This window comes from Curtobacterium sp. MCPF17_003 (assembly GCF_003224385.1).
Lineage (GTDB): Bacteria > Actinomycetota > Actinomycetes > Actinomycetales > Microbacteriaceae > Curtobacterium > Curtobacterium flaccumfaciens.
Genome location: NZ_QKLC01000013.1, coordinates 1 through 55,457, shown reverse-complemented (window position 1 = coordinate 55,457; position 55,457 = coordinate 1). Strand labels below are relative to the sequence as shown.

The following is a 55,457-nucleotide window of genomic DNA, read 5'->3' as shown; positions in this document are numbered from 1 at the left end:
CACCACCGGCGGTCGCGCGGACGGGGCGAGCTCGCGGATCCGCTTGGCAGGGACGCCGGCGTAGACGCCGTGCGCCGCCAGGCGGCCGACGACCACGGCGCCGGCGGCGACCACGACGTCGTGCTCGATGTGGGCGCCGGGAAGGATCGTGGCGCGGCCGCCGATCCAGACGTGCTCCTCGACGACCACCGGACGGCCGGTCGCGACGTCGCTCCACCGGCCCTCGGCGTCGATCTCGTGGTGGCTCGTCATGATGAGCACCTGCATCCCGATCGCGGTGTTCGCACCGATCGTCACGGGGGCGACGGCCTCGACGGTCACGTTCCGGTTGCAGAAGACGCCCCGGCCGATCGTGAGGTGCTTCGGGTCGCCCGTCAGCGAGAACCCGGTGCCCACACCGGACTCGGCGCGTGCACCGGCGGCACGGAGCAGCAGCCGACGGACGATCCGGGGCAGCAGCGCCGATCCGAGCAGTGCGTGAAGACGAGGTGCTCACGGGCGTAGGAGGCGTCCTCGATGAGCCGGCGGCCGAACGTCGAGGCATGGGACGCGGTCGGGACGGGCTCCGACGGGACGGGCGCCGGGGTCGGGACGGGCGGTGCTGCTGAGCCGGCCATGGGGTCTCCAGTCGTCGTGGCTGCGTGTCCGTGCAGCGCAAACGTAGGGCGACGATCGTCGGCGATCGGCCGGACGGCGGGCGGTTGCGGGATTCTTGCGGGGCCGCGCGGCTGCTCGTCTACGGGCGGGCGCCGTCGCGCGCGGTGGACGCCGTGTGCCGGGGCAGCTCGCCGAACTCCTCGCGGTAGCTCCCCGCGAACCGGCCGAGGTGGGCGAACCCGGTGGCCCGGGCGATCTCGGCGATGCTCCGCCCGTCGCCCGACTCGAGCTGTTCGCGGGCGAGCAGCAGCCGGATGCGGCGCAGGTACATGGTCGGGGTGATGCCGTGGTGCCGCTGGAACGCCGCCTGCACGCCGCGCACGCTCAGGCCGGCGGCCTCGGCGACGTCGTCGACGGTGATCGGCTCGGTGGCGTGCTCGAGCAGGAAGGTCTCGGCACGGGCGAAGCGGGCGGTGGCGGCCATCGCCGGCTCGTACTGCCCGACGGGCCAGTGCGGGATCGCGGTGAGCAGACCACCGGCGGCGAAGCGCGCGAGTTCCCGCTCGCGTTCGATCGGGACGGCGTCCGGTCCGGCCAGCACCTCTTGTGCGACGGACCGCACCATGAGCCACCAGGCAGCGAGCGGCGCGCCCTCGGGGACGTGCCGCGGACGGAACTCGATGGGACCGGGGGCCCAGTCGCCGCGCTCGGCCGCGACCTGCTCGACGATCGAGCGGTCGATGCGCAGGACGTCCTTGTTGCAGGCGATCCAGCGGAAGCGCTGGGGGCCCTGGCGGAAGAGCGTCGGGCGGCCGATCTTCACGGGGTTCTCGTCGAGCTGGGCGACCCCGGACTTCATCCAGAAGATCATCACCGCGCTGCCCGGCTCGATCGCGCCGCTCAGGACCCCGGTGCAGCGGGTCGACTCGAGCGACAGCAGTGCGGTCCCGCGCACGCGCTCCTCGAACACGAACTCGGCGTCCGTCGGTTCGACCGACAGTCCGTGGGTGATGTGCGTCCGAGCCATCGCCTCGGCCGCGACCGACGGCTCGGCGGTCTGGATCTCCCGCTGCATGCGGTGCATCGTCTCGGGCACGTGATGATCCTCCCGACAACGCGGCGTCTGCGCAACGCGCGACGCGCCGCGTTCCTGTACGGCGACCAGCCGGCGCGCTGTTGGCTGTGCTGCAGGAGGTCGAACATGAAGTACATCCAGTACGACCGCTCGACGATCCTGACGAGCGACGACGTGGCCGACGCCGTGATCGAGTACGCCGCTGCCCTGGCCGGGGGGAGCCGGGCGGACACCGTGGCGATCCCTGCCGTGGCCGCCGACGGCACCATGACGACCACCAAGGTGCTGATCGGTCCGTCGAGCCAGCTCGTCGTCGAGGACGCCGAGGAGGACGAACTCGAGGGTGAGGACACCGTGTTCGTGGCGCGGCTGCGCGCCGCCGCGCTGACATTCGACCACGACGAGGTGATCCACGCGGACACCCGATCGGACCTGACCGAGGGGCCGGTGGCGTAGGGAGCAACCCTGCGGAGCGCCTGCGCAGCGCCGGCTCAGCGCCCGAAGTCCGGCGGCGACGCGTTGGTGTCGACGGCGAGCACGGCCTCGGTACGCCGACCGAGTTCGAGCAGGAAGGCCTCGCCCTCGGGTTCGAGGACGTCGTCCGGCGCGGGCTCCACGGCGACCGGGATCGCCGGGGCCAGCAGCACCTCGACGGTGCTCGCCACCCCGAAGTCGTCCGCGGTCGGGATCGACACGACGTCGCTCAGCCGGCTCTGGTGCAGTGCGGCCGCGTACCGGATCACCGCTTCCGCGATCGTGTCGCTCGTCAGGACACGGACGGTGCCCGCGTAGTTCACGTACTTCACACTTGCTCCCTGGTGAAGAGGAGCATCCGTCGCGGTGACGGTTCCCTGATCCGGTGCCACGGTAGGCCGCCGTCGCGCGCGGCACACATCTTCGCTTTCCGGATGGGGTACGCCCGGAGCCTGAGCCGGTGCCCAGTGGGGGTCGCAGACGATCGGGGACGTCCAGGGAAACCGACCACAGGGAGAGACATGACCGAGCAGCAGCAGCCCCCGGGGAGCGAGCAGGAACTCACGCCGAAGGCCGACCACGGCGAGGAGTCGTACCGCGGCTCCGGCAAGCTCACCGGCAAGCGTGCCGTCATCACCGGCGGGGACAGCGGGATCGGGAAGGCCGTCGCGATCGCGTTCGCCCGCGAGGGTGCGGACGTCCTGATCAGCTACCTGCCGCAAGAAGAGGACGACGCGCAGGACACGAAGCGCTGGATCGAGGAAGCCGGTCGGAAGGCCGTGCTGTTCCCGGGCGACGTGAGCGATCCCGCGTACTGCCGATCGGTCATCGACCAGGCGGTCTCGGAGCTCGGCGGGCTCGACGTCCTCGTGAACAACGCCGCCTACCAGATGACCCACGAGACGATCGAGGAGATCAGCGACGAGGAGTGGGACCACACCCTCGCGACGAACCTCAGCGCCTACTTCCACCTCGTCAAGGCTGCACTGCCGCACCTGGGCCCGGGGTCGTCGATCATCGGGTCCAGCTCGGTGAACTCCGACAACCCGAAGCCGAACCTCGCCCCCTACGACGTCACGAAGGCCGGCGTCGCGAACCTGTCGGCAGCGCTCGCGCAGCTGCTCGGGGACCGCGGGATCCGCGTGAACAGCGTCGCCCCCGGGCCGATCTGGACGCCGCTGATCCCGTCGACCATGCCGCCGGAGGAGGTCGAGCAGTTCGGCAAGCAGTCGCCGCTCGGCCGTCCCGGCCAACCGGCCGAGCTCGCACCCGTCTACGTGCTGCTCGCCAGTGACGACGGCAGCTACGTCTCCGGCGCGCGGGTCGCCGTCACCGGCGGCACCCCGATCCTGTGACGGGACGCCGGTCCGGCAACGGGACCAGGTGACGGGCGGGAGGCCCGGGGCACGACGTGCGCCGGGCCTCCCCTCCGTCGTCGGGGGACGCTCCTGGCTGAATCGCCGCCCACCGCGGGCGGCCTACGTTCAGGGCCATGTCCACGCGAGCGAAGACCGTCACGGCGCTGTTCGGCGCCGCCACCGTAGCCCTGCTGCTCACCGCCTGCGACCCCGGCGGAGCGCAGAACATCAACCCCGTCGGCAAGGTCCCCGGCTCCGAGGAGAAGTCCCAGTCGGCCCAGTGCGACGTGGCCGCCAGTGCCGCCGTCGACATGATCGACAAGGCGGTCGGGTCGCACGACACCACCGAGTTCGCGAACATCCAGAAGGGTGACGGCGGCTGGTACCTCGGTGCGGCGATCGTCCCCGCGGACAGCAACGACTCGAACGACGACGAGGTCACCATCTGGGCGACCACCGCCGACCCCACGGCCGACGACTTCGACGGCCCGCTGTACGCCGTGAACGACATCGCCAAGCAGGCCGTCGCCGACGAGACGACCACCACCTCGGACGCGCCGACGCCGTTCGCCGACGACTCGAAGGCCGCCGAGCAGGTCGAGAGCTGCGTCGTCGAGGCGTCCGACCGCTAGTCGTCGGACGACGTAACGTGGCCGATCAGCCCTCGGGCTGGTCGGCCACTTCCACGTCCACGTGGTGGTCGTCGCCGCCGTCGGTGCCTGCGGCTCCCGGTGTCGGGCACCGCTGACCGGAGCGGACGACGCGGTCGAAGGTGCGAGGACGTCTGCCACGAGTTCGGGTCAGGAGCAGACGTCCTCGCGCTACGACGCCGTCGGGTTCGACGCGGTGGTCATGACGAGGCCAGCCCGGTAACGGGGGGTCGGGCACCCGCCGGTAGGGTCCGGCGGGGTAGCTTCCGGAGACTGTACGACGACCACGACTCAGACGTGCACAGGATCCGCCGGAACCGGACAGGACCGACCCGGTCCCGATCCGTCGCCGCGCTCATCGACCAGGGTCCGGCGCACCGACCCGCCGTCCACGCCGACGCACGACCGCGAGCGTCCCGCCGACGGTGAGCATCGCGACGGCGAGCACCGCGACGCGCAGCGGATCGGCTCCCGTGGCGGCCAGGGCGCCCGTCCCGCCACCGGGCTCGACACCGGCGTTCGGCGCCGTGTCGACGCCACCGTCCGTGCCGGGTCCTCCGTCGTCGCCCTGGTCGCCCGTGCCGATCCCTCCCGGTCCGGGGGTCGGGCCGCCGGAGCCGCCACCGCCACCGCCACCGGGCTCGCCGTCACCGGGGTCGCCGGTGCCAGGACCACCGCCGTCGCCTCCGCCCCCGTCGTCCGGCACCGCCGTGTTCACGATGGCGCAGACCACGTCATCGCCGTCCGCGACCGTGACGACCCCGTCGGTCACCGGCGCGCCGGTGCAGGTCCAGTCCCCCGCCTCGTAGCCGTCGGGGCCGCCCGACTCCGTCAGCGTGTAGTCCCCCGGCGGCACCGGTCGACCCGTCACCGCATCGCTGCCCGACGTGCCGGAGACCGTGGTCGGTCCGGTCGCGGTCAGGGTCCAGTCGCCCGGGTCCGCGTCGCCGCCGACGACCTGCTTGACCAGGGTGAGGTCTCCCTCGACGGCGTCGGTCGACAGGCAGGACACCGTCGTCGAGAACGGGAACCCGTGGATCTCGCGAGGCACCGGACCGGCGGCGGTCGGGACCCCGTGCGTGAACGACGCCGCGACGACGTTGCCCTCGACGTTCTGCGTCACGTCCCACCGCAGGTCGGCCCGGGGAGCGTAGATCGTGCCCTCGAGGACGTCGGCACCGGTGACGTGCACGGTGATCGCGTCCGGGAAGTTCCAGAGCACGAACGGCGCGTGCGCGTTCGTCAGGTTCGCGAGGTTCGGGACGGAACCGTCGAAGGTCGTCCCGGTGACGTTCACGACGAGCGGCGATCCGGGGCCGGGCAGACCGTCGAAGGTCAGCAGGTCGAGGGCGTCGAGGTCCTCGGCCGCCACCGTCAGCACGTTCGTGACGCCGGGCTGGACGTCGGCGTACGCGGCCGTCCCCGGCGCGATCGGCGTCGCCAGGGGCGCGCCTGCGGCGTCGTGGAGCACGGTCGTCACCGGGCACGTCCCGAGGTCGGCGGACAGGGAGCGGTAGCGGGCGAAGGACGACGCGAAGTCCAGCACCGACGGGTCGGCCATCGTCGGGACGGAGCTCGCGGGCTGCCGGGTGGTCCCCTCGATGCGGGGGAACGTCTCGGCGGTGGTGCCCTCCGGAGCGAGCCGGTAGTCGATCGTCGCGCCGTTCTGGTCGGTGTCGAAGGCGTCGTAGGTCGCCGTGTCGCCGACGTGGGCGTACCCGCCGTTCAGCACGCGGAGGACGGCCGACTGCTCCGACGGGAACCGGATGCCACCGTCGACGTACAGGAACGTGGGACGGCTCTCCCCCGGCAGGGTCAGGGCGTTCGCGGGCGGGTTGCCCGCACCGATGTTGTAGCTGGTCTCGAAGGCCAGGTCACCGCCGGCGGCGAGCGTGCCCTCGGCCTCGTCCGCTGCGAGTTCGACGTCGCCCTCGACGAAGACCAGGAACCCCTGGTTCGCCGGGTGCCCGTCCACCGGCACGGTGACGGGGTTGACGGGCGGGACGTCGGCCGCCGCGGCCGACTCGGACACGAGCAGGGCCGCCGGCATCACCAGGGCTGCCGGAACGAGCAGTGCGGCGACACCGAGCACCGTGGCCCGGTGGCGCTCTCGCGCCGTCACGGTGTCCCTGATCCAGGCCATGCGGCCGCCTTCGCCCTCGGGGCCCCTGCCTGCCCCGTTGGCCGACAAGGTAAACCGGCCTCGCCTCCGGCGCTCCCAGGAACGCGCGCGCCGCCGTGCACACACCACGGACCGGACGGGAGGCTCGGTGCAGGCCCGCCCCGTGCCTCCCGTCCGCAGTCGGCGGAGCAAGGAGAACGCCCCGATGAGGAGGGGGGATCTCATCGGGGCGTTCCGTTCGTGGGCCGCGTCAGGCGGCGAGGCGCGCAGCGAGCGCGGTGGCGCGGGACTTCAGGTCCGCGTAGGTGGCCTCGTACGCGTCCGCCGTGCCGACGCGCGAGGGGTTCGGCAGCGACCAGTGCAGGCTGTCGCCGTCGTCGATCGACTCGTGCGCGCGGTCACAGACCGTGACGACCAGGTCGCCGTCGGCGACGAGGTCGCGGAAGGCACGCGGGACGTGGCGGCCGAGGTCCAGGCCGTGGCGTTCCCCGACGGCGACCGCCCCGGGTGCGATGGCGGCCGCGGGACGCGTCCCGCCCGACAGCGAGCCGATCTCGCTGACCTGCGCCCAGACGCCCGCGGCCAGCGGGGAGCGCGCGGAGTTGCCGGTGCAGACGAACAGCACGCGGGACACCGGGCCCGGCACCGCTGCCGAACCGTGCGGGACACCGCTCGGCTCGAGGTGCAGGTAGCTGCGTCGCCCGTCGCCGTCGGAGCGGCGTCGCGTGACCAGACCGGCCTGCTCGAGGACGCGCAGGTGGTGCGCCAGGAGCGGCCCGGAGAGCCCGAGGGCGGCCCGCACCTCGCTCGGGCTGGCGTCGGACGTGGCGAGCAGGTCGACGATCGCCAGGCGGGCGACGTCGCCGAGGGCGGCATGCTGCGCCGCACGCCGCTCGAGGTCCTGCCGCCGGGTGTTCATCGGTTCAATGTTGACTGAACCATCTGCCGTCGTCAAGATGAGCGGGTGACGACGAGCCCCGAGCCCCTGCGGTCGTCCGCAGCATCGGTGTTCCTGGTGTTCCTGCGGCTCGGGCTGACCTCGTTCGGCGGGCCGGTCGCGCACCTCGGGTACTTCCGCGAGGCCTTCGTGGTGCGTCGCCGCTGGCTGCGGGACGACGCCTACGCCGACCTCGTCGCGCTGTGCCAGTTCCTGCCCGGACCCGCGTCGAGCCAGGTCGGGATGGCACTCGGGCTGCAGCGCGCCGGGCTGCTCGGACTCCTCGCCGCGTGGTGCGGGTTCACCCTGCCGTCCGCGGTGCTGCTCGTCGCGTTCGCCCTGCTCGTGTCCGGCGCGCCCGACCTGGCCGGTGCCGGGTGGCTGCTCGGGCTGCAGGCCGCCGCCGCCGCGGTGGTGGCGCAGGCGGTGCTCGGCATGGCGCGCTCGCTCACCCCGGACCGCCGTCGGGCGACCATCGCGGCCGCCGCCGCGATCGTGGTGCTGCTCGTTCCCGGCCCGGCGGCGCAGGTCGCGGTCATGGCGGCGTGCGCCGTGGTCGGCGTGCTGTGGCTGGGCCGGGTGGTGGGCCCGGCCGAGGACGTCGCCGTCAGCGAGGTCGCCGTGCGGCTCCCCCGCTGGGTCGCGGTGTCGGCGCTCGTCGCGTTCGCCGCCCTGCTCGTCGCGGCACCCGTCGCCGCGAGCGGCACCGGGGCCGTGCGCCTGTTCGGGGTCTTCGCACAGGCGGGTTCGCTCGTCTTCGGCGGCGGCCACGTCGTCCTGCCGCTGCTCGAGTCGCAGACCGTGGCAACCCACCTGGTGGGCCATGCGGACTTCCTGGCCGGGTACGGCGCCGCACAGGCCGTGCCCGGGCCGCTGTTCACCTTCGCCGCGTACCTCGGCGCCGTCGCCGACGGCAGCCCGAGCGGGCTCGTCGGCGCCGCGGTGGCACTCGTCGCGATCTTCCTGCCGGCGGCGCTCCTGGTGGTCGGCGCACTGCCGTTCTGGCACGTGCTCCGCGCTCTGCCGTGGGCCCGGCGCGTGCTGGCCGGCGTGAACGCGGGGGTCGTCGGGCTCCTCGCCGCGGCGCTCTGGGACCCGGTCATCACCGAGGGGGTCCGCTCGGCACCCGCACTGGCGCTCGCCGTGGCCGCCTTCATCGCCCTCACCCGCTGGTCCGCTCCCCCGTGGGCGGTCGTCATCGGAGCCGGCCTGCTCGGCGCCGTCGTCCTCTGATCGGAGCACCTCGCATGCCCACCGTCCTGTTCGTCTGCGTCCACAACGCCGGCCGTTCCCAGATGGCCGCCAGCTTCCTGCAGCACCTGGCCGGTGGCCGCGTCGACGTCCGGAGCGCCGGCTCCGAACCGGCCGAGCAGCTCAACCCCGTGGTCGTCGCGGCGATGCTCGAGGAGGGCATCGACATCCGGAACGAGCAGCCGGCCCGGCTCAGCACCGATGCCGTCCGGGCCGCCGACGTCGTCATCACGATGGGGTGCGGGGACGCCTGTCCGGTGTTCCCGGGCAAGCGCTACGAGGACTGGGAGCTGACCGACCCCGCGGGGCTCGACCTCGACGCCGTCCGGCCGATCCGCGACGACGTGCGCGCGCGGGTGCAGCACCTGCTCGCGGGGCTGGCGATCTCCTGACCGGCGGCGACCCCGCGTCTCAGGACGCGCGGTTCCGACGCGCCCGCTCCTTGATCGCGGTGATGACGGCCGTCTTCGCGTCGGCGTAGGCGTTCATGTCGTCCCAACTCCGGCCGAGCAGCTCCCGCTTGGTGCGCTCGTACAGCGCCCGGTCACAGGCGTCGGCGCGCAGGTGGTCACGGAGGAGCAGGTACTCGTCGACCGCCGTCGCGCCTCGCTCGTAGACGTGCACGTGGACGTCACGGGCCGGCGTCCGGACCAGGCGGTGGCCCGGCTCGCGGACACGGAGCTCGTACCCGGCCGCCAGGAGCTGGTCGAGGTACGTGGCCTCGGCGGTGACGTCCGCGACGGCGACCACGATGTCGACGATCGGTTTCGCGGCCAGGCCGGGGACGGCCGTGGAGCCGATGTGCTCGACGACGGGGGCGTCCGCGCCGGAGCCGGGGAGGGCCTCCAGGATGCGTCGCCGGTGGTCATCGAAGACCGCAGCCCACCCGCTGTCGGCGGGGTGCAGGGTCACGGTGACCGGTTCCGGGCCGCCGATGACCTCGACGGTCGTGACGTCCGGGCGTGGGTGGTCCTGGTCGTGGTGCACCCGGACATGATCGCAGCCGGCGGTCGCAGTCGCGTTCATCGAGCGCGTCAGAGCTTCGCGGGGAACGCCGATCCGCGACCGATGACGGTGAGGATCGCCGCGACCGCCCCGAACACGATCATCACGACGGCGAGCACCAGCCCGTCGAAGGCCGTCAGCAGGGCGGCACCGAACAGGCCGGCCGCGAAGATCGCGATGTTGAACGCGACCGGCAGGAACGCGCTCGCGACGTCGGCGTCCTCGCCGCCGGCGGTCGTCAGGGCGGCCTGCAGCTGCGTCGACGAACCGCCGAAGCCGATGCCCCACAGGCCCGCGGCCAGCAGGACCGCGACCGGCGACGTGTGCCCCACGAGCAGCACCACGCCGGCCAGGACGAACAGGCCGACGCTGCCGTGCAGCAGGGGTCGGGGGTGCCGGTCGAGCAGGGCGCCGGTGACGACGACGCCGAGGATCGCGGCGATCCCGTAGACGAGCAGCACCAGCCCGGCGCTCAGGTCGGTGCCGGTCGCCCGCAGGTACGGCGAGATGTACGTGTAGATCGTGTTGTGCGCCACCATCCACGTCGCGATCACGGCGAGGATGACCGCGATGCCGCGGATCCGGAACACCTTCACGACGGACAGCTTCGCGGCGCTCGTCTGCCCCGGGGCATCCGGCACGAACAGCGCGATCAGCGCCAGGACCACCACGCCGACCAGGCTCAGCCCGACGAACGACGACCGCCAGCCCAGGGAGTTGCCGATGAAGGACCCGAGCGGGGTGCCCAGCGCGAACCCCACCGGCGCGCCCGTCGAGACGATCGCGAGCGACACCCCGGCGAAGCGGGCCGGGCTGATTCGCCGGGCGTAGGTGGCGAACATGCCCCAGATCGTCCCCGACATCGCGCCGGCGACGAACCGGGTGACCAGCGCGACCGCGACGTCCGGCGCGAACGCGGTCAGGGTGTTCGCGACGAGCAGCACGGCGATGGCGGCCACGATGAGCGGCTTGCGACGGAACCCGCGGGTCAGGGCGATCGCCGGGACCGTGGCGATGACCGTGCCCATCGCGTACGCGCTGACGAACAGGCCGACCGTGCCCTCGCTCGTGCCCATCCCGTCGGCGATCGCGGGCAACAGCCCGGCCGGCATCGTCTCCATGGCGACGAGGAGGAACCCGATCGCGGCGAGCAGGGACAGCGGTAGCCAGGGCAGTCGGCCGTCGGTCGCCCGGTCGGTCATGGGGAGGTCGGAGGTCGTCGTGGTCACGGACCGACGGTAGGGGCATCGTCCGGCGGACAGGGAGGTTCTGCAGGACCCCGTTTCGCCGGAGCCTCACTGCGTGGGTGGTGGTGGAGCTTCGATGGTGGTGTCCACGAACGAAGGGAGCCCCGATGCACATCCGCACCAGACGCCGGCCCCCCCCTGGGTCCGCTGGTCGCGCTGAGCCCGCTCGCGCTGGTGGTGGGGGCGCTCGCCGGGTGCAGCGGCGTCGAGCACGCGGAGACGCCTGCGTCTGCGTCTGCGCCTGCGTCGGCAACGACAGCTCCCACGATCACCGCCCCGACGGAGGCCGACCCCGTGCGCACCACCATCGAACTCGACGGCGAGACCCTCACCGGCCGGTTGACCGAGAGTGCGACGGCGCGCGCGCTGGCCGCCCAGCTGCCGGCGACGCTGACGTTCTCCGACCACGGCGGGCAGGAGCAGATCGCTCGGCTCCCCGCGCCGCTCGACACCACCGGCGCACCGAGCACGAGCGATGCGCCGGTGGGCACGATCGCCTACTACGTGCCGGACCAGTCGATCGTCCTGTACTACACGGACGTCGGCAGCTTCCCGGGGATCGTGCCGATCGGCGCCGTCGACGACGTCCAAGCGGTGCGCGACCTGCCGTCCGGCGCCGCGACCATCCGAGTCCGCGACTGATCCACGTCCGTCCGCCTGCCCTTCTGAACAGGAACACCGTGATCAGGACCGGCACGTTCCCGCCGACGAAGTGGTCTTGACTTTATGGCTACGAGCATTAGCCTTTGAGTTACTACCCGTAGCCGAAGGAGCCACGTCATGCTCGAACACCTGGACACCGAGGGCGGCACGATCGCCTACGACCTCTCCGGATCAGGGCCGCTCGTGGTCCTCGCCCACGGCATGGGCGACAGCCGCCACTCCTACCGCTTCGTCGTGCCGGAGCTCGTCGCGGCCGGTTACCGGGTGGCGAACGTCGACCTCCGCGGGTGCGGCGACTCGAGCACCGGGTGGGCCGGCTACGAGCGCGCCGACATCGCACGCGACCTCGTCGCGGTCGCCCGTCACCTCGGTGGCCCGGCCGTGGTCGTCGGGCAGTCCATCAGCGGAGGTGCGGCGACGATCGCCGCGGCGACCGCCCCGGACCTGGTGGCGGGCATCGTCGAACTGGCGCCGTTCACGCGCAAGCAGTCCGTCGACCTGGGCGGACTCCTGCGCAACCGCCGACACCGCGCCGGCACCGTCCAGCTCGCGCGGGTCATGACGAACGGCAGCCTGCCCGGCTGGCTCGCGTACCTCGACATCGCGGTCCCCACCAAGCCCGCCGACTGGGCGACGGAGCGCAGCCGCATCGAAACGACCCTGCGGAAGCCGGAAAGGATGGCGGTCCTCCGTGCCATGACCCGCACCTCACCCGCCGACGCCGGCGAGCAGCTGGGCGCCGTCCGGTGCCCCGTGCTGGTCGTCGAGGGCAGTGCCGATCCGGACTGGGCCGTGCCCCGCGCCGAGGGCGAGCGGATCGTCGCCGACCTGCCGGACGGCCTCGGGGAACTCGCCGTGATCGACGGTGCCGGCCACTACCCCCACACCGAGACCCCGACTGCGGTCCTCACCCTGCTGCTGCCGTTCCTCGCCCGCACGCTGCCCGTCGCAGGTCCCGTTGCCTAGGGCGGGGCTCGACCCGGCAACCGTCACCGAGGCCGCGGCGACGCTGGCCGACGAGATCGGCCTGGCCCAGCTGAGCATGAGCGTCGTCGCCGACCGCCTCGGGGTGAAGGCGCCGTCGCTGTACAAGCACGTCGACGGACTCGGCGACCTCACCCGCAGGATCGCGATCCTCGGCGCGAACGAGCTCGGCGACGCACTCCGCGACGCCATGCAGGGGCGCAGCGGTCGCAGGGCCCTCGAGGCGGCGGTGCAGACCGTGCGCCGGAGCGTCCAGGAGCACCCGGCGCGGTACCAGGCGGCCGTCAGCATCCGGCCGACCGGCGCCGAGGACCCCCTGGCGGTCGCACTCGGCCGCACCCTGGCGTCCTTCGCCGCGGCGCTCCGCGACTACCCGCTCGACCCGGCCGACGAGGTCCACGCGCTCCGGGTGCTCCGCAGCGTGCTGCACGGGTTCGCCACGATCGAGGCATCGGGCGGGTTCCAGATGGACACGGACGTCGACGCGAGTGCCACGTGGATGGTCGACTTCCTGGATCGCGGGTTCCGTGCCGCGACGACACCGTGACCGTGACCACGGCGGCGCGCCCGTCGAGGCCCGTCGGTCACGACCCGCTCCGTGGCGGCCTGCGGTTCCTGGCGGAGCTCGTCGCGTGGGTGGCCGTGCCGTGGACGCTCTGGCCCCACTCGCCGGTGCTCGCGATCGCCGCCGTCCTTTTCCTCGTCGTGCCGCCCGCGGTCTTCGGCACCCCGGGCGATCGCCCCGGCGGCGACCCGCCCGTCGCGGCACCCGGAGCGGTGACGATCGGGTCGGTCCTCGCGCACCTGGTGGGGGCCGTCGTCGCGGCCTGGGCCGTGTGGCCGACAGCGGTCGCGATCGCCGTCACGGTCCTCTGCATCGCCGTCGTCGTCTCGGAACAGCCGCGGTGGCGGGCTCTGGTCGGCCGCGGTCGCTGAGCCGTTCGTCGGCTGTCGTCATGGCAGCAGCAGGCCGAAGCGCCCTCCCGCTCCGTGTGGTCGGCGAGGAGACCCAGTGGACGCGGCTCACCCCGGAGGCGTTGCGCCGGTGGCGGGAACGGCTCGTCGCGCTCCCGCCCGAGGAACGCGGCGAGATCGTCGACTGACCGGCGTCAGACCGCGATGATGTTCGGGGCGAACCGGCACCAGTAGTCCGTGATCGGCCCGTCGGACTCACGGATGCCGACGCCGAAGGACTCGCCGCCGACGACCCACGACCCGAGCACCGGGTGGTTGTGCCCGTTCGACCCCGGGAAGTCCGGGAGCTCGTGGTACTGCTGCCACACCCGTTCGGCCCCGGTGCCGGCGCGCCGGTACTCGCGACCGTTCGTCGTGACCGAACCGTCGGCCCGGTGCACCGCGATGCCGTCGCCCTCGCGCCCGAACACGGGCTTCACGACGAAGTCGCGCATGCCGTTCGGACCGTCCGCGAAGGCCGGCAGCAGGTTCGGGTGGCCGGGGAACAAGCGCCAGAGCGCGACGAGCAGCAGCTTGTTCGACAGGAACATCTTCCACGCCGGCTCGTACCAGCGGCCGAGCCGCCCGCGGTCGCTGACCAGGAAGGCGCCGAACTCCTGGTCGCCCTGCGCCCGGTCGTCCCCGGAGACGAGGTCCTCCCACGGGTACAGCTTGAAGAGGTTGCGGATCACCGGGTACTGGGTCCCCGGCTCGTCCCCCGGCAGCGTGAACACGCTCCGAGACGAACCGGCCGGCTCCTGGTCGCCGACGAACTGACGGGCCGTCGCGTGCCAGCCGATGTCCTTCATCTCGATGCCGGTGTGCTCCCACCCGGCCTCCCCCGCCAGGTCGCGCATGTAGGCCACCGTGTCCCAGTCCTCGCCCGCCGTGTCGAGGTCGGAGTGCGCCACGAACAGTCGGCCGCCGTCCTCGGCGCGCAGGGACTCGTGCAGCAGTGTCCGCCAGCGCGCCACCATCGCCTCGTGGATGCCGTTCCACTGGTCGGTACCGGCGGACAGTTCGCCGGTCGCGAGCCGGTCCTGCATCCAGTGCCACTGCGTGACCGATGCCTCGATCAACCCGGTCGGGGTGTCCCCGTTGTACTCGAGCATCTTGGCGGGTGAACCGTCCCCGGCGTAGGCCAGGTCGAACCGCGCGTACAGGTCGGGCTCCTCGTGCTCGAGCGACCAGGCGGCGAGGTCGAACCCGGCTCGTGTCAGGCCCAGCGTGCCGAGGGCGCCGGTGGCGAGGTACCGCGCGGCTTCGAGGCACATCCGGTGCAGTTCCTCGGTCTGCCGCTCGAGCGCCTCGACCTCCGGCAGCGTGAAGACGTACGCGGCGGTCTCGTTCCAGTACTCGACGGGCGTGCCGTCGTCGCGGACGGACCGCGAGTAGATCAGCCCCGTCTGCTGGATCCGGCGCCGCCAGTCCGGACGCTCGGGGAACTCGATGCGCTCCATCAGCCGCCGAACCCACCGTGTCCGCCGGCTCCGCCGAAGCCACCCTTGGTGACGGAGCTCCCACGGGACGAGACGCCGGCCTTCGCGGTCTTCCCGGCGGGCAGGGCGCTCGTGCCGCCGGAGACCGCTTCCCCCACACCGGGGACCCTGGTGGCACGGTTGGCGAAGAGCGGCAGGAAGTACCAGCCGGCGTGTCCGCCGTGGTTGTTGCAGTCGTCGTCCGGCAACCGCTTCTCGGTCGCGTTGTCGCGGCAGATCTTCGCGTAGTCGCTGTCGACGCCGGCTCCCTCGCCGCACCCTGTCAACGACGCTGCCAGGGCTGCGACCACCCCGATGGAGACGACACGGGAAGCACGGCGACGAACACTCACGAAGGGGAACAGTACCGCTCCCGACGAACCGGTGTCCGCGTCGGCGCGATCTCCACGCGCCAGGGACACGCCGATCAGCACCGTCCAGCGCACGACGTGCAGCACCGGCCCCCGAAGCGGCGGTGCCGATGCGCGCCCGGTTGCTGCCGGGATGACCGACGTGACCACGACCACGCGCCGCGCCGATCCCGACGCCGCTGTCGACGGCTTCGAAGGCGGCTGGTTCCGCATCGACGACGAGGTCGAGTTCCTGGACGACGTGGTGTGGCGACCCGCCGCGGGGACCGAACCGGGATCCGCTGCGGCTCCCGCTGCGGTCATCGTCCGTGGCGACCCCCGCGAGCACATCGGATCGACGCTGCCGCTCGCCCGGCTCGACGAACTCGACAGGCCGGCCACCGTCCCGGGGTCGGCACGACACGGACTGGAGGCCCGGTGCCAGCTGGCACCGGGCCTCCGGTCCGTGTCGTCTTCCGTCTCCTGCTCCGTCAGGCGACGACCACCTGCGCGTTGACCAGGATGTCGTGCAGGTCGGGACGGAGCGCATCCTGTGAGGTCGTCCGGACCTTCACGATGAGTGCTGCGCCGGGCTTGGCGAACGCCCGCGCCACGGTCGCCGACCAGGACCCGTCCGTGTTGTGCCCGGCGATCGACAGGAACTGCGCGGTCCCGCCGGTGATCGTCGGCAGGAGCTGCTCCTCGAGCCGGTCGGCCGGCAGCCCCGCGGCCGTGAACAGCTGCTCGGTGGCTGCACGGTCCCCGATCGTCGGGTCGAGGTCGGTGAGCCGCTGCTGCGTGATCGTCGCCACGGAGCCCTCTGCGTTCGTGTACTCCCGCGACCCGGTGGTCGGGTCCTCGCCGGTCTGCTCCCAGCCGTCGAGCGCCGAGACCTGGAGCCCGAACGCGGGCAGCATGCTCGCCGAGAGCGCGTCGCCGTCCTCGAACGTGAGGTCCTTCGTGGCGGAGTCGGCGGTGGCTGGCGCGGTCGGCGTCTCCGTCGGTGCCTGTGTCGGCGCTTGTGTCGGCGCCGGCGACTGCGTTGCGGCCCGCTCCGTCCCCGGTGCCGTGGTGCCGGTTCCGGCGCAGCCGGAGAGTGCGAGCACGACGATCACGGTCGCCGTCCCCGCGGTGGTGATCCTGGATGTGATGGACATGTGGTTCCCGCTCGGATCCCACCGTGCGCCCCGTGCACCGGTCGGTCCGCCTGGAAGCCTACGGGTCAGGAGCGGTGGGTGCACAGGACTGCGGCCGCCACGTGACCACGGGTCATTCGTCGGCGTCGAACCGTGCCTGGTGCGCGGCGACGTCGTCACGGTGGGCCTCCGACCAGCGCTTGAGCTGGCGGACGGTCTCGTGCAGCGACAGTCCGAGTGCGGTGAGCTCGTAGGTCACGGACACGGGGACCGTCGCGATCGCGGTCCGTACGACGAGGCCGTCGCGCTCGAGGGACCGGAGCGTCTGCGTCAACATCTTCGGGCTCACCCCGGCGAGCACCCGCGCGAGCTCGGAGTACCGCATCGGGCGCGGGTCGCCGTCGCAGTCGGGACCGCTCCCGAGTGCGGACAGCACCAGGGTGACCCACTTTCCGGAGACCCTGCCGAGGAGCTGCTGACTGGGGCACGCCGCGAGGAACGCGTTGTACTCCGCCTTCGCCGTGGCCTTCTTCTCCGCTGCGGTCATCGTCGCCATGGCGTCCTCCGGGTACCTACGCACTTCTGGGTAACTCCTTCCCATCAGGAAGCAGCTTGCCCAGAGTGGATCACGTACCGCAGATCCACAAGACCGTGAAGGGCACCCCATGACCAACACCACCACCGCGGGACTCCCCGGCGGCACCTGGACACTCGGCGATCGCGTCGTCAGCCGGTTCGGGTACGGCGCGATGCAACTCGCCGGCCCCTGGGTCGTCGGCCCGCCGAAAGACCACGACGGCGCGATCGCGACCCTCCGCGAAGCAGTCGCAAGCGGCATCACCCACGTCGACACCTCCGAGACGTACGGCCCACGGGTCGTGAACGACCTGATCCGCGAGGCCTTGCACCCCTACCGGTCGGACCTGCTCATCGCGACCAAGGCGGGCGGGCGACGGGACGCGCAGGGCGGCTGGCCGGCCGCCCGGAAGCCGGACGAGATCCGGGCGCAGATCGACGACAACCTCGAGACCCTCGGAGTCGACGTGCTCGACCTCGTGCACCTGCGAGCAGGTGACGCGGAGGGACCCGTGGAGGAACGGATCGCCGAGGCCTTCGAGACGCTGGTCGACCTGCAGCAGCAGGGGGTGGTCCGGCACCTCGGGATGAGCAACGCGACTGCCGACCAGGTCGCGGAAGCACGGACGATCGCCCCGATCGTGTCGGTGCAGAACGGCTACAACCTGGCGAACCGCCAGGACGACGAACTCATCGACCGGCTCGCGTCCGACGGCATCGCCTACATCCCGTTCTTCCCCCTCGGCGGCTTCGCGCCGCTGCAGTCCGAGGCACTCGCACGGGTCGCCGCCCGGCTCGGAGCAACGTCGATGTCCGTCGCGCTCGCCTGGCTGCTGCAGCGCTCCCCGAACGTGCTGCTCATCCCGGGCACGTCCTCGGTGGCGCACCTGCGCGAGAACATCGCCGGTGCGGCGATCACGCTGTCAGAGGACGACGTGCGGGAACTCGACCAGATCTCGGGGTGATCCGCGGTGCCGGGCGTTCGCTCGCGCGGCGTCCGGCACCGGCCGGCCAGGTTGCGCCGGTGTTCTTCTCCCCCCCCCCCGAGGGCGCCGATGTGGTCCTGACGAAACGACAGTACGAGTTGGCGCTGGCCGCTCGGCAGGTGGGCCGGCTTGCCGCAGCCGCAGCGGTCGTCCTCGCTCTCGCCGCGATCACTCTGACCTACCGGACACGCAGAGCCTCTCGCGTTCGATGACGATCGCCGATCGAGACATGGCCCTCCCGGGGTGACGGCAACGCGTCGGGCCGCGCCCGGCGGCTCGCGGCGACACTGGGGAGCAACTCAACGCTGGGCCGCAGGCCGCACGACGATCGCGTTCACGTCGACGTCGGGTCGCTCGGCCACCGCGTAGGAGACGGCCCGGGCGATCGCGTCGGCGGAGATCGACTCGGCACGGTAGACGACCATCGCGGCGGCGGCGGAGGCGTCGGTGATCGTTGCGGCGAGCTCGGACTCGGTGACTCCGGGCGACACGGTGGTGACACGGATTCCACGCGGTGACTCCTGACGCAGCCCCTCGGTGATCGCCCGTGCTGCGAACTTCGTCCCGCAGTAGACGGCAGCCGTGGGCGAGACGTCGTAGGCGCCGACGGACGCTATCGTCACGACGTGGCCCGTGCCCTGCGCGAGCATGGTGGGCAGTGTCGCCGCGATGCTGTGGAGGAGGCCGCGGACGTTGACGTCGATCATCCTGTCCCACTCGTCGACGAGGCCTGCGGCAAGGGGCGACAACGGCATCACGCCGGCGTTCGCGACGAGCACGTCGATCCGCCCGAAGCGTGCCCGGGCAGCAGCCGCGAACTCCTGCACCGAGGCGAGGGCGGTGACGTCGAGCGGCACTGCCATCGCCGTACCGCCCGCCCCCTCGATCTCGGTGACGAGTTCGTCGAGCCGGTCGGTGCGCCGGGCCCCGAGCACGACGGGGTGGCCGGGCGCGGCGAGGCGGATCGCCGTCGCGCGCCCGATGCCGCTCGAGGCGCCCGTCACGAGGACGACCTTCCGTCGGTGCAGCACCATGCCCGCGTGGTGCAGGACGTCGTCCCTGAAGTCGCCGTCCGCGGTGAAGCCGGTGTCGTCTCGGTAGTCGATGTGGTCGCCGTCGACCTCGTAGGTGCCCACGTAAGCCGCCTCACGGTCACCTCGGGCCTCCACGTAGCGGCCGTCGGGCCGCAGCTCGTGGCGGATGCGGCCATCGGCGGTGACCCAGAGGCCGAGGTAGGGGTGAACGGGTTGGGGTGCGCTGCTGGTGTCCATGCTCCCACCCTCGACGCCGTGCAGCCCCCGACCATCGCCCTGTCCTGCCGGGGTGCGGCAGGACCAGGGAGGCGGAGCTCCTGCCACCTACCCTGGTCCCGTGCCCATGCCCGCCGACGACCTCACCCTCGCCGCCTACCTGCGCGCGGTCCGCGGCCGACTCGCCCCGGAGTCGCTCGGACTGCCAGGCGGAGGTGTCCGCCGCGTGCCCGGGCTCCGCCGCGAGGAACTCGCCGTGCTGGGCGGCCTCAGCGTCGACTACTACACGCGCCTCGAGCAAGGGCGGGAGGTGAGTCCCGGCGCCGCCGTGCTCGAGGGCATCGCCGACGGGCTCGAACTCGAGGGCGACGAGCGCGACCACCTGTTCTCGTTGGCAGGGCTGGTTGCTTCGCCGCGAGTCCCCCGCGTGGCGACGTCGGTGACGCCGGCTCTCGGGCAGCTGCTCGACTCGTGGTCGACACACCCCGCGTTCGTGATCGACCCCGCGCACGAGGTCGTCGCCGCGAACGCCCTGGCCCGTGCGGTGTACGCGACCTTCGAACGCTTCGACAACCTCGTGCGGATGACCTTCCTCGACCCGACGGCGCGGCACTTCCACGCCGACTGGGCCCGCGCCGCCGACGCAACCGTCGCGAGCCTGCGGGCGGCGAGCGCGGAGTTCGGGAGCGACCCGCGCCTCCTTCGTCTCGTCGCGGAAGTGAACGACGCCAGCCCGGATTTCGCCGAACGGTGGAGCACGCAACGGGTACAGCGCAAGACGACCACCGCGAAGCGGTTCGAGCACGGGGAGGTCGGGCGGCTGGAGTTCGACGCCCACACCTTCGCCGTCCAGGGGTCACCCGGCCTGCAGCTCGTCGTCTACGGCTGCGAGGCCGGCTCGGCAACGGCGCGCGCGCTGATCCTGCTGTCCACGGGCACGGCAAGCACATCGAGGATCAACGAGCCGGCGGCGACCTCGAAGCCGACCGGCCGTGCCCCCTCAGCGACTGACGGATCGTCGGCCGGTCCCGGTGGCGGACCGGCCACGCGCTGAACCCGGGTCTTCTCGGTGGGCCCTGCCGGGATCGAACCGACGACATCCACGGTGTAAACGTGGCGCTCTACCAGCTGAGCTAAAGGCCCTCACGACGATCCTAGAGCGTCACGGCAGCCGACGAAGTTTAGCCCCAGACTTACTTTCGACGATATGAAGCTCTACGCTTAACCCATGCAGTCCGAGCCCGTGATCGCCGTGATCGTCGACCTGGTCGACTCCCGCACGCTCGAGGACCGCTCCGCAGCCCAGCACGACGTGGAGCGCGCGTTCGACAGTACCGCTGACGTCCCCGCGCTCGATCCCCTGCGCGCCACCGTCGGCGACGAGTTCCAGGTCATCTACGGCACGCTCACCGACGCCCTCGTGGCGACGACGGCCGCGACGCTCGCACTCCCCCCGACCGTGCAGATCCGCCTCGGCATCGGCCGGGGGCAGGTCCGGACGATCGGCACCGGTGGTGCCGGGCCGCTGCAGGACGGTCCGGGCTGGTGGTCGGCGCGGGACGCCATCAACGAGACCCACCGGCGCGAGGACGGCCGGACCGCGTTCCTGCGGTCCTGGTACCACGACGCCGACGACCGCCACGGAACGACGGAGCGACTCGTGAACGCCTACTTCCTCAGCCGCGACCACGTCGTCTCGCGACTCGCACCCCGCGCGCGCCGGATCGCACTCGGTCTGGTCCAGGGCCGCACGCAGGCGCAGATCGCCGCGGACGAGGGGATCACCCCGTCGGCGGTGTCCCAGTCCGTGCAGAAGTCGGGCGTCGCCGCCCTGGTCGAGGGCCTGCGCGTCCTCGGGGACGGGGGCCGCTGATGCTCGCCGGAGTCCTCCTGACCCTCGTCGGGCTCGCCGACGTCGTCCGCGCACGGACCGGGACCGACGCGGCACCACGGCGCGTGCTGACCACCACGGTGATCGTCCTGCTCTGGGCCGCCGTGACGGCTGTGGCGGTGCTCGGCCTCGGCCTCGCGGTCTGGTCGGTGCTGGTCACGGTCGTCCTCGCAGCCCTGTGGGTCGCGACCACGATCCCGGTGCGGTCCGGGGGCGCACCCGGCAGTGGCGCTCGGACACTCCCCTGGCTCCGCCGCTCGGGGTCCTGGCCGGCCGTCCTGCTCGCGGTCGCCGTCGCCGTGCTGCTGCTCGGGGCGCCGGCTGCCGACGCGTCCGGCTTCGTGGTCGACTGGCACCGTGACGCCGGCCCGGCGTTCGTCGGAGCGGTTCCGCTCGCGGCGCTCGTCGCCGGCATCGGCTCCGCGCTGTTCCTGGTCGACTCGGCCAACGTGGTCGTCGCCCAGGCGCTGCCGCCGGGGCTGTCGCCCGACGCACGGCCCGGTGCGGTGGCGGCCGAGCCGACGCGCCGGAAGCGCTTCGGCTGGCGCCGCACCACCCGGGCACGCGGAGCCGACACGGACGCGGACACGGACACGGACGGCACGGTCACCCTCAAGGGCGGACGCATGATCGGCCCGATCGAGCGCCTGCTGTTGGCCGGGTTCTCGCTGGCCGGCGCCTTCCCCGTCGTCGCCGCGCTGATCGCCGCGAAGGGGATCGTCCGCTTCCCCGAGATCCGCCGCGAGACGACCGGGTACCAGGCCGAGTACTTCCTGATCGGCAGCCTGGTGAGCTGGGCGATGGCCTTCGCCGCCGCAGGCATGTGCTGGTTGCTGGCACTGGGCTGACGAACGCACCCGGCCCCCGATCACCGCAGGTACGCTCTCCCCGTGAACGGTGTCGGAGTCGGTGTCCTCGACGAAGCCGGGCGGCTCCGCCTGCTCGGTGCGGGTGTGACGGGCGCTGCCTTCGCCGTCGTCCTGGTCATGCTGGTCCTGTCCTCGTGGACCGAGGCGACCACCGCCGTCCTGGTCTCGGTCGGCATCCCGACCGCCGTCGCTGGTGCCACGATCGCCGTCGTCCTGCAGCGCCGCGCCTGGCGCGCCGAGGGCGGCTACGAACGCTCGATCGCGGTGCGCGAGTGGATCGCCGAGGGCGAGGTCCCCGCGGGCGTCCCGGCGGACCAGTGGATCCCGCTCGTCCAGGCCCAGGCCGACCGTGAGGGCGCCGGCTGGGGCAAGGTCGTCCTCGGCGTGCTGTGGATCGCGATGACCTGGTCGATGCGCGACCAGCACGGCACGCTCATCACGACGATGCTCATCCTGCTGTGGAGCGCGATGGCCCTGTGGGCAGCCGTGTGGGTCATCCCCCGCGCCCGGGCGGCGCGAGCGCTCCTGCGCCGCGGCGTCTCCACGATCGGCTGAACCCCGCTCGGCTGAACCCCGCCCGCGCGCGCCTGACTACGCTCGGACCCATGCAGAGTCGCACCCTCGGCCGCACCGGCCGCTCCGTCTCCCCCATCGGTCTCGGCACCTGGCAGTTCGGCGGTGACTGGGGCCCCGTCTCCGAAGCCGACGCGAACGCCGTGATGGACGCCTCCGTCGAGTCGGGCGTCACCCTGTTCGACACCGCCGACGTCTACGGCGACGGCCGGAGCGAGCAGCTCATCGGCGCGTGGCGTGCCGCGAACCCCGACGTGCCGCTGACCATCACCACGAAGATGGGCCGTCGCGCCGACCAGGTCCCCGAGAACTACGTCGCCGCGAACTTCCGCGAGTGGGTGGACCGCTCGCGCCGCAACCTCGGGCAGGACACCCTCGACCTCGTGCAGCTGCACTGCCCGCCGACCCCGGTCTACGAGGACGACGCCGTCTACGACGCCCTCGACGCGCTGGTCGCCGACGGCTCGGTCGCCGCCTACGGCGTCAGCGTCGAGACCGCCGACCAGGCGCTCACGGCGATCGCCCGGCCCGGCGTCGCGAGCGTCCAGATCATCCTCAACGCGTTCCGGCTCAAGCCGCTCGACCGCGTGCTGCCGGCGGCCCTGGAGGCCGGGGTCGGCATCCTCGCGCGCGTCCCGTTGGCCTCGGGGCTGCTCTCCGGCAAGTACACGACCGACACGTCGTTCGCCGAGGGCGACCACCGCAACTACAACCGCCACGGCGAGGCCTTCGACCAGGGCGAGACCTTCAGCGGCGTCGACTACGACGACGGGGTGCGCGCCGCGCAGACCTTCGCGGCGTCCCTGCCGGACGCCGTCTCGGTCCCGCAGGCGGCGCTCGCGTGGATCATCGCGCAGGACGGCGTCACCGCGGCGATCCCCGGCGCCCGCAATCCGGAGCAGGCCCGGTCGAACGCCGCAGCCGGCGACCTGCCGCCGATCGAGGGACTGGACGCCACCGTGCACGACCTGTACGGCACCTGGTTCCGCGCGAGCGTCCACGAACGCTGGTGAACCTGCGGAGCGTCGCGGTCACGGCGGCCGCACTCCTGCTGGTGTCCGGGTGTGCCGCACCCGGACAGGTCACCGCCCACGACGCTCCGCCCTGGCCACGCCCCACCGACCTGACGGGTCGCGCGGATTCCGCCGGGCTCCGGAACGTCTGGGGCGAACGACTCGCCGAGCACGTGCACACGCACCTGACGATCCTGGACGGCGACGAACCGGTGACCGTCCCCGCGAACGTCGGGCACTCGGACAGCCGGAAGTTCGCCGCGGAGATCCACACGCACGACACGTCGGGCATCGTGCACGTCGAGTCGCCGACGGAGCAGACGTTCACGCTCGGGCAGTTCTTCGACGAGTGGGGCGTCTCGCTCGGTCCGGAGCACGTCGGTGGCCTGCGCGGCGAACTGACGGTGTGGGTCGACGGGCACCGGCGGATCGGCAACCCGCGCTCGATCGAGCTGACGGACCTGCGCCAGATCGTCCTCGTCGTCACGACCGTCGGCGAGGTCCCGCACCTGCCGGCGCCCTTCGACTGGCCGCCCCAGTACGACTAGCGCCGGAACCGGCTCGGCTCAGGCCTCCTTCGCCGCGACCCACGACAGGTCGAGGTCCCACTGCGCGACCGACCCGGCCGGCAGCTGCCACACGTACTCGTTCTTGAGCTTCTTGCCGTCCTCGCGGAACGGCCCCGTCCGGTACGGGTAGAACGCCACCGTCGGCAGCGTGCCGGGCGGCGCCGTGCGGATCGCGTTCGAGAAGTCCTTGTTCAGCCGGCGCAGCTCCGCGATCACCTCACCCCGGGCGGCATCCGCGTCGAACCCGCCAGCACCCGAGGCGAGCTGGAACGCGATGTGCAGCTGCCGGTCACCGCGGTCGTCCTCGTAGCTGATCAGCCGGTGGTTCTCGACGGCCTCGAGCAGCTCCGGGTCGCCGTACACGACGTCCCGCACCACGTCGGGTGCGACGACGGCCCCGTTGTAGTCGACCGACAGGTCGGACCGGCCGTAGTGGAACAGCAACGGCAGGTCGAGCTCGGCCTCGGCGGCGAGCGCCGCGTGTCCGGTCGCCCGCAGCACGGACCGCAGCTCCTTCATCCGCACCACGTGTCCGCGGTCGTGGATGTTGTAGCGGATGCGTGGGCTGATGTTCTCGGAGCGGGCGATGGTGACGACGAGTTCGCCGAGGTCGTTCGTCTCGATCAGGTAGCCGAACGGGTTGAACTGGAAGACCATCGGCAGCACCCCGTACTCGCCCTGCTTGGTCAGGGCGGCGGAGAGTTCCGGTGACGCGGCGATCGCCCGGCGCAGCTGCACGCTGAACGGTGTCTCGATGCCGAGGTTGATCTCGAGGTCGCTCGCCCCGTAGGAGCCGAGCACGGCCTGCGCGTACTGCTCGATGTGGGCGCGCATGTTCTCGCTGATGCCCTCGCCCCCGAACGCGGCGACGATCGTGTACCGGCTCCAGTCGAGCCGGTCGTCCTCGAACAGGGCCTTCAGGAACGGTGGGTAGCTGCAGATGATGTAGGTGAAGTCGGTGCCGAACTCGCGCATCGTCTGCACGATCTTGTCGCGGTCCGGGCCGATCGACTTGATCATGGAGGACTCGGTGAGCGAGGCGGTCACGTTCATCCCGGTGGCCCATGCCCCGAGCGAGAAGGCGTTGAGCACGAAGGGCTGCTTCGACAGGTCCTTCGCGGTGCGGGAGAACCCGAGCTGCAGCAGCTGTCGGGTGGCCTGGCGTTCGTCGGGGCCGCGCACCCAGCTGGTCGGGGTGCCGCTCGACCCGCTGGACTCGTCGACGACGACTCCGCGTCGGGGCAGGCGTCCGTCGATGCAGCGCTCGGGGATGCTCCAGCGCTTGACGTAGGAGTCCTTGTCCATCTCGGGGAGTCCCGAGATCGCCGCGGCGATCCCGCCACGGGTGTCGAGCCGGGAGGCGCGTCCGGACTCCGCCAGGAACGCGCGGTACGCGGGGACCCGCTTCGCAGCCCGTTCCGCGGTTCGCCATGCGCGCCAGCGTCCGAGGGTCCAGCGGAGCGGCTCGATGCCCGGTGTGAGCAGGAGCTTGTGGGTGCCGACGCGGGGCATGAACAGCGCGACGAAGGTCTCGACGATCCTCACCACCGAGAACACCGCGGCGCGCTTCACCGGGTCCGCCCGACGGTCATCGCTGCTGCGGGTCGGCGGTGTGCCAGGGGTGGCGGGTCGCTGTGTCCGAAGCGGAACAGCATCCAGGCCATCCGCCCGTCGGACTCGTCGACGCCCGCGCGTTCCACGAACGCGGCGTGTGACCGCGGGTTGGTGATCACGGTCCCGAAGGGGTGCACGGCGATGCCGCGTGCGGAGAACTCGAGCCAGATGCGCATGAAGACCCGTCCGGCTTCGACGTACTCGGCCGGGGTGCTGAACGGTCCCTCGAGCCAGGCGAGCTGTCGGACGCCCCGCATGGTGGACAGGTACACCCTGCGGAAGACCCCGCCGATGCCCGGGGCCTGCCAGAGTCCGCGGTGCTCCATGGCGAACCGGAGCACCGGGCCGGGCATGAGCATCGTCTCGGCGGACAGCCCGTCGCCGGTGGCCGCTGCCTGTCGCTTCGAGAACCGCAGCCAGTGCAGGATCTCGTGGTGCACGGCGTCGTGCTGCAGGTCGTCGAACAGGGTCTCCTGGTTGACGCGCACGATCTCGTCGACGGTGGCCCGGTCGTCGGTGGTCCGGAAGCGCTGCCCGGCTGCCGACGCGATGTCGGACGCGGCCTCGATCGCGTCGGTGTCGACGAGCGTCGCGTCGTAGGGCCTGCGCGAGGTGCGCCGTGCGAGGAAGCCGGCCAGGGCCTCCCGGTCGTCCGCGGTGACCACGTGCGGACGCAACGTCACCGTGCCCAGCCGGTGCAGGTGGTCGTCCGCCGTCCCGTCGTGCCCCGGACCGTCGTCACCCGGACCCGCGCTGAGCCGACCGAAGTCCATCTCGGCGTGGTCGAGCCGTTCCTGCACGGTGAACCCGTGCGCCCGTGCCACCACGTCGAGCCCGGCCAGGAACACCCCGGCGCAGACGTGCCCGAACGGGATGCCGAACGACTCCGCCGGCAACCCCCGTCGCAGGTCGTAGAACACGGTCGCGGTGCGGTCGTCCTCGACGCGCACGACGATCGGTTGCGAGTTGTGCGGCGACGGGTAGTGCCGCGCGTCCTCGATGATGCCCGTCCACGGTGATGCCATCGTTCCCCCTCGGTGGTCCCTGGCGACGATCATACGAATCCCCTCGGCGCCCCATGCCCCTCGGGGAATGCGCTGTGGAGAACTCGTGCGTAGCCTGCTCCTCGTGATGACCATCCGCACCGGCACCGACCTCGCCGCGGTCGAGGACGTCGTCGACGCCGTGACGGCGCACGGCGAGCGGTACCTGGACCGGGTGTTCACCCTTCGGGAGCGCACCGACACCGGCGACGACCCGGAGCGGCTCGCTGCCCGGTTCGCGGGCAAGGAGGCCGTCGTGAAGCTGCTGCGGCCGGCTCCGGACCAGGCGATCCCGCTGCGTGACGTCGCCGTCGTGCTCGATGCCGGCGGGGCCCCGACCGTCGAGCTGTCCGGGGCGGCCGCGGCCCTGGCGGAGTCGATCGGGTGCGGCCCGATCGCGGTCTCGTTGGCACACGAACGGGGGCTCGCGGTGGCGACGGCGGTGGCCCTCTCGGAGCGCTGACCCGGTGCTCCGGACAGGGGTGCGGTTTCCCGCACCCGCACGGCGGTTTCCCGAGGGCCGTTCCTCTTTATGGTTGCCGTCATGGAACAGGACCCGAACCCCTCCAGCACCACCGCGACGATCGCCGACCCGGCCACCGACCGGGCCGTCCGTCGCGCCCTCGCCGAGCACGGCCGGCTGACGGTCGACGCGTGGGACGTCGCGTCGATCGCCGACCTCTACGCCCTCGGCCTGACCTCGCACGCCACCGTCAACGTGATGCTCGCGGTGGAGTCGGACCTCGACGTCGAGTTCCCCGACTCCGTGCTGAACCGGTCCACCTTCGCGAGCGTCGAGTCGATCACCGCCGCCGCGGAGCTCGCCTCGTGACCCTGGTCCTGCCCGCACCGTCGGTCATCGACCGCTTCGCCGAGCGTGCGAGCGCGGTGGCCGAGGTCGCCGCACAGTTCGCCGACGAGGTCGACCGCGACGCCCGGCCCCCGCGCGAGGCCATCGCCGCGATGCGGGAGTACGGCCTGCTCGCGGCAGCGGTGCCGACCGAGCACGGTGGCGAGGGTGCCTCCGTGTCCGAGCTCTCCACGATCGCGACCGAACTCGGCCGGGCCTGTGCCGCGACCGGCATGGTGTTCGCGATGCACCAGGGCCAGGTCATGGCGCTCTGGCGGCACGGCGGCGACGGTGCCGGCGTGCTCGAGACCATCGGGGCCGTCCGTGACGGGGCGCTCGTCGCATCGGCCACCACCGAGCGCGGCGTCGGCGGCGACGCCCGGCGTTCCACCTGTTCCATCGAGCCCACCGACGACGGCCGGATCCGCCTGCGCAAGGACGCGCCGGTGATCTCGTACGCCACCGAGGCCGACGCGGTGTTCGTCACCGCCCGCCGCGACCCGGACGCCCCGGCGTCGGACCAGCGACTGCTCATCTGCCGCACCGACACGATGGTCCTGTCGCAGACGTCCACCTGGGACACCATGGGGCTCCGCGGCACGTGCAGCAACGGGTGGATCCTCGACACCGAGACGACGACCGACCGGGTGTTCCGCGACGACTACGCCACGATCTCCGCCCAGACCGTCCTGCCGGTGTCGCACGTGCTCTGGGCCTCGGTCTGGCTCGGCATCGCGGTATCGTCCGCCGAACGTGCCCGCAGCGCCGTCCGCAAGCAGGCCCGCGCCGCCGTCGGGACGACCCCGCCCGGTGCCCTCCGGCTGGCCGAGCTCCTGGTCGACCTGCAGGCCCTGGCCGACTCGGTGCGCCACGCCGCCGAACGGTTCGACGCCGCCGCCGACGACCCGGACGTGCTGGCCTCGAGCGCGTACACCCTCGCCGCGAACGCCCTGAAGATCGGTGCGTCCGAGCGCGTCACCGACATCGTCACGAAGGCGCTGCGCATCGTCGGGATCGCGGGCTACGCCGCCTCGGGTCCGATGAGCATCGCCCGACACCTCCGAGACGCCCACGGTGCCGCCGTCATGGTGAGCAACGACCGTCTCCTCAAGAACGACGCCGACCTGGCCATCATGACGGGAGTGATCCTGTGACCATCACGGACACCACCACCGCGGACACCGCCGCCGCACTCGACGCCGCACGCGCCGCCCTCCGCGCCCGCCTGCTCACCGACGGCGTCCTCCTCGACCTCGGCACGCCCGGCCTCTACGGGCGCACCGGGGTCTTCGAGCGCGTTTACGCCGCGGTCGACGCCGCAGCGGTGCGGAGCCAGCAGCACCTCGGCGCCGAGGTGCTGCGCTTCCCGCCGGTCGAGCCGCTCGCGTCGTTCGAGCGCACCGACTACATCGCGTCGTTCCCGGACCTCGCCGCGTCGATCTCCGGGTTCACCGGCGACGACCGCACCCACCGCGCACTGCTCGCCGCCCGTGAGCGCGGTGAGCGCTGGGAGGGGTTCCTCGAGCCGGCCGACCTCATGCTCACCCCCGCCGTCTGCCACCCGGTCTACGGCCTGATCGGCGACACCGTGCCCCAGCAGGGCCGGGCCTTCGACGTCCTCGGCGACTCCTTCCGCCGTGAGCCCTCGCTCGACCCGATGCGCCTGCAGGCCTTCCACATGCACGAGTTCGTGCACGTCGGCACCTCCGCGTCCGCGGCGGCCCACCGGGACGGCAGCATCCCGGTGATGCGCGCGCTGCTCGAGTCGTTCGGGCTCGAGATCGACGTCGTCCCCGCGAACGACCCCTTCTTCGGCCGCGTCGGGCAGATGCTCGCCCGCAACCAGGTCGAGCAGGCGCTCAAGTTCGAGTTCGTGACGAAGGTCTACGGACCCGACCACGACGCCACCGCGATCAGCTCCGCGAACCTGCACGAGGACCACTTCGGCACCTCGTTCGGCCTCCGCACCGAGGACGGACAGGTCGCGCACAGCGCCTGCATCGCGTTCGGCCTGGAGCGCATCACCATCGCCCTGTTCGCCGCCCACGGCACGGACCTCGACGCCTGGCCGGCGTCCGCCCGCGCCGCCCTCGCCCTGTGACCACGCTGCACGGCTGGTCCGGATCGCCGGCGATCCGCGCCGCGGTCCAGCTCCCCGACGCCGCCGCGCGCGCCGGCGTCGTCATCTGCCCGCCGCTCGGGCAGGAGGGCGTCATCGCGTACCGCACGCTCCGTCTGCTGGCCGACCGCCTGGAGGCCCGTGGCATCGCCTCGGTGCGCTACGACCCGTCGGGACGTGGTGACGGCGCCCCCGACACCACACCGGACGCGCAGGTCCGGTCCGCGCGCCACGCCGCCGCCGTGCTCCGCTCGACGGGGGTGCAGCACGTCGCCTTCGTCGGGTTGGCCTCGGCCGCCCTCGTCGCGGCGAACGCGGCCGCTGACACCGACGGCCTCGTCGTCTGGGACGCCCCGGCATCGGGCAAGGGGTGGCTCCGTCGGCAGCGCGCCCTCGCGACCATCACGATCGGTGCCGACCGCGTGGTCGACGGCGTCGAGAGCCTGATCGGGTTCGACGTCGAGCCGGACGAGGCCGCCGCACTCTCGGACCTCGCCTTCGCTGCGCGCACCGGGCCCACCGTCGCGCTCGTCCGTCCGGGTGCCCGGCCGCCGAAGGCCCTCGGTGGCGTCGACGTGACCGAGGTCACGGGCAACGCCGAGCTCCTCGACGGCACGAGCATCCACGCCCGCATCCCCGGAGCCGCCGTCGACACCGTCGTCGCCTGGCTCGACACCTGGGCACCCGAGACGGCGGTGCCCGTCCGCGTGCCCGTCCTCGACGAGGTCCTCGACGTCGACGGCCGCGTGTCGGAGCGGATCGTCCACCTCGGCGATCAGGGGCTGTTCGGGATCGAGACCGTCTCGTCCGCCCAGCACCACGACGCCCCCGTCGTCGTGCTCCACAGCGGCGGCGCCGAGCACCGGGTGGGCGCCACCGACTACCAGGTCGAACTCGCCCGCGCCCTCGCCCGCGACGGCGCCCGGGTCGTCCGGGTCGACCGCCGTGCCACCGGCGAGAGCACCGGCGTGCACGAGGACGAGCGGAGCTTCCTGTTCGCGCAGGAGTGGGTCGAGGACCAGTCCGCCGTCGTCACCGCCCTCGCCACGCCCTCGGACCGGCTCGTGCTCGTCGGCATGTGCGCCGGCGCCTGGGTCGCGGGCCGCGCCGTCGAGGAGGCCCCGCGCCTGGTCGTCGAGATCAGCCCGAACGACTACCGTCGCGTCCCGGCCGAGCCCGGCTCGTACGCCGACGGGGTCCGGGCTGTCGACGCCCCGTCGCCCGCCCGGATGTGGGTGCGCGAGCGGTACAACCGGTTCGTACCGAAGGCCGTCCGCGACCGGATCGCCCGTCGCGACCGGATGGGCGGGGTCGTCGGCCACGTCCGCCCGCTCGTCGAGCACGGCACCGACGTCGTCGTGATCGTCGCTCCCGAGGACGCAGCCCTGTTCGACCGGCTCGGCGGGCAGAAGGCCGTCCGGCGCTGGCCCGGTGACGACCGTCGCGGCTCGGTGTCCGTCGTCCGCGTCGAGGACGGCGACCACGCGCTGTTCTCCCCGACGATGCGCGAGGCCGTCGTCACCGAGGTGCGCTCCCGCGTCGCGGCGACGTTCCCCGTCCACACCTGACGAGGGCCGCCCGGCGGGCAGTCCGTGCGGGTGCAGGTTCCGACGATCCACGTGTCGAACGACTCGTGGTCTGTCGCCAGATGCACACGCATGCAATGCGGGTCAGACGAGGGCGAGTGTCCTGGCGACCGCGGCAGGGTGCTCGACGTGGGCGAAGTGCCCGCAGTCGTCGAGCAGCACCGTCCGGACCTGCGGCACGATCTCCCGCAGGGCCTCCAGGTCCGAGACCCGCGCGAACACGTCGTCGCGCCCGGCGATGGCGGTGACCGGACAGGACACCGACCGCCAGCGCTGGAGGTCGTACTCGCCCGCCGCCCGCGCCGCGTCGGTGAAGCGGGTCGGCCGGAGCTCCTCGACGAAGGCGTCGAGGACACTCGCGTCGAGCCGGCGCACGTGCGTGAAGACCGGCGCGGCGACGAGCGGCAGCAGCCCGACCCGCGCGAGTCCGCGGAGCATGCGCCCAGCGGCCTCACCGGTGACGGTGAGTCCTGCGCGCAGGAGCGTGAACGCCGGCAGGGTCCGGAGCCCCCGCAGCGGGTGACGGGCGGCGGCGGCGGTCGCGACCGTGGTGCCGGACACGAGGCCGACGGAGCGGACACGCTCGGGCGCCACGACGGCGAGGTGCATGCCGACGAACGCCCCCAGCGAGTGCCCGACGACGTCCACGCGGTGCACCCCGAGCGTGTCGAGGACGGTGGTCAGCGCCTCGGCGACGACGTCGAGGTCGAGCGGACCGTCCGGAGCCGGCGAGGACCCCCAGCCCGGCAGGTCCACGAGCACCAGCCCGCGGACGCCGACACCCTGTGCGGCCTGCAGCAGCGGCGTCCACGTCGACCAGGAGCCGGCGACGCCGTGCAGCAGCAGGACGGGGTCCGGGCCGGCGCGGTGGTGCACCACGACGGGCCCGGTCGGGGCCTCCACGACCGTGCGGGTCAGCCCCCAGGCGCCGGGCGTGACGCGCACCGGGTACGGGGCGTACGCATCAGCGGCGACGCCGTGACCACGTGGGTCGGTGTCGATGGCGTGCACCGGGCCTCCTGTCCGACCGTCGACGCGGACGCGTCCGTCAGGAGGGGTTCGGAACGCTAGCCGACGGGGACGGGTGCCGAGCAGGCGGCGAGCCGGTCGAGGGCCGCCTTGTACTCGGCGACGTCCCGCTGCAGGCCGGGCTCGGTGATGATCGAGGCCTTGATCCGACCCTGCACGTCGATGACGAAGGTCGCGCGCGTGGCGAAGCCCTTCTTCTCGAGGAACACGCCGTACTCCTTCGAGACCGCGCCGTGCGGCCAGAAGTCGGCGAGCAGCTCGAAGTCGTAGCCGTTCGTCTCGGCGAACGACCGGAGCGTCGCCTTCGAGTCGACCGAGATGCCGAGGAGCTCGATGCGCTGGTCCTGGAACATCGTGATGTTGTCCTGCAGGGTGCAGAGCTCGTTCGTGCAGCCGGACGAGAACGCCAGCGGGAAGAAGACGAGTGCGACCGGGCGGTTGCCGCGGAAGTCGCTGAGTCGGACGTGCTCTCCGAACTGGTTCGGGAGCTCGAAGTCCGGCGCGAGTGAGCCGATCTCCAGTGCCATCGCTACGTGTGCTTCTTCCTCGGGCGTGGGGTGTGCCCGTCGGGTCCGTGCGCCGCAGATCGCGTGTGCACGATCGGCCATGCTACGCCGACGACACGCGAATGCAAGCACCCGTCCACCTGCACGTCACCATCAGCATCAGCGTCGGTCCTGGGGCCTAGAGTGGACGGGGCCCCAGCCGGTCGCGACCCGACCACCGGAGCCACCATGTCCACCACCACGAGAACGAACGAGGTCAAGGGTGACGGTGAACGACCAGGACCCGTACAGCACCGGGGCGAACGACCAGGATCCGCAGGAGACCGCCGAATGGCGTGAGTCCCTCGACGGGCTGGTCCAGACCCACGGACACCAGCGCGGTCGCGAGATCATGCTGAGCCTGCTCAAGCGGTCCAAGGAACTGCACCTCGGTGTGCCGATGGTCCCGACGACGGACTACGTGAACACCATCGCGCCGGAGAACGAGCCGGAGTTCCCCGGCGACGAAGAGCTGGAGCGCCGGTACCGCCGCTGGATCCGCTGGAACGCGGCCATCACGGTGCACCGCGCGCAGCGTCCCGGCATCGCGGTCGGCGGGCACATCTCGACGTACGCGTCGAGCGCCGCGATGTACGAGGTCGGCTACAACCACTTCTTCCGCGCGCAGGACCACCCCTCCGGTGGCGACCAGGTCTTCTTCCAGGGCCACGCGTCCCCCGGCATGTACGCCCGCGCGTACATGGAAGGGCGCCTCTCCGAGGACCAGCTCGACGGGTTCCGGCAGGAGAAGTCGCACGCCGGCGGCGGCCTGTCGTCGTACCCGCACCCGCGCCTCATGCCGCACTTCTGGCAGTTCCCGACGGTGTCGATGGGCATCGGTCCGATCAACGCGATCTACCAGGCGCAGCAGGCCAAGTACCTGTCGAACCGCGGCATCAAGGACGCCATGGACCAGCAGGTCTGGGCGTTCCTGGGCGACGGCGAGATGGACGAGGTCGAGTCCCGCGGGCAGCTCCAGGTCGCCGCGAACGACGGCCTCGACAACCTGAACTTCGTCATCAACTGCAACCTGCAGCGACTCGACGGTCCGGTCCGTGGCAACGGCAAGATCATCCAGGAGCTCGAGGCGTTCTTCCGCGGTGCGGGCTGGAACGTCATCAAGGTCGTCTGGGGCCGCGAGTGGGACGACCTGCTCGCCCGTGACACCGAGGGCGCGCTCCTCAACCTGATGAACCAGACGCCGGACGGCGACTACCAGACGTACAAGGCCGAGAACGGTGCCTACGTGCGCGAGAACTTCTTCGGGCGCGACCCGAAGGCGCTCGAGCTCGTCAAGGACTACACCGACGACCAGATCTGGAACCTCAAGCGCGGTGGCCACGACTACCGCAAGGTCTACGCCGCGTTCAAGGCCGCGACCGAGCACAAGGGCCAGCCGACCGTCATCCTGGCGAAGACGGTCAAGGGCTACGGTCTCGGCCCGAGCTTCGAGGGCCGCAACGCGACCCACCAGATGAAGAAGCTCACGCTCGACAACCTCAAGCAGTTCCGCGACGAGATGCGCATCCCGATCTCCGACGCGCAGCTGGAGGAGAACCCCTACACGCCGCCGTACTACCACCCGGGCAACGACGACGAGGCGATCCAGTACATGCACGAGCGTCGTCGCGCGCTCGGTGGCTACGTGCCGGAACGTCGCACGAAGTACACGCAGTTCACGCTGCCGGACGACTCGAAGTACCAGGTCGTCAAGAAGGGCTCCGGCAAGCAGGAGGTCGCCACCACCATGGCGTTCGCGCGCCTGCTGAAGGACCTGCTGCGCTCGCCCGACTTCGGTGACCGCGTGGTCCCGATCATCCCGGACGAAGCACGCACGTTCGGCATGGACGCCTACTTCCCGTCGGCGAAGATCTACAACCCGAACGGCCAGCACTACACGTCGGTCGACCGCGAGCTCCTGTTGGCCTACAAGGAGAGCCCGCAGGGCCAGATCATCCACGTCGGCATCAACGAGGCGGGCGCCCTCGCGGCGTTCACCGCGGTCGGTACCTCGTACTCGACACAGGGCGAGCCGCTCATCCCGGTCTACGTCTTCTACTCGATGTTCGGGTTCCAGCGCACCGGCGACGCCATCTGGGCCGCTGGCGACCAGATGACCCGTGGCTTCATGATCGGCGCGACCGCCGGGCGCACCACGCTGACGGGCGAAGGTCTGCAGCACGCGGACGGCCACTCGCCGCTCCTCGCCACGACGAACCCGGCCGTCGTCTCGTACGACCCGGCGTACGGCTACGAGATCGGCCACATCGTCAAGGCCGGCCTCGACCGCATGTACGGCACGAACGAGGACGGCTCGCCGAAGCACGCCGACCCGAACGTCATGTACTACCTGACGGTCTACAACGAGCCGCTGGTCCAGCCGGCCGAGCCCGAGGGCGTCGACGTCGAGGGCATCCTCAAGGGGATGTACCTGCTCAAGCCGAGCGAGCACGACGGCCCGAAGGCCCAGCTGCTCGCGTCCGGTGTCGCCGTGCCGTGGATCCTCGAGGCGCAGCAGCTCCTCGCCGAGGACTGGGGCGTGTCGGCCGACGTCTGGAGCGTCACGAGCTGGGGTGAGCTGTACCGCGATGGTGTGGCCGCCGAGCAGCAGGCGTTCCTCAACCCGAACGAGCCGGCCCGCACGCCGTTCGTCACCGAGCGTCTGCTCGACACCGAGGGGCCGGTCGTCGCCGTGAGCGACTTCATGCACCTGGTGCAGGAGCAGATCCGCCCGTTCGTGCCGACCGACTACGCCACCCTCGGCGCCGACGGCTTCGGCTTCTCGGACACCCGTCCGGCCGCTCGCCGCTTCTTCCACATCGACGGCCCCTCGGTCGTCGTGCGGACGCTGCAGCAGCTCGCCCGCCAGGGCAAGGTCGACGGCGCGCTCGTCCAGCAGGCGATCGACAAGTACCGCCTGCACGACGTGACCGCCGGCACCACCGGCAGCGCGGGCGGCGAGAGCTGATCAACCCGTGACGACGGTCCGCCCGGACCACGAGAGCCAGGAGAGCGCGCGCGAGCGTGCGCTCTCCTGGCTCCGTCAGGTGTCCGGAGAACTCTCCACCGCGACGATCAAACGGCTCGAGGACACGCTCCCCTGGTACAGCGAGATGCCGCCGGGGCGTCGCTCCGCCGTGGGCCTCGTCGCCCAGGCCGGCATCACCTCGTTCATCAGCTGGCTCGAGGGCACCGCGTCGACGCCGTGGATCGCCGCAGCCGACGTCTTCGGGTCCGCCCCGCGGGAACTCCTGCGCTCGGTGAGCCTGCAGCAGACACTGCAGCTCATCCGCGTCGTGGTGACCGTGGTCGAGGAACGCGCCGCCGACGACGAGATGCTGCAGGAGGCGATCCTCAAGTACTCCCGCGACATCGCGTTCGCCGCCGCGGACGTCTACGCCCGCGCGGCCGAGGCCCGTGGCCTGTGGGATGCCCGGCTCGAAGCGCTCGTGGTCGACTCGATCCTCTCCGGCGAGTACGACGACGAACTGCCGTCCCGCATCGCCGCCCTCGGGTGGCACGGCCACGGCGAGGTCGCGGTGCTCGTCGGCACCGCACCGAAGCAGCTCGAGGTCGACCAGGTCCGCCGTACCGCACGGCACATGGACGCCGACGTGCTGGTCGGGGTCCAGGGATCGCGGCTCGTCGTGGTGATCGGCCGCGCCACCCCGCGCGACGACGTCCCCGAGGGCGAGGAGCCCGTCTCCTTCACGACCATCGCGCAGGCCCTCGAACCGCTGTTCGGCGAGGGCCACCTGGTGCTCGGCAACGAGGTCCCCGGCGTCGTCGACGCGTCGACCAGCGCGAAGGCCGCCCTCGCCGGGTTCGCCGTCGCGCGTGCCTGGCGCGGCGTGCCCCGCCCGGCCCTGGCCGACGACCTGCTGCCCGAACGAGCCCTGGCCGGCGACCCGCTCGCCCGGTCGGCCCTGGTGCAGCGCATCTACGTCCCGCTCAAGGACCAGTCCACCGAGCTCCTGCAGACGCTGTGGTGCTACCTGGACACCGGCCGCTCGCTCGAGGCCACGGCGCGCGAGCTCTTCGTGCACCCGAACACCGTGCGCTACCGCCTGCGCCGGGTCGCCGACATCATCGGGTGGGACGCCACGCACGCGCGCGACGCCCTGATCGTGCAGTCGGCGCTCATCCTCGGCGCGATGTCCGAGTCCGCAACCGGACGCCGCCGCATCACCCCACGGCGGTAGCGCGCCCCGGCGCTGGAGCACCCCACGGCGGTAGCGCACCCCGCGCTGGAGCGCCCCGTGGCAGATCGCCAGCCGGCCGAACCCGCCGGACGGTAGAGACCCGACAATGTCGCGCGGGGATTCGTGTGGGAAGTCCACACGGGCCCCGCGGGGCGAGAACGCGAGGATTGTCCGGTGATCGTCGTCGTCGCGCCCGGACAGGGCTCCCAGACCCCCGGCTTCCTCGCCCCCTGGCTCGAGGACGCCGCCGTTCGTGAACGAGTCGGGCAGTGGTCGGAGTCGATCGGCGTCGACCTCGCCGAGCACGGCACGAACTCCGACGCGGACACCATCAAGGACACCGCGCTCGCACAGCCCCTCATCGTCGCCGCCGGCCTGGTGACCGCCGACGCACTGCTCGCCGAGGGCCGTCGTGCCCTGGTGGGCGGGGTCGCCGGACACTCGGTGGGCGAGTTCACCGCCGCCGCGGTCGCCGGTATCCTCGAGCCGACCGACGCCGTCGCCCTGGTCGCCGAGCGCGGCCGGGCCATGGCTGACGCCGCAGCGCTCGAGCCCACCTCGATGGCCGCCGTCCTCGGTGGCGACGCCGACGCCGTGACCGCAGCCCTCGCCGAGCACGGCCTGGTGCCCGCGAACCACAACGGTGGCGGCCAGACCGTCGTCGCCGGTGCGGCCGACGCCATCGCGGCCCTCGCCGCCGACCCGCCCGCGAAGGCCCGAGTGATCCCGCTCGCCGTGGCCGGTGCGTTCCACACGCGGTACATGGCCCCCGCCGTCGAGCGGGTCGCCCCGGTCGCGGCGACCGCCACGGTGCAGGACCCGACCCTGCCGATCTGGACGAACGCCGACGGCTCCCGGGTCGACGACGGTCGCCGCTTCGTCGACCTGATGGTCCAGCAGATCGCGAACCCCGTGCACTGGGACGCGGTCATGGAGTCCTTCTCCACCGCCGGCGTGACCGGCATCATCGAGCTCGCACCCGCCGGTGCCCTCGTCGGCCTCGCGAAGCGCGGCCTCCGCGGCACGCCGACCGTCGCCATCAAGACCCCCGACGACCTGCCTGCGGCGATCGACCTGCTGCAGCGCGCGGGCCAGGAAGCAAACGCAACCGCATGACCGACCCGACCACCCCGACGGACGCCCCCACGGGCCTCCCGACCGGGTCCGCGCGCCCGCTGCTCCAGCAGCGCCGCGGCCACGAGTTCACCCGGATCCTGGCGTTCGGCGCCGCCCGCGGCGAGACCGTCGTGCCGAACGACGACCTCGTCGGCCCGATCGACTCGTCCGACGAGTGGATCCGGCAGCGCACCGGCATCATCACCCGCAAGCGAGCCGGCAAGGACGTCGAGGCCGTCGACCTCGCCGAGGCCGCCGCGCGCGAGGCCATCGAGAAGGCCGGCATCGAGCCGTCCCAGATCGGCGTCGTGCTCGTGAGCACCGTCACGCACACGGTCGCGACCCCGTCGATGGCGTCGCTGCTCGCCGAGCGCATCGGCGCCACCCCGGCCGCCGCGTACGACATCAGCGCCGCCTGCGCCGGGTACGCCTACGGCATCGCCCAGGCCGACTCGTTCATCAAGTCCGGGCTCGCCGACCACGTGCTGGTCGTCGGGGCCGAGAAGCTCAGCGACGTCGTCGACCCGACCGACCGCTCGATCTCGTTCCTGCTCGGGGACGGTGCCGGCGCCGCCGTGGTCGGCCCGAGCGACTTCCCGGGCATCGCCCCCACCATCTGGGGTTCCGACGGCTCGAAGTGGGACGCCATCGGCATGACCGCGACCTACAACGAGTGGGAGGCCGGCGCACCGCGTCCGACCATGCGCCAGGCCGGGCAGACGGTGTTCCGCTGGGCCGTCTGGGAGATGGTCAAGGTCGCCCGCCAGGCGCTCGAGACCGCCGGGGTCCGCCCCGAGGACCTCGCCGCCTTCGTGCCGCACCAGGCGAACATCCGCATCATCGACGAGTTCGCCAAGCAGCTCGGCCTGCCCGAGACGGTGACGATCGCCCGCGACATCACCACCACCGGCAACACCTCCGCCGCGAGCATCCCGCTCGCCACGCACCGCCTGCTCGAGGAGCACCCGGACCTGTCGGGCGGCCTCGCCCTGCAGATCGGTTTCGGCGCCGGACTCGTCTTCGGCGCGCAGGTGGTCGTCCTCCCCTGATCCCCGCCCGGTCGCGCAACCGCGCGCCCGGTCCCCATCCCGACGAGCCTCCGCGCACCCGGACCCCGCGTGCCCTAGGCTGGTCAACGGTCAAACGACACCCCCCTTCAAGGAGAACACTCATGGCCCTGTCCAACGAAGAAGTCCTCGCCGGCCTGGCCGAGCTGATCAACGACGAGACCGGTATCGCCACCGACACCGTCGCCGCCGACAAGTCCTTCACGGACGACCTCGACATCGACTCCATCTCGATGATGACCATCGTGGTCAACGCCGAGGAGAAGTTCGACGTGAAGATCCCGGACGAAGAGGTCAAGAACCTCAAGACCGTGGGCAACGCGGTCGACTACATCGTCAAGGCCCAGGCCTGACACGAGCTTCCTGAGCGCCGCGGCCCGCGGACCCCTGCGGGCCACGGCGCTCATCTTGTTCACCCCAACGAAAGAACACGTCGTCCCATGACCAAGAAGACCGTCGTCGTCACCGGGATCGGTGCGATCTCACCCCTCGCCGCGACCGCCCCGGACACCTGGGACGCGCTGCTCGCCGGCAAGTCCGGCATCACCCGCATCGAGGACCCCCGCTACGCCGAGCTCGAACTCCCCGTGGAGTTCGCCGGCCAGGCGCGCCGGTTCCTCACCGACCAGCTCACCCGCCCCGAGTCGAAGCGCCTCGACCCCTCGTCGCAGCTGTCGCTCGTCGCGGCGCGCGAGGCCTGGGCCGACGCCGGGATCGACGACGAGTCAGTCGTGCCCGAACGCCTGATCGTCGACTGGGCGACCGGCATCGGCGGCGTGAACACGCTGCTCGACGCCTGGGACACCCTGCGCGAGAAGGGCCCGCGTCGCGTCCTGCCGATGACGGTCCCGATGCTCATGGCGAACGGCCCCGCCGCCGCCATCGAGATGGAGTTCGGTGCCCGTGGCGGCGCCCGCACCTACCTGTCCGCCTGCGCGTCCTCGACCGAGTCGCTGGCCGAGGCGTACCGGCACATCGCCGACGGCGACGCCGACATCGTCATCACCGGTGGCGCCGAAGCCGCGCTGCACCCGCTCCCGCTGGCCGCGTTCGCCGCGATGCAGGCCCTGTCGCGCCGCAACGACTCCCCCGAGACCGCCTCGCGTCCGTACGACGTCACGCGTGACGGCTTCGTGCTCGGTGACGGCGCCGCGGCGCTCATCCTCGAGTCGAAGGAGCACGCGGAAGCCCGCGGCGCGACCATCTACGCCGAGGTCGCCGGTGCCGGCATCACCTCGGACGCCTTCCACATCACCGCGCCGGACCCCGAGGGCAGTGCCGCCGCCCGTGCGGTCCTGCAGGCACTCGAGCACGCCGACGCCAGCCGCGAGGACGTCGTGCACGTCAACGCGCACGCCACCTCGACGCCCGTCGGCGACGTCGCCGAGTACCACGCGATGCGCCGGGTCTTCGGCGACCACCTGGACGACGTCGTGGTGTCCGCGACCAAGGCCTCCACGGGGCACCTGCTCGGTGGTGCCGGAGCGATCGAGGCGGTCTTCACCGTCCTCGCACTGCACAACCGCGTCGCCCCGCCGACGATCAACCTGCACGACCAGGACCCGGAGATCGTCATGGACGTGGCCCGCGAGCCGCGTGCGCTGCCCGAGGGCGACCTGCTCGCGGTCAGCAACTCGTTCGGCTTCGGCGGCCACAACGCCGTGGTCGCGTTCCGCAGCGTCTGATCCGTCGCACCCTGCCAGGAGGCCCGTCCCGCGTCGTCGGGGCGGGCCTGCCGTCGTTCCGGTGGTCGGGTCAGCCGACGCGGTGCAGCCAGACGACCGGGTTGCCCTCGGCCGCGTGGCGGAAGGGCTCGAGCTCGTCGTCCCAGGCCTGACCGAGGGCGAGTCGGAGCTCACGGTGCAGCTCGAGGGCGTTGCTGCCCGCGACCTCCATCGCGTAGCGCACCCGGTCCTCGGGGATGACCATGTTGCCCGTGACGTCGGTCTGTGCGTAGAACACACCGAGGTCGGGCGTGTGCATCCAGCGGCCGCCGTCCGAGGCGCTCGTCGGCTCCTCGGTGACCTCGTACCGCAGGTGTTCCCACCCGCGCAGGGCCGATGCGATCGCGGCACCGGCACCCACCGCACCGGTCCACGTGTACTCGGTCCGGCGCGCACCGTCCTGTGCGGGCTGGTCGAGCCACGAGAAGTTCACGGCGCGGTTCATCGCGCGACCTGCTGCCCATTCGACGTGCGGGCAGAGCGCGCGGGGTGAGGAGTGCACGTAGAGCACTCCTGTCGTCGTTCCGTTCACGGTTCCTCCGATACGTCAGGTGCGACTTCCCCATCGACCTGGTGCGGAGGATCCTGACCCGGGGGCCACGGAACCATCGGTATGCGATTGTGATGTCCCGACGGGACACGCCCATTATGCAGCGCCACGCCTGGGAACGGCAAGGACCCGAACAGATCAGCGCCACGACGACCCGTCAGTGCAGAACGGCACCGCTCGCGTCGACCGGGTGCCGCTCCCCCGCCGTGATCGGTACCGGGACGCGGTTGTCCTCCGGTGGGATCGGGCACGCGTACTGGTACGAGAACGCGCACGGTGGCAGGACCAGCCGGTTCCAGTCGAGCTCGACCATGGCCTCGGCGCCGGGGTCGTCGAGGTACAGGAACCGCCCCATCGAGTAGGTGCTGCCCGGGTCGTCCTCGGGCAGGGCACTCGTGGCGTCCTGCACGATGAGCTGCAGCCGCGCGGCTCCGCGGTGGGCAGCCGACCGGACGGCGACGAAGCGCACCGTGGCACCACCCACGACGGTCTCGACGTGTCCGGCGACCGGCAGGGCTTCGCCGGCGGCATCACGGACGCTGCCACGGGCCTCCGGGGCGTCCCCGACCAGCGGGACGTACGTACCGGACGTCACCCAGTCGCCGGACCACGCGAAGCGGGCGATCTGCGCGAAGCGGGCGATCGCCTCGGACGACGGGTCCCAGACGCGCAGGGTGTCGCCGCTGACGGTGCCGGCGAGGCCGTCCGGCAGCGCGACGGTCGACGGCACGACGGCGGTGTCCCCGGCCACCAGGACCGTGCCGTCGACCGGGACGCCGTCGACGACGACGCCGTCCGGTGCCTCGGCGGTCACGGTGAGTCCGCCGACGGCCGGGGCCCACGTCCCGGGGACCGGCCAGACCGGCTGCGGGTGGTCGACGTGCTGGGCGTTCACCAGGGCGAGCGGCCCACGGGCACTGCGCGCCCAGCGGTCACGGTCGTGGACGTGCTCCGCGAAGGCGGCGACGACCGCGTCGTCGGGTGCGCCGGCGCCGCTCGTCACGCCTGCTCCTGGCGGGGGTAGATGACCTTCTGCACGATGATGATGACCGACGCCGCGACGGGCAGCGCCACGAGCGCGCCGAGCACGCCGCCGATCGTGCCGCCCGCGACCGCCGCGATGACCACGAGGGCGCCGGGCACCTGGACGGCCCGCGACATGATGCGCGGCGAGATCAGGTAGGCCTCGACCTGCATGTAGACCAGGTAGTAGATGCCCGAGAACAGGGCGGTGGCCGGCGACGCGAAGAAGCAGAGGAGCGAGATCACGATCGCGGCGGCCAGCGTGCCGACCAGCGGGATCAGCGAGCCGAGGAACGCGATGAACGCGAGCAGCACGGGCAGCGGCGCACCGATGATGAGCAGGAAGATGAAGCTCAGGATGCCGTTGATGAGCGCCTGCGACACCTGCCCGACGACGTACCGGCCGACCGCCTGCGTGATCTGCTCGCTCACGTCGATGAAGTTCTGGCGACGCGACGCCGGGACGAACCGGTAGGCCGCGCGCTTCATGCCCCGCATCGACGCGAGGAAGTAGAGCATCAGGATGATGACGATGAGCGCCCCGGTGACCCCGGACAGGATCCCGCTGCCGACCGCCAGGATCCCGCCGCCGACGCTGAGCAGGTTGCCCGGCTTCTCGACGAAGGACTGCAGCGACTGCAGCGCGTGGTCGATGTCGAACGACCCGGCGAACTGCTTCGACAGGTCCTGCACCCACGGCTGCTGCGAGATGTCCTGCACGATCTCGGGGAAGTTCTGGACCAGGTTCGAGGTCTGCTCCACCAGGATCGGGACGACGGCGAAGACGATGCCGGCGAAGGCCCCGAGGACGACCACGACGACGATCGTGATGGCGGACCAGCGCGGGATGATCCGCTCCAGGAACGACACGAGGGGGTCGATGCCGAGCGCCAGGAACAGCGCGACCCCGATGTAGACCAGGACCGTGCTCAGCTCGTTGATGATCGACCCGGCGAGCAGCGCGACGAGCACCCCGATCGCGCCCATGAACCCGATGCGGAAGGCGTTCACGCGCACGCCGGTACCGCCACGGGTCACCTCGAAGGTGACGTTCGGTGTCGGTGCGTGGTCGTCCTGCGACGTGTCGCGCTTCCTTGGCATGTGCACGTAGGGCGGGCGGGACTCGAACCCGCGGATCGTTCGGTTATGAGCCGACTGCCTTGACCAGCTTGGCTACCGCCCCTCGCCGGAGACCCTCAGGCCACCGGCTCACCACGATACAGCGACTCGAACGTCGACAGCGTGCGGTTGATGTCGTGTGCCTCGATCATGGCCAGACTGCGTTCCCGCATCGCCACGTACGCCGACTCGGGCGCGGTGAGCACCGTCGTGAGCTTCGCCGCCAGGTCGTCCACGTCGCCCGGGGTGAACAGGTACCCGTTGCCGTCGATCAGGTGCGGCAGCGCCATCGAGTCGGCGGCGACGACGGGCAGACCCGAGGCCATCCCCTCGAGCGAGGAGATGCTCTGCAGTTCCGCCGTGGACGGCATCGCGAACACCGTCGCGTTGGTCAGAGCCTCCTGCTTGCGCTCGTCGGAGACGAAGCCCAGGAACCGCACGCGGTCCTCGAGCCCGAGTTCCTTCGCCAACGCGGTGAGCTTCGGGATCATCTCGCCGTCGCCGACGATGGTCAGCGTCGCGGACAGCTCGGCGGGCAGCAGCGCCACCGCGCGGACCAGCACGTCGAGGTTCTTCTCGGGGGCCACACGACCGACGAACACGATGTCGTTGTTGACCGGGCGTCCCTCGCGCGCCACGTACCGGGACGCGTCGATGCCGCACGAGATCGCGAGGACCTGCTGCCCGGCGATGGCCTTCCGCAGGTAGTCGGCGGCCAGGTTCGTCGGCGTCGTGATGGTGTCGGCCAGCCGGTAGGTCTTGGCGGCGTCGCTCCACGCGATCTTCAGCGCGAGGGGCAGCGTCCACTTGCCGAACGGCGTGTACTCGAGCAGGTTCTCCGGCATGAAGTGGTTCGTCGCGATGACCCGGATGCCGCGGTCGTTCGCCTCGTGCACGATGCCGCGGCCGATGACCACGTGCGACTGGATGTGCAGCACGTCGGGCTTGACGGCGTCGAGGATCGGGCCGGTCCACTTCCGGACGCTCCACGGCCACACGAAGCGCAGCCACGGGTGCAGCGGCCACTTGTACGACTTCAGGCGGTGCACGACGAGCGTGACGCCGTGGTGCTCCTCGTCGAAGGTGCCGTACTGGCGGCTCGAGGCCGGGGCCACGACGTGCACCTCGTGCCCGCGCTCGGCAAGTCCGACGGCGAGCTGCTCGGCGAAGGTGGCGGCGCCGTTGACGTCGGGCGCGAAGGTGTCCGCTGCGATCAGCACGCGCAACGGTCGGTGACCGCCCGTCGCACCCGTCGGTCCGGCGGTGGCGGTGGTGGCGTCTCCTGACACGGCTGAGGTCGTCCTCTCGTGGGCGATGGCTGGTCGGCAGTGACGCTATCGCACCAGGATCGACGGTCGCGTCAGCCGCGCGGATGAGGGCGGCGACCTCCGGGCGCGCGGTGAGTGCACCACCGGTTGCGCGGCGAGTGCAGCGCCGCGTGTGCGCCGGTCGCCCGCGTCGGCCGGCGTCAGGCCCGGGTCTGCGGGTGGTGCTTGGCGAGCAGGAACACCCCGGTGATGGCGATGCCCGCGGCGACCACGAACCCAGCCACCGCGAACCACGGCGCCCCCGAGGCCTCGCCGAGCACGATGACGCCGATGCCGACCGCGACGATCGGATCGATCACCGTCAGCCCCGCGATCACGAGGTCGGCCGACCCGCTCGAGTACGCGTTCTGCACGAAGTACCCGCCGAGCGACGCCGCCACGACCACGCCGGCGATCGCGAGCACGGTCAGCCAGTCGAAGGTGCCGTTCACGAACCGGTTCAGCACGACCTTGGCCAGTGTCGCCACGAACCCGTAGAGCACCCCGGCCCCGACGATGTAGTACAGCGCGCTGCGACGCTTGGCCACCAGGCGGAACGACACCAGCACGAGCACCAGCACGACCGCCAGGATCACCAGCACGGTGACGAGCTGCTGGCGCGTGATCGCGCTCTCGTGCCCGACGAACGCCGCGATCCCGACGAAGATGCCGACACCGATGATGCACGTCCACACGGCCCGCCGGGCACGTCGACCGAGCGGTACGCCCGACGACCGTGACGAGAACCACGTCGTGATGACCAGCGCCACGGCACCCAGGGGCTGCACGACGATCAGGGGCGCGAACGTGATGCTGACCAGCTGCAGGACCACCGCGATGCCGAGCATGAGCGTGCCGAGCACCCAGTAGCCGCTCGAGACGAGCCCGACCACGTGCCGGACGCTCAGCCCCTTCGACTGCCGCCCGAGACGCGCCTCGACCCGCTGCACCCCGCGGCTCTGGAACTGTGCCCCGAGCGACAGGAACACCGCCCCGATCAGGGCCACCGGGATCATCAGCGCCTGGAACGGCGTGAGGTTGCTCACGGCGTCCGGCAGCTGGAGGTCCGTCGTCACGCGTCGAGGCTACCGTCCCCCGCCGGATAACCTGGGTGAATGGCCGTTCTCCCGATCCGCATCACCGGCGAACCCGTCCTGCACGAGCGTGCAGCCGAGGTCACCGCGTTCGATGACGACCTCCGCACGCTCGTCGCCGACATGCTCGAGACCATGGACCTGGCCCCCGGCGTCGGCCTGGCCGGACCGCAGGTGGGCGTCGGCAAGCGCCTGTTCGTCTACTCCTACACCGATGACGACGACGTCCTGCACCGGGGCGCCGCCGTCAACCCCGTGCTGTGGATCACGCCCCCGGTCCCCGAGTCCGTCGAGGAACTCGACGAGGACGAGGAGTCCGAGGGCTGCCTGTCGATCCCGGGCGAGCGGTTCCCGCTCCGCCGCTCCGAGAGCGCCCTGCTGCGCGCGTTCGACGAGCACGGCACCCCGTTCGAGGTCGAGGCGCACGGCTGGCTGGCCCGGATCTTCCAGCACGAGTACGACCACCTGGACGGCTGGCTCTACGCCGACCGCCTGGTGCACCCCTTCGGCAAGCAGGTCGCCAAGGCGATCCGCAAGAGCAGCTGGGGCGGGCCCGGCCAGTCCTGGTTGCCGGGTCGCGACCACCCCGAGGGCTGACGCCCGTCCGCCGCCGCCGGCCCGTCGCCGGTGCGGCGGTCGGCCTGGAGGCCCGGCTCAGCCCCGGTAGGCCGCCAGCGCGTCCCGCAGGTGGTCGGTCTCCGGGTGCCCGGGGCAGTACCGCAGGAGGCCTGCGGCCACGTGCGCACCGCGCTCGTCGGCGACCGCCGACGTCCACGGGTCCGAGCCACGCACGGCGCAGGCGCTCGCGAGCTCGACCAGGGTCGCGTCGCCACGCGCCGCCGTCACCGCGGCCTGCTGCTGGCTGGACGGCACCGAGCCGGTCAGGCGCTTCGCCGAGCAGTCGGCGCGCTCGGCCTCCCACACCGCCGAGTAGGTCGTGTAGGTCGCACTGTCCGATCCGTCGCCGTTGCAGACGAACGCGAAGACCACCGGCGACGCTCCCGAGCCCAGCCCGGTGTCCGAGCTCGTCGGGTCCTCGGACGCATCGGTGTCGGGGCCGACACTGCTGCAGCCGGTGAGCACCGCCGTCACGGCGACGACGACGCCCAGGAGCGCGAGTCGAGGCGAACGAGAACGGTGCACCTGAGAACGCTAACAGCATCGACCTGGCGTGAGCCGCGCGATCGTCGATCCCGGTGCGCTGGCTCAGGCCGGCAGTGGGCTCCGCCGAGCCTGACGAGGGCGCCGGACCGTCGGGAACGCAAAAGGCCCCCACCCGAAGGATGAGGACCTGTCGCTCCCCGAGTTGGACTCGAACCAACAACCTGCCGGTTAACAGCCGGCTGCTCTGCCAATTGAGCTATCGAGGATCACTGTTCGCTGGCGAATGACGTGCGAACAACGGGTAACAGCATAGCAGGACCCTGGCGCCCTCCACCGCATCGGACACGCCGCCCGGGCGCGCCGCGACGTGGAGCCCCCGTGTCAGTACCCGGCGTCCGGGTCGACGACGCCGACGAAGCCCTCGCCGTCGCCCCGGAGGAACGCCGCGGCGTTCAGCCGGACGCGCTCGGCGAGCAGGGGCGCGACCATGTCCGGGGTGTCGGCCTGGTGCGGGGTGATGACCGCGCCGATCTCGGACCACAGCGGGTGACCGTCGGGCAGCGGTTCGGGGTCGGTGACGTCGAGGCCGGCCGCGGCGATCTCCCCGGTGCGCAGGGCGTCGACCAGGGCGTCGGTGTCGACGAGTCCGCCGCGCGCGATGTTCACGAGCCGGGCGGAGGGTTTCATGATCCGGAACTGCCGCTCGCCGAAGAGCTTCGCGGTGCCCGAGGTCATCGCCGCCGCGATCATCACGACGTCGGCGTCGGGCAGGACCCGGTCGAGCTCGTCGGTGGTGACGGTCCGCGCGGCTCCCGGGACGGGGTCGGGCGAGCGGCGCACGACGGTGACGTCGACGTCGAACGGCGCGAGCAGCCGGAGGTACTCGAGCGCGATCCCGCCGGCACCGATCACGACGACGTTCCGCCCGTACAGCGAGACACCCTCGGGCTCGGTCGCCCACGACGACGCACGGGCGCGCTTCTGCAGGACCCGGAGCGTCCCGAGGGTCAACGCCAGCGCGTGCTCGGCGACCGGCTCCGCGTACGCACCCTTGGCCGAGGTGAACAGCACGCGGTCGCCGTGCTCCTGGATCAGGTGTGCGAAGGCGTCGACGCCGGCGAACGGCAGCTGCACCCAGCCCACCCCGGATGCGGACGACAGGGCGTCGGCGAGACCCGACGGGTCGCGGGGGTCGAGCCAGACGACCCCGCGGGTGTCGGCGTCGAGCGGCGCGACGGTGCCCCCGGCCTCGGTCACGGCGTCCACGTGCAGGTCCGTCGGCTCCGGCAGCACGGCGACGGGCCCGGGCTGCGGGGCCTCGATCGGCAGCGGTGCACCCGACGTGGGGACGACGGCGCGGTGACCCCGTGGGCCCTGGTCCGGGGTGCTCATGCGTTCTCCTGACGGTCGGTGCGCGGGCCGGTGCCGGCGGCGAGCGGACGGCGCGGCGCCGACGAACGGCGGGATGTGCTCGGAGCCGGACGACGCTTCACCCCGCGGGCCGCGGTCGAGGCGAGGGTCTTCACGTAGGGGTCGACGGGGTTGTCGAGGACCTCGTCGAAGGTGCCGAGCCCGACGAGCCGGGCATCGGCCATCACGGCGACGCGGTCGGCGAGGGCGCGGGCCTCGCGCAGATCGCTGGACACGACGACGGCCGAGAACTGCCGGCCGCGCTGCAGGGTCGCCAGGGCCTCGAGCACGGACTGCCGCACGAGCACGTCGACGCCGCGTGCCGGTTCGTCCGCGACCAGCAGCTGCGGCTCGAGCACGAGCGCCTTCGCCAGGGCGACACGCTGGCGCTGACCGCTCGAGAGCTCCCACGTGTTCAGGCGCATCGCCCCGAGCGGCAGGTGCACCGCGTCGAGCAGCCGGGCCACGATGAGCCCGGCCTCGCGCCGGTCGAACCGGCGGTCGCGTGCGTAGATCGGTTCGGCGACGGCCTCGCCCACGGTCAGGTCCGGGCTGAGCCGGTCGGCGCCGTCCTGCGGCAGGTAGCCGATCCGACCGCTCAGCCGTTCGAGCTTGCGCGACGAGGGACGGAGGCCCCGGGTCTTCTGGCCGAGCACGGTCAGCTCGCCGCCGACGATGTGCCGACGGAGGGCCCCCTCGCCCTCGCCGTGGGATCCGAGCTGGCCGGCGATGGCGGCGGCGAAGGTCGACTTGCCCGAGCCCGACTCACCGAGCAGGGCGAGGATCTCCCCCTGCCGGACCGTGAGGCTCACGCCGTCGACGGCCCGGATGGACTCGCCCCCGCGTCCGCCCCGGTACTCGATCGACACGTCGTCCGCGACGACCGCCGGTCCGTTGACCGCGATCATGGGTCCCCTTCCACGCCGCCCCCTGGCGGCGGTTCGCGACGGACCGCCCTGGCAGGTCCGTCGTGCGTACAGCAGTGGAGCCGACCACCCTGGAGGCCCGGCGTGCGTCGACGACGCTGCCGGGCCTCCAGGGTGGGTCACCCCGGGTCAGGACCCGGCGTGCTCCAGTCGCTCCAGCGTACGCCGTCGCTCCGCCTGCTCCGCTGGATCCGGCACCGGCAGCGACGCGAGGAGCCGCTGCGTGTAGGGGTGCTGCGGCGCGCCGAGGACCTGCGCCGTCGTGCCCGTCTCGACCAGGTCGCCGCGGTACAGCACCGCGATCCGGTCGGACAGCGCGCCGACGACCGCGAGGTCGTGGCTGATGAACAGCGAGGCGAAGCCGAGGTCCTGCTGGAGCTCGAGGAAGAGCTCGAGCACGCGCGCCTGCACGGACACGTCGAGCGCACTCGTCGGCTCGTCGGCGATGAGCAGCTTCGGCCGGAGCGCGAGCGACCGGGCGAGCGACGCGCGCTGGCGCTGCCCACCGGAGAGCTCGTGCGGGTAGCGGTCGCCGTACGCGGCCGGCAGCTGCACGGCCTCGAGCAGCTCGTCCACCCGCTTGCGCGCGGCACGGGGGCTCGAGACCTCCTTGTGCACGACCAACGGCTCGGCGACGCACTCCGCGATCGTCAGCAGCGGGTTGAACGAGGTCGCCGGGTCCTGGAACACGAACCCGATGTCCTTCCGCAGGTGCTTGAAGTCGCGTTCGCGGTACCCGAGCATCTCGGCGCCGAGGACCTTGAGCGAGCCGCCGGTGACCTTCGTCAGGCCCGCCATGGCCCGGCCGATCGTGGTCTTGCCGGAGCCGGACTCCCCCACGAGGCCGAGGACCTCTCCCGGGCGGATCGCCAGGTCGACGCCCTTGACGGCCTTGAACGCCGGCGATCCGAGACGCCCGGGGTACTCGATCTCGAGCCCCTTCGCCTCGACCAGCGGTGTGACGTCCTCGGAGATCGCGGCGCGTCGGGCCACCCCGGTGGACGCCTCGAGCCGGGGCACCGCCGCGAGCAGCCGCTTGGTGTAGTCGGCCTGCGGCGTCGCGAACAGCGCCGTCGCCGTGGCCTCTTCGACGATCTCGCCCTGGTACATCACGGCGACGCGGTCGGCCAGGTCGGCGACCACGCCCATGTTGTGCGTGATGACGACGATCGCGGTGCCGAACTCGTCACGGCAGCGGCGCAGCAGGTCGAGGATCTCGGCCTGCACCGTCACGTCGAGCGCCGTCGTGGGCTCGTCCGCGATGATGACGCTCGGCTCCAGGGCCAGTGCGCTCGCGATGACCACGCGCTGCTTCTGCCCGCCGGAGAACTGGTGAGGGTAGTGGTCGACGCGGGTCTCGGGGTCGGGGATGCCGACGCGACCGAGGTAGTCGATGGCCTTCGCCCGTGCCTCCTTCTTCGACACGCCGCCGTGGGCGCGGAGCCCCTCGGCGATCTGCCACCCGACGGTGAAGACCGGGTTGAGCGCGGTCGACGGTTCCTGGAACACCATCGCCCCGGCCGTTCCGCGCAGGTTGCGGAGCTTCTGCGCGCCGACGCTCACCACGTCGGTGCCCTCGAGCAGCACCGCGCCGCCGAGCGTCGCCGTCTCCGGCATGAGCCGCAGCATGCTGCGCGCCGTGACGGACTTGCCCGAGCCGGACTCGCCGACCAGGGCGAGCACCTCGCCGGGGCGGACGTCGAGACTGACGCCCTTGACCGCGTCGACGGCGCCGCCGTCGGTCGCGAACGTGACGGTCAGGTCGTCCACGACGACGACGGGTTCGGTGGTGGTGTCGCCCGGTTGCAGGCGGGTCGTCGGGGTCATGCGCCCGTCCCTTCCGTGTCGTTCCCGGCGTTGCGCGGTGCCTCGGCGTCGCGCGCGTCGCGTGTTTCCCGCGTTTCTCTCGTGGACACGAGTTGCTTCAGGCGTCGGCGTGCACGCAGGCGGGGATCGGAGATGTCGTTCAGGCTCTCGCCGATGAAGGTCACACCGAGCACGAGCACCACGATCGCGACACCCGGGTAGACACCGGTCCACCAGACGCCGCTCGCGACGTCCGAGAGCGCGCGGCTCAGGTCGTAGCCCCACTCGGCGCCGGACGTCGGGCCGATGCCGAACCCGAGGAAGCCGAGGCCGGCCAGGGTCAGGATCGCGTCGCTCGCGTTGAGCGTCAGGATGAGCGGCAGGGAACGGGTCGAGTTCCGCAGGACGTGCCGCGTCATGATCCGCCACGGGTTCGTGCCCATCACGCGCGCCGACTCGACGAACGCGTCGTTCTTCAGCCGGACGGCCTCGGCACGGACCACGCGGAAGTACTGCGGCACGTAGACGACGGTGATCGAGATCGCCGCCGCGATGATGCCGCCCGAGTAGCTCGAGTTGCCGCCGGAGATGACGATGGACACGATGATCGCGAGCAGCAGCGACGGGAACGCGTAGATGGCGTCGGCCACGACCACCAGGACGCGGTCGAGCCAGCCGCCCAGGTACCCGGAGACCATGCCGAGCAGGACGCCGACGATGATCGAGACGATCACGGCGACGATGACGACGAGCACGGCGGTGCGGGCTCCGTAGAGCACGCGGCTGAACACGTCGAAGCCGCCGACCGTGGTGCCCCAGATGTGCTCGGCACTCGGTGCGCCGGTGCGCGGGAAGCTCTGCCCGTCCGCGCCCTGCAGCTGGCCGAAGCCGTACGGGGCGAGGAGCGGTGCGAAGACCGCGACGAGCAGGTAGAGGGCGCAGATGACCACGCCGACGATGAGCATGGCGCGCTGCCAGCCGGTGCTCCGGCGGAGCTGGACCACCACGGGGAGCCGCTTCCAGAGCGGCTCGTGGCGGTCGACGAGGGTGGTGTCGACCATCGTCAGAACCTCACTCTCGGGTCGATCAGGGCGGCGACGACGTCGACGATGAAGTTGGTCACCGCGACGATCACCGCCAGCATCGCAACGATGCCCTGCACCGCGACGAAGTCACGGGCCGACAGGTACTGGTTGAGCTCGAAGCCCAGGCCGCGCCACCCGAAGGTCGTCTCGGTGAGCACCGAGCCGCCCAGGAGCATCGCGATCTGCAGCCCCATCACGGTGATGATCGGCACGAGGGCCGGACGGAACGCGTGGGTGCGGACGAGCCGCGATTCGCGCACGCCGCGGGACCGGGCGGCGTCGACGTACTCCGAGCCGAGCGACCCGATCATGTTCGCGCGCACCAGGCGCAGGAAGATGCCCGCCGTCAGCAGACCGAGCGTCAGCGCGGGCAGGACGGCGTGCTGCAGCACGTCGCCGATGACCGCGGCGTTGCCGGTGCGGAGCGCGTCGATGATGTAGATGCCGCTCGCGCCCGGGATGCCGTCGAGGATGAGCGACACCCGGGTCGAGGCACGGTCGCCGAGGGGCAGCCAACCGAGCCACACCGAGAAGACGAGCTTGAGCAGCAGGCCACCGAAGAACACCGGCGTGGCGTAGGTCAGGATCGCGAGCGCACGGAGCAGCACGTCCGGCCACTTGTCGCGCGTGTACGCGGCGAGCATGCCGAGCGGGATGCCGAGCACGAGCGCGACGATGAGCGCGTAGAACACGAGCTCCGCGGTCGCGCCGCCGTACGTGACGATGATGTCGGTGATCGGACGGTTGTCCGTCGACGAGGTGCCGAAGTCACCGCGCAGGATGTTGCCGAGGTACTCGAAGTACTGCACGAGCACCGGCCGGTCGTACCCGGCGGCGTGCAGGCGTTCCTGCAGCTGGCTCGGCGTGAGACGACCGCCGACCGATGCGGTGATCGGGTTCCCGATGACGCGCATCAGGAAGAACACGAGCGTCACCAGGATGAAGACGGTCGGGATGATGAGGAGGAACCTGACGAGGATGTACCGGCCGAGTCCGCCGCCACTGTTCTTGGCACTGCGTTGTGCCTGTGGCTTGGTGGGATCGGTGCCGTTCACGTCCTGCGTCGCCTCGGGAGTGCTGAGGGTCACGGGGTGTGTGCCTTTCGTCGCCGTTGCACAGGCACGCGGGCGTTCCTCGTGGGAACGCCCGCGGCCTGCACGTGGGGCTTGGTGCTACTTGCTCAGGGTGGCGTACCGGAACTTGAACGAGGCGTCGAGGGTCAGGCCCTTGACGTCCTTGCCGGCGACCGCGACGGACTTGCCCTGCAGCAGCGGCAGCGTCGAGATCTGGGTGGCCTCGCGCTCCTGGGCCTGCTCGATCAGGTCAGCACGCTTGTCCGCGTCGGACTCGGCCTGCTCCTTCGCGATGAGGTCCTGGATCTCCGGGTCGTCGTAGTGGTTCTGGACGAAGTTCTCCTTGGTGAAGAACGGCGACAGGTAGTTGTCGGCGTCGGAGAAGTCCGGGAACCAGCCGAGCTGGTACACGGGGTAGGCGTCCTTGGTGCGCTCCTGCGCGTAGGTCGTGTAGACCGTCGACTGGATGTTGACGGTGAACAGACCGGAGTCCTCGAGCTGCTGCTTGAGCAGCGCGTACTCGTCGTCCGAGGCCGAACCGTAGTGGTCGGGCGCGTACTGGATGTCGAGCTGCACCTTGCCCGTGACGCCGGCGTCGGACAGCGTCTTCTTCGCCTTGGACACGTCCGCGCCGCCGTCGCCGTCGCCGTACATCTCCTTGAACGGCTGGACCGCGCCGGTCAGGCCGTCCGGGACCATCGAGTACAGCGGGGTGAAGGTGTCGTTGTAGACCTCCTTCGCGAGCTGGGCACGGTCGACGACGTCGGCAGCGGCCTGACGCACGGCCAGGGCCTTCGCCTCGTCGGCGTCGTCCTGCCCGGTGCCGAACGGCTGCGTCTTGAAGTTGAAGACCACGTAGCGGATCTCGCCGCCGGGGCCGTCGGTGACCTTGAGGGAGTCGTCCTTGCGCAGGTCCGAGATGTCGGTCGGCGTCAGGGAGCGGTACGCCACGTCGACGTCACCCTTCTGCACGGCGAGCTTGAGGTCGGTCTCCTTGGTGTAGTAGCTGGCGGTGACCTCGTCGGTCTTCGCCTTGCCGAGCAGGCCGTCGTACTTCGGGTTCGTCTTGTACTGGATCGTGTCGTTCTCCTTGTAGGAGCTGATCTGGTACTGGCCGGCGAAGGCCTTGCCCTTGACGATGTCGTCGGCGCTGGTGAGCTTCGTCGCGCTGAAGACGTCCTCGTCGACGATCGGACCCGCGGGGCTCGAGAGCACCTGCGGCCAGGTCTGGTCGGCGTGGTCGAGGTTGAACACCACGGTGGTGTCGTCCGGGGTGTCGATGCTCTTGAGGTTGGCCAGCAGCGACTGCGGACCGTTCTCGTTGTTGATCTTCAGCTCGCGGTCGAACGAGAACTTCACGTCGCTCGACGTGAGCTTGTTGCCGTTCGCGAACTCGAGCCCGTCCTTGAGGGTGACCTCGTAGGTGGTCGGGTTCGTGAACTCCGCCTTCGTGGCGATGTCCGGCTCGACGTCCGGGCTCCCCACGGGCGTGTTCATCAGGAACGGGAACACCTGGTTCTGCACGGCGAAGGAGCCGTTGTCGTAGGAACCGGCCGGGTCGAGGGACGTGATCTTGTCCGTCGTCCCGATGCTCAGGCCGTTCAGTTCGGTGTCACTCACGCTGCTGCTCGCGCAGCCGGTCAGCACCAGCGCCGTCGCTGCTGCACCGGCGCCGAGCGCGATGCCGCGCTTGCCCCACTTGGTCACGGATGCCATGTCCGCTGCCTCTCTGGTCATGATTGCAAGAGTCCTGAGCCGGAGGGTGGTACGTCTGTGTGCCCGGCCAGGAACGCTCATTGGTATCACCCTGTCACGGAACAGAACGAACCGGGGGCGATTTGTTTACACCGCTGTAATGCACGGGCCCGTCGCGTGATGCATGATTCCGCCGGAGTCGAGCGGCGCGTCACGCACGAATGTTGCGTGGTGCAACCTGGGTCGTCGGGCGCTCGTTCCCGGTCGTGCCCGCCCCCAGGAGCACCCGGACTGCCGTCCGACGGGACGCCAGCCGACGGTTCGTGCCACCTCGGTGGTGCGCCTGTCTCTTATACACATCT

At 71.7% G+C, this 55,457-nt stretch carries 58 protein-coding genes and 3 tRNA genes (1 of these 61 running past the window's edge); 30 read left to right on the top strand and 31 right to left on the bottom strand.

The annotated features are described in order from the left end of the window. Both DEJ30_RS13360 and DEJ30_RS13350 read right to left on the bottom strand, forming a co-directional pair. Positions 1-396, bottom strand: the 5' portion of a protein-coding gene (locus DEJ30_RS13360) for a DapH/DapD/GlmU-related protein (protein WP_110862178.1). Its footprint begins 15 nt before the window's first position; only the first 396 of its 411 coding nucleotides appear in the window; its start codon is at positions 394-396; the stop codon falls past the left edge of the window. Between the two features lie 340 nt (positions 397-736). Then, positions 737-1,693 (bottom strand): AraC family transcriptional regulator, encoded by a 957-nt coding sequence (locus DEJ30_RS13350; protein ID WP_110862174.1) that lies wholly within the window; start codon positions 1,691-1,693, stop codon positions 737-739. 105 nt (positions 1,694-1,798) lie between these two features. On the opposite strand from DEJ30_RS13350, the gene DEJ30_RS13345 reads away from it, so the two are divergent. Then, on the top strand, positions 1,799-2,128 hold the full coding sequence (locus DEJ30_RS13345) for a hypothetical protein (RefSeq protein ID WP_110862172.1): 330 nt from the start codon (positions 1,799-1,801) through the stop codon (positions 2,126-2,128). Between the two features lie 35 nt (positions 2,129-2,163). Here DEJ30_RS13345 and DEJ30_RS13340 read toward each other — a convergent pair whose 3' ends face one another. Then, the gene (locus DEJ30_RS13340; protein ID WP_110862170.1) at positions 2,164-2,478 is read right to left on the bottom strand and encodes a hypothetical protein; all 315 of its coding nucleotides are present in this window, start codon (positions 2,476-2,478) and stop codon (positions 2,164-2,166) included. Positions 2,479-2,667: 189 nt separating this feature from the next. Between DEJ30_RS13340 and DEJ30_RS13335 the strand changes: the two genes are divergently transcribed. Beyond that, positions 2,668-3,501, top strand: coding sequence for an SDR family oxidoreductase (locus tag DEJ30_RS13335; protein WP_110862167.1), 834 nt, complete (start codon positions 2,668-2,670; stop codon positions 3,499-3,501). A 137-nt stretch (positions 3,502-3,638) separates the two neighbouring features. Further along, entirely contained in the window at positions 3,639-4,136 is a 498-nt protein-coding gene (locus DEJ30_RS13330; protein WP_110862165.1) for a hypothetical protein, read from the top strand. A gap of 373 nt (positions 4,137-4,509) precedes the next feature. Here the strand turns inward: DEJ30_RS13330 and DEJ30_RS13325 are convergent, their stop codons facing one another. Together DEJ30_RS13325 and DEJ30_RS13320 are read right to left on the bottom strand one after the other, a co-directional pair. Beyond that, entirely contained in the window at positions 4,510-6,297 is a 1,788-nt protein-coding gene (locus tag DEJ30_RS13325) for a collagen-binding domain-containing protein (RefSeq protein ID WP_181420138.1), read from the bottom strand. A gap of 229 nt (positions 6,298-6,526) precedes the next feature. Continuing rightward, positions 6,527-7,195: an ArsR family transcriptional regulator gene (locus DEJ30_RS13320; RefSeq protein ID WP_110862160.1), complete on the bottom strand. Its 669-nt coding sequence runs from the start codon at positions 7,193-7,195 to the stop codon at positions 6,527-6,529. A 45-nt stretch (positions 7,196-7,240) separates the two neighbouring features. Between DEJ30_RS13320 and chrA the strand changes: the two genes are divergently transcribed. Both chrA and DEJ30_RS13310 read left to right on the top strand, forming a co-directional pair. Continuing rightward, positions 7,241-8,446, top strand: coding sequence for a chromate efflux transporter (chrA, locus tag DEJ30_RS13315; protein WP_110862158.1), 1,206 nt, complete (start codon positions 7,241-7,243; stop codon positions 8,444-8,446). A gap of 14 nt (positions 8,447-8,460) precedes the next feature. After that, complete coding sequence (locus tag DEJ30_RS13310) at positions 8,461-8,856, top strand: arsenate reductase ArsC (protein ID WP_110862156.1); 396 nt, start codon at positions 8,461-8,463, stop codon at positions 8,854-8,856. A gap of 19 nt (positions 8,857-8,875) precedes the next feature. On the opposite strand, the gene DEJ30_RS13305 is transcribed toward DEJ30_RS13310, so the two are convergent. Together DEJ30_RS13305 and DEJ30_RS13300 are read right to left on the bottom strand one after the other, a co-directional pair. Next, positions 8,876-9,451, bottom strand: a complete 576-nt coding sequence (locus DEJ30_RS13305; RefSeq protein ID WP_110862154.1) for a GrpB family protein — start codon at positions 9,449-9,451, stop codon at positions 8,876-8,878. 47 nt (positions 9,452-9,498) lie between these two features. After that, positions 9,499-10,698, bottom strand: a complete 1,200-nt coding sequence (locus DEJ30_RS13300; protein WP_258369943.1) for an MFS transporter — start codon at positions 10,696-10,698, stop codon at positions 9,499-9,501. A gap of 312 nt (positions 10,699-11,010) precedes the next feature. Here DEJ30_RS13300 and DEJ30_RS13295 point away from each other — a divergent pair, with 312 nt between their 5' ends. The 5 genes from DEJ30_RS13295 (at position 11,011) to DEJ30_RS13275 (ending at position 13,466) form a co-directional block, all read left to right on the top strand. Next, positions 11,011-11,358 (top strand): cyclophilin-like fold protein, encoded by a 348-nt coding sequence (locus DEJ30_RS13295; protein ID WP_110862152.1) that lies wholly within the window; start codon positions 11,011-11,013, stop codon positions 11,356-11,358. 138 nt (positions 11,359-11,496) lie between these two features. Further along, positions 11,497-12,345, top strand: a complete 849-nt coding sequence (locus DEJ30_RS13290; protein WP_110862150.1) for an alpha/beta fold hydrolase — start codon at positions 11,497-11,499, stop codon at positions 12,343-12,345. Next, positions 12,338-12,910, top strand: coding sequence for a TetR/AcrR family transcriptional regulator (locus DEJ30_RS13285; RefSeq protein WP_110862147.1), 573 nt, complete (start codon positions 12,338-12,340; stop codon positions 12,908-12,910). Before DEJ30_RS13290 ends, DEJ30_RS13285 begins: the two co-directional genes overlap by 8 nt. Then, positions 12,907-13,299, top strand: coding sequence for a hypothetical protein (locus DEJ30_RS13280; protein ID WP_110862145.1), 393 nt, complete (start codon positions 12,907-12,909; stop codon positions 13,297-13,299). Before DEJ30_RS13285 ends, DEJ30_RS13280 begins: the two co-directional genes overlap by 4 nt. Positions 13,300-13,319: 20 nt before the next feature. Then, positions 13,320-13,466, top strand: coding sequence for a rifampin ADP-ribosyl transferase (locus tag DEJ30_RS13275; protein WP_110862143.1), 147 nt, complete (start codon positions 13,320-13,322; stop codon positions 13,464-13,466). A gap of 6 nt (positions 13,467-13,472) precedes the next feature. On the opposite strand, the gene DEJ30_RS13270 is transcribed toward DEJ30_RS13275, so the two are convergent. Then, the gene (locus DEJ30_RS13270; RefSeq protein ID WP_110862141.1) at positions 13,473-14,777 is read right to left on the bottom strand and encodes a glutathionylspermidine synthase family protein; all 1,305 of its coding nucleotides are present in this window, start codon (positions 14,775-14,777) and stop codon (positions 13,473-13,475) included. Next, a complete protein-coding gene (locus DEJ30_RS13265) occupies positions 14,777-15,148 on the bottom strand; it encodes a tRNA-dihydrouridine synthase (protein ID WP_258369942.1) in 372 nt (123 codons plus the stop codon). Before DEJ30_RS13265 ends, DEJ30_RS13270 begins: the two co-directional genes overlap by 1 nt. 160 nt (positions 15,149-15,308) lie before the next feature. Here DEJ30_RS13265 and DEJ30_RS13260 point away from each other — a divergent pair, with 160 nt between their 5' ends. Then, entirely contained in the window at positions 15,309-15,662 is a 354-nt protein-coding gene (locus DEJ30_RS13260) for a hypothetical protein (protein WP_110862139.1), read from the top strand. Here the strand turns inward: DEJ30_RS13260 and DEJ30_RS13255 are convergent. Next, complete coding sequence (locus DEJ30_RS13255) at positions 15,637-16,302, bottom strand: hypothetical protein (protein ID WP_110862137.1); 666 nt, start codon at positions 16,300-16,302, stop codon at positions 15,637-15,639. The genes DEJ30_RS13260 and DEJ30_RS13255 overlap by 26 nt on opposite strands. 112 nt (positions 16,303-16,414) lie before the next feature. Continuing rightward, positions 16,415-16,861, bottom strand: a complete 447-nt coding sequence (locus DEJ30_RS13250; RefSeq protein ID WP_258369941.1) for a helix-turn-helix domain-containing protein — start codon at positions 16,859-16,861, stop codon at positions 16,415-16,417. A gap of 85 nt (positions 16,862-16,946) precedes the next feature. Between DEJ30_RS13250 and DEJ30_RS13245 the strand changes: the two genes are divergently transcribed. Continuing rightward, a complete protein-coding gene (locus DEJ30_RS13245) occupies positions 16,947-17,822 on the top strand; it encodes an oxidoreductase (RefSeq protein WP_110862132.1) in 876 nt (291 codons plus the stop codon). Positions 17,823-18,142: 320 nt separating this feature from the next. Here the strand turns inward: DEJ30_RS13245 and DEJ30_RS13240 are convergent, their stop codons facing one another. Beyond that, positions 18,143-19,114, bottom strand: coding sequence for an SDR family NAD(P)-dependent oxidoreductase (locus tag DEJ30_RS13240; RefSeq protein ID WP_110862130.1), 972 nt, complete (start codon positions 19,112-19,114; stop codon positions 18,143-18,145). A 106-nt stretch (positions 19,115-19,220) separates the two neighbouring features. Here DEJ30_RS13240 and DEJ30_RS13235 point away from each other — a divergent pair, with 106 nt between their 5' ends. After that, on the top strand, positions 19,221-20,147 hold the full coding sequence (locus DEJ30_RS13235) for a helix-turn-helix transcriptional regulator (RefSeq protein ID WP_110862128.1): 927 nt from the start codon (positions 19,221-19,223) through the stop codon (positions 20,145-20,147). Between the two features lie 16 nt (positions 20,148-20,163). Here DEJ30_RS13235 and DEJ30_RS13230 read toward each other — a convergent pair. Further along, positions 20,164-20,236: transfer RNA gene (locus DEJ30_RS13230), tRNA-Val, on the bottom strand. An 85-nt stretch (positions 20,237-20,321) separates the two neighbouring features. On the opposite strand from DEJ30_RS13230, the gene DEJ30_RS13225 reads away from it, so the two are divergent. From DEJ30_RS13225 to DEJ30_RS13205, 5 genes are read left to right on the top strand one after another with little or no spacing between them, the layout of a single operon-like run. After that, on the top strand, positions 20,322-20,966 hold the full coding sequence (locus DEJ30_RS13225; RefSeq protein WP_110862126.1) for a SatD family protein: 645 nt from the start codon (positions 20,322-20,324) through the stop codon (positions 20,964-20,966). Beyond that, the gene (locus DEJ30_RS13220; RefSeq protein WP_110862123.1) at positions 20,966-21,832 is read left to right on the top strand and encodes a hypothetical protein; all 867 of its coding nucleotides are present in this window, start codon (positions 20,966-20,968) and stop codon (positions 21,830-21,832) included. The genes DEJ30_RS13225 and DEJ30_RS13220 overlap by 1 nt, the downstream gene beginning before the upstream one ends. 42 nt (positions 21,833-21,874) lie before the next feature. Then, positions 21,875-22,408 (top strand): hypothetical protein, encoded by a 534-nt coding sequence (locus tag DEJ30_RS13215; RefSeq protein WP_110862121.1) that lies wholly within the window; start codon positions 21,875-21,877, stop codon positions 22,406-22,408. A gap of 50 nt (positions 22,409-22,458) precedes the next feature. Beyond that, entirely contained in the window at positions 22,459-23,439 is a 981-nt protein-coding gene (locus tag DEJ30_RS13210; RefSeq protein ID WP_110862119.1) for an aldo/keto reductase, read from the top strand. Next, the gene (locus DEJ30_RS13205) at positions 23,436-23,987 is read left to right on the top strand and encodes a hypothetical protein (RefSeq protein WP_110862117.1); all 552 of its coding nucleotides are present in this window, start codon (positions 23,436-23,438) and stop codon (positions 23,985-23,987) included. The genes DEJ30_RS13210 and DEJ30_RS13205 overlap by 4 nt, the downstream gene beginning before the upstream one ends. 18 nt (positions 23,988-24,005) lie before the next feature. Here the strand turns inward: DEJ30_RS13205 and DEJ30_RS13200 are convergent, their stop codons facing one another. Beyond that, a complete protein-coding gene (locus DEJ30_RS13200; RefSeq protein WP_258369940.1) occupies positions 24,006-25,580 on the bottom strand; it encodes a phenylacetate--CoA ligase family protein in 1,575 nt (524 codons plus the stop codon). Next, positions 25,577-26,647, bottom strand: a complete 1,071-nt coding sequence (locus DEJ30_RS13195) for a hypothetical protein (RefSeq protein ID WP_110862255.1) — start codon at positions 26,645-26,647, stop codon at positions 25,577-25,579. Before DEJ30_RS13195 ends, DEJ30_RS13200 begins: the two co-directional genes overlap by 4 nt. 106 nt (positions 26,648-26,753) lie before the next feature. On the opposite strand from DEJ30_RS13195, the gene DEJ30_RS13190 reads away from it, so the two are divergent. From DEJ30_RS13190 to DEJ30_RS13170, 5 genes are all read left to right on the top strand, one after another. After that, the gene (locus tag DEJ30_RS13190; protein ID WP_171907809.1) at positions 26,754-27,128 is read left to right on the top strand and encodes a holo-ACP synthase; all 375 of its coding nucleotides are present in this window, start codon (positions 26,754-26,756) and stop codon (positions 27,126-27,128) included. Positions 27,129-27,209: 81 nt separating this feature from the next. Further along, positions 27,210-27,497 (top strand): acyl carrier protein, encoded by a 288-nt coding sequence (locus DEJ30_RS13185; protein ID WP_051596691.1) that lies wholly within the window; start codon positions 27,210-27,212, stop codon positions 27,495-27,497. Further along, positions 27,494-28,669 carry an acyl-CoA dehydrogenase family protein gene (locus tag DEJ30_RS13180; RefSeq protein ID WP_110862112.1) on the top strand — a complete coding sequence of 392 codons (1,176 nt, stop codon included), beginning with the start codon at positions 27,494-27,496 and terminating at the stop codon, positions 28,667-28,669. Before DEJ30_RS13185 ends, DEJ30_RS13180 begins: the two co-directional genes overlap by 4 nt. Beyond that, positions 28,666-29,616: an amino acid--[acyl-carrier-protein] ligase gene (locus DEJ30_RS13175; protein WP_110862110.1), complete on the top strand. Its 951-nt coding sequence runs from the start codon at positions 28,666-28,668 to the stop codon at positions 29,614-29,616. Before DEJ30_RS13180 ends, DEJ30_RS13175 begins: the two co-directional genes overlap by 4 nt. Further along, a complete protein-coding gene (locus DEJ30_RS13170) occupies positions 29,613-31,202 on the top strand; it encodes an alpha/beta fold hydrolase (RefSeq protein WP_110862108.1) in 1,590 nt (529 codons plus the stop codon). Before DEJ30_RS13175 ends, DEJ30_RS13170 begins: the two co-directional genes overlap by 4 nt. A gap of 102 nt (positions 31,203-31,304) precedes the next feature. Here the strand turns inward: DEJ30_RS13170 and DEJ30_RS13165 are convergent, their stop codons facing one another. Together DEJ30_RS13165 and DEJ30_RS13160 are read right to left on the bottom strand one after the other, a co-directional pair. Further along, positions 31,305-32,231: an alpha/beta fold hydrolase gene (locus tag DEJ30_RS13165; protein ID WP_181420137.1), complete on the bottom strand. Its 927-nt coding sequence runs from the start codon at positions 32,229-32,231 to the stop codon at positions 31,305-31,307. A 56-nt stretch (positions 32,232-32,287) separates the two neighbouring features. After that, complete coding sequence (locus DEJ30_RS13160; RefSeq protein ID WP_110862105.1) at positions 32,288-32,776, bottom strand: peroxiredoxin; 489 nt, start codon at positions 32,774-32,776, stop codon at positions 32,288-32,290. Between the two features lie 241 nt (positions 32,777-33,017). Here DEJ30_RS13160 and aceE point away from each other — a divergent pair, with 241 nt between their 5' ends. From aceE to DEJ30_RS13130, 6 genes are all read left to right on the top strand, one after another. Next, positions 33,018-35,762: a pyruvate dehydrogenase (acetyl-transferring), homodimeric type gene (gene aceE, locus DEJ30_RS13155; protein WP_110862103.1), complete on the top strand. Its 2,745-nt coding sequence runs from the start codon at positions 33,018-33,020 to the stop codon at positions 35,760-35,762. Between the two features lie 7 nt (positions 35,763-35,769). Further along, positions 35,770-36,996, top strand: coding sequence for a CdaR family transcriptional regulator (locus tag DEJ30_RS13150; protein ID WP_027465341.1), 1,227 nt, complete (start codon positions 35,770-35,772; stop codon positions 36,994-36,996). Between the two features lie 174 nt (positions 36,997-37,170). Further along, a complete protein-coding gene (locus tag DEJ30_RS13145) occupies positions 37,171-38,112 on the top strand; it encodes an ACP S-malonyltransferase (protein WP_110862101.1) in 942 nt (313 codons plus the stop codon). Next, complete coding sequence (locus tag DEJ30_RS13140) at positions 38,109-39,161, top strand: beta-ketoacyl-ACP synthase III (protein WP_258369938.1); 1,053 nt, start codon at positions 38,109-38,111, stop codon at positions 39,159-39,161. The genes DEJ30_RS13145 and DEJ30_RS13140 overlap by 4 nt, the downstream gene beginning before the upstream one ends. Positions 39,162-39,283: 122 nt before the next feature. Beyond that, complete coding sequence (locus DEJ30_RS13135; RefSeq protein WP_017886710.1) at positions 39,284-39,532, top strand: acyl carrier protein; 249 nt, start codon at positions 39,284-39,286, stop codon at positions 39,530-39,532. A gap of 87 nt (positions 39,533-39,619) precedes the next feature. Next, complete coding sequence (locus DEJ30_RS13130; protein WP_110862099.1) at positions 39,620-40,864, top strand: beta-ketoacyl synthase; 1,245 nt, start codon at positions 39,620-39,622, stop codon at positions 40,862-40,864. A gap of 70 nt (positions 40,865-40,934) precedes the next feature. On the opposite strand, the gene DEJ30_RS13125 is transcribed toward DEJ30_RS13130, so the two are convergent. The 6 genes from DEJ30_RS13125 to DEJ30_RS13100 all read right to left on the bottom strand — a co-directional run bounded on the left by DEJ30_RS13125 (position 40,935) and on the right by DEJ30_RS13100 (position 45,978). Then, complete coding sequence (locus DEJ30_RS13125; RefSeq protein WP_027465337.1) at positions 40,935-41,435, bottom strand: DUF3145 domain-containing protein; 501 nt, start codon at positions 41,433-41,435, stop codon at positions 40,935-40,937. A gap of 175 nt (positions 41,436-41,610) precedes the next feature. Further along, a complete protein-coding gene (locus DEJ30_RS13120; RefSeq protein ID WP_110862097.1) occupies positions 41,611-42,456 on the bottom strand; it encodes a DUF1684 domain-containing protein in 846 nt (281 codons plus the stop codon). Next, positions 42,453-43,577 (bottom strand): AI-2E family transporter, encoded by a 1,125-nt coding sequence (locus DEJ30_RS13115; RefSeq protein ID WP_173033412.1) that lies wholly within the window; start codon positions 43,575-43,577, stop codon positions 42,453-42,455. The genes DEJ30_RS13120 and DEJ30_RS13115 overlap by 4 nt, the downstream gene beginning before the upstream one ends. Positions 43,578-43,584: 7 nt before the next feature. Then, positions 43,585-43,659: transfer RNA gene (locus tag DEJ30_RS13110), tRNA-Ile, on the bottom strand. Positions 43,660-43,672: 13 nt separating this feature from the next. After that, a complete protein-coding gene (locus DEJ30_RS13105; RefSeq protein WP_110862095.1) occupies positions 43,673-44,884 on the bottom strand; it encodes a glycosyltransferase in 1,212 nt (403 codons plus the stop codon). 179 nt (positions 44,885-45,063) lie between these two features. Beyond that, positions 45,064-45,978, bottom strand: a complete 915-nt coding sequence (locus DEJ30_RS13100; RefSeq protein ID WP_181420136.1) for a DMT family transporter — start codon at positions 45,976-45,978, stop codon at positions 45,064-45,066. Between the two features lie 39 nt (positions 45,979-46,017). Here DEJ30_RS13100 and def point away from each other — a divergent pair, with 39 nt between their 5' ends. Continuing rightward, positions 46,018-46,593 (top strand): peptide deformylase, encoded by a 576-nt coding sequence (def, locus tag DEJ30_RS13095; RefSeq protein WP_110862093.1) that lies wholly within the window; start codon positions 46,018-46,020, stop codon positions 46,591-46,593. A gap of 57 nt (positions 46,594-46,650) precedes the next feature. Here the strand turns inward: def and DEJ30_RS13090 are convergent, their stop codons facing one another. The 8 genes from DEJ30_RS13090 to DEJ30_RS13055 all read right to left on the bottom strand — a co-directional run bounded on the left by DEJ30_RS13090 (position 46,651) and on the right by DEJ30_RS13055 (position 55,116). Then, a complete protein-coding gene (locus DEJ30_RS13090) occupies positions 46,651-47,139 on the bottom strand; it encodes a hypothetical protein (RefSeq protein WP_110862091.1) in 489 nt (162 codons plus the stop codon). A 154-nt stretch (positions 47,140-47,293) separates the two neighbouring features. After that, positions 47,294-47,366 (bottom strand) — tRNA-Asn (locus DEJ30_RS13085). Positions 47,367-47,481: 115 nt separating this feature from the next. Beyond that, positions 47,482-48,492 (bottom strand): D-isomer specific 2-hydroxyacid dehydrogenase family protein, encoded by a 1,011-nt coding sequence (locus DEJ30_RS13080; RefSeq protein WP_258369937.1) that lies wholly within the window; start codon positions 48,490-48,492, stop codon positions 47,482-47,484. Beyond that, complete coding sequence (locus tag DEJ30_RS13075) at positions 48,489-49,418, bottom strand: ATP-binding cassette domain-containing protein (RefSeq protein WP_110862089.1); 930 nt, start codon at positions 49,416-49,418, stop codon at positions 48,489-48,491. The genes DEJ30_RS13080 and DEJ30_RS13075 overlap by 4 nt, the downstream gene beginning before the upstream one ends. A 147-nt stretch (positions 49,419-49,565) precedes the next feature. Beyond that, the gene (locus DEJ30_RS13070; RefSeq protein ID WP_110862087.1) at positions 49,566-51,263 is read right to left on the bottom strand and encodes an ABC transporter ATP-binding protein; all 1,698 of its coding nucleotides are present in this window, start codon (positions 51,261-51,263) and stop codon (positions 49,566-49,568) included. Beyond that, the gene (locus DEJ30_RS13065) at positions 51,260-52,303 is read right to left on the bottom strand and encodes an ABC transporter permease (protein ID WP_110862085.1); all 1,044 of its coding nucleotides are present in this window, start codon (positions 52,301-52,303) and stop codon (positions 51,260-51,262) included. Before DEJ30_RS13065 ends, DEJ30_RS13070 begins: the two co-directional genes overlap by 4 nt. Before the next feature lie 2 nt (positions 52,304-52,305). Beyond that, on the bottom strand, positions 52,306-53,382 hold the full coding sequence (locus DEJ30_RS13060; protein ID WP_083404423.1) for an ABC transporter permease: 1,077 nt from the start codon (positions 53,380-53,382) through the stop codon (positions 52,306-52,308). 117 nt (positions 53,383-53,499) lie between these two features. Beyond that, positions 53,500-55,116, bottom strand: a complete 1,617-nt coding sequence (locus DEJ30_RS13055) for an ABC transporter substrate-binding protein (RefSeq protein ID WP_110862083.1) — start codon at positions 55,114-55,116, stop codon at positions 53,500-53,502. Between the last annotated feature and the right edge of the window lie 341 nt (positions 55,117-55,457).

Bases quoted from the DNA above. Each gene is read 5' to 3' on its own strand.
- DEJ30_RS13345 (WP_110862172.1), top strand. From the start codon at position 1,799: ATGAAGTACATCCAGTACGACCGCTCGACGATCCTGACGAGCGACGAC.
- DEJ30_RS13335 (WP_110862167.1), top strand. From the start codon at position 2,668: ATGACCGAGCAGCAGCAGCCCCCGGGGAGCGAGCAGGAACTCACGCCG.
- DEJ30_RS13330 (WP_110862165.1), top strand. From the start codon at position 3,639: ATGTCCACGCGAGCGAAGACCGTCACGGCGCTGTTCGGCGCCGCCACC.
- DEJ30_RS13325 (WP_181420138.1), bottom strand. From the start codon at position 6,297: ATGGCCTGGATCAGGGACACCGTGACGGCGCGAGAGCGCCACCGGGCC.
- DEJ30_RS13320 (WP_110862160.1), bottom strand. From the start codon at position 7,195: ATGAACACCCGGCGGCAGGACCTCGAGCGGCGTGCGGCGCAGCATGCC.
- DEJ30_RS13310 (WP_110862156.1), top strand. From the start codon at position 8,461: ATGCCCACCGTCCTGTTCGTCTGCGTCCACAACGCCGGCCGTTCCCAG.
- DEJ30_RS13290 (WP_110862150.1), top strand. From the start codon at position 11,497: ATGCTCGAACACCTGGACACCGAGGGCGGCACGATCGCCTACGACCTC.
- DEJ30_RS13275 (WP_110862143.1), top strand. From the start codon at position 13,320: ATGGCAGCAGCAGGCCGAAGCGCCCTCCCGCTCCGTGTGGTCGGCGAG.
- DEJ30_RS13270 (WP_110862141.1), bottom strand. From the start codon at position 14,777: ATGGAGCGCATCGAGTTCCCCGAGCGTCCGGACTGGCGGCGCCGGATC.
- DEJ30_RS13255 (WP_110862137.1), bottom strand. From the start codon at position 16,302: ATGTCCATCACATCCAGGATCACCACCGCGGGGACGGCGACCGTGATC.
- DEJ30_RS13245 (WP_110862132.1), top strand. From the start codon at position 16,947: ATGACCAACACCACCACCGCGGGACTCCCCGGCGGCACCTGGACACTC.
- DEJ30_RS13240 (WP_110862130.1), bottom strand. From the start codon at position 19,114: ATGGACACCAGCAGCGCACCCCAACCCGTTCACCCCTACCTCGGCCTC.
- DEJ30_RS13235 (WP_110862128.1), top strand. From the start codon at position 19,221: ATGCCCGCCGACGACCTCACCCTCGCCGCCTACCTGCGCGCGGTCCGC.
- DEJ30_RS13225 (WP_110862126.1), top strand. From the start codon at position 20,322: ATGCAGTCCGAGCCCGTGATCGCCGTGATCGTCGACCTGGTCGACTCC.
- DEJ30_RS13220 (WP_110862123.1), top strand. From the start codon at position 20,966: ATGCTCGCCGGAGTCCTCCTGACCCTCGTCGGGCTCGCCGACGTCGTC.
- DEJ30_RS13210 (WP_110862119.1), top strand. From the start codon at position 22,459: ATGCAGAGTCGCACCCTCGGCCGCACCGGCCGCTCCGTCTCCCCCATC.
- DEJ30_RS13195 (WP_110862255.1), bottom strand. From the start codon at position 26,647: ATGGCATCACCGTGGACGGGCATCATCGAGGACGCGCGGCACTACCCG.
- DEJ30_RS13190 (WP_171907809.1), top strand. From the start codon at position 26,754: ATGACCATCCGCACCGGCACCGACCTCGCCGCGGTCGAGGACGTCGTC.
- DEJ30_RS13185 (WP_051596691.1), top strand. From the start codon at position 27,210: ATGGAACAGGACCCGAACCCCTCCAGCACCACCGCGACGATCGCCGAC.
- DEJ30_RS13160 (WP_110862105.1), bottom strand. From the start codon at position 32,776: ATGGCACTGGAGATCGGCTCACTCGCGCCGGACTTCGAGCTCCCGAAC.
- DEJ30_RS13140 (WP_258369938.1), top strand. From the start codon at position 38,109: ATGACCGACCCGACCACCCCGACGGACGCCCCCACGGGCCTCCCGACC.
- DEJ30_RS13135 (WP_017886710.1), top strand. From the start codon at position 39,284: ATGGCCCTGTCCAACGAAGAAGTCCTCGCCGGCCTGGCCGAGCTGATC.
- DEJ30_RS13130 (WP_110862099.1), top strand. From the start codon at position 39,620: ATGACCAAGAAGACCGTCGTCGTCACCGGGATCGGTGCGATCTCACCC.
- DEJ30_RS13115 (WP_173033412.1), bottom strand. From the start codon at position 43,577: ATGCCAAGGAAGCGCGACACGTCGCAGGACGACCACGCACCGACACCG.
- def (WP_110862093.1), top strand. From the start codon at position 46,018: ATGGCCGTTCTCCCGATCCGCATCACCGGCGAACCCGTCCTGCACGAG.
- DEJ30_RS13080 (WP_258369937.1), bottom strand. From the start codon at position 48,492: ATGAGCACCCCGGACCAGGGCCCACGGGGTCACCGCGCCGTCGTCCCC.
- DEJ30_RS13075 (WP_110862089.1), bottom strand. From the start codon at position 49,418: ATGATCGCGGTCAACGGACCGGCGGTCGTCGCGGACGACGTGTCGATC.
- DEJ30_RS13070 (WP_110862087.1), bottom strand. From the start codon at position 51,263: ATGACCCCGACGACCCGCCTGCAACCGGGCGACACCACCACCGAACCC.
- DEJ30_RS13065 (WP_110862085.1), bottom strand. From the start codon at position 52,303: ATGGTCGACACCACCCTCGTCGACCGCCACGAGCCGCTCTGGAAGCGG.
- DEJ30_RS13055 (WP_110862083.1), bottom strand. From the start codon at position 55,116: ATGGCATCCGTGACCAAGTGGGGCAAGCGCGGCATCGCGCTCGGCGCC.